We start from the raw sequence: 55,511 nt of genomic DNA, 5'->3' as shown, positions 1-55,511 counted from the left end.
CGCCAGCATGGACGCGGTCAAAAGACCGAAGCTGAAAGACTTCGTCATCCCTGTTCTCCTGATTGAGGCGAAAGATCCCCCTGATCCTCGCCGATCCCTTTCATTATGCGCCGGGGCGGTTTCCCGGCCTGGGGATGTTCCATTAGACGATGCACGACCGCAAGAGAAAGCTGGGCCAGCCGCGGCGCTTTCCAAGGGGGCAGGGTAAAAAAGCCGGGTGGCTTATCCCAGGCATTCGCCGTCGGCGGTGTTTCGATAGAGTTCGTGCACGGCCTCCGCAATATTCGGAACCGTGGCGAGCGCGATGATCAAGCAGAGAAGGGAAACGAGGCGATGAAAGCGCCGGCCGGCCCGATAGGCAATGAGCGCGCCTGCACCATAGATCAGAACCGCCGGTACGGCGAGGATCAGCACCTGCAGCGGCCCGTCGCAATCGGGAGCGGCGATGCCCGCATGGTGTGCTCTAGCCTATCGCCGCATCTCTCAGCCGCGGCGGGAAAGTGTGAACTGCGCGCCGGAATCGGAGGTGCAATTGAGCTGGCTGGGGTTGACGAGGGCGCAATTGACCTTGGACTGCGTCTTGCGCACCAGTGAAGTCATGTTGATCTCCACCAGGGTCGGTGAGGTATTGATATAGGTGCCCGAGGCAAGAAGCTGGTTGCTGTCGGTCGTGCGGGTGGTGAAACTACCGCCTTGGAAGGTGGAAACGATGCCGTTCGGATCGCTCCAGTTGCCTTCGACGCCAGTGGCGGCGGGCGAGGTTGCAACCGGCACACGACGCGGCTCTGATGAAACGCAGGCGGCGAGAGCGGCCGCTGCACCGACAAGAACAAGACCAGTTCTGATTTTCATAAGGCTTCTCCCGGCGAATCGGCGCGGCGGACAGCCGCCAAGTTCGGGCAAAACATGGCGCGCGCCCGGCACGAAGGCAAGCCTTGGACGGGTGGCGGGCGGCAATTATACAGCCGGCGTTACAAAAATGCCCGCCTTGCGGCGGGCATTGTCAAAGCCGTGCAGGCAATCTCAGCGAACCAGAATGTTCCTGAACTGCCACGGATCCTTGGTGTCGATATCCTCCGGGAAGAGGCCCGGACGGCCGTCGAGCGGGGTCCAGTCGGTGTAGTGGCCTTCGACCGGGCCGAGATAAGGCATCTGCACTTCGAGGCAGCGCTTGTAATCGATCTCGTCGGCTTCGACGATGCCGGCATTCGGGTTTTCCAGCGCCCAGACCATGCCGGCGAGGACGGCGGATGTGACCTGCAGGCCGGTGGCGTTCTGGTAGGGCGCGATGCGGCGGGTTTCTTCCAGCGACAGGCGCGAGCCATACCAGTAGGCATTCTTCTCATGGCCGTAGAGCAGGACGCCGAGTTCGTCGATGCCGTCCTCCAGCTCGTCCTCGTCGAGAACGTGATGGACCGGCTGCGGCGTGCCGCCATTGCCGAACATCTCATGCAGCGAGAGAACGGCGTCGTTGGCCGGGTGGTAGGCATAGTGGCAGGTCGGGCGGAAGGTCACTTCGCCGTCCTTGTCGCGGACCGTGAAAAAGTCGGCGATCGAGATCGACTCGTTGTGGGTGACGAGGAGGCCATATTGCGGACCGGGCGTCGGGCACCAGGTGCGCACGCGGGTGTTGGCGCCCGGCTGCTCCAGGTAGATCGCCGCCTTGTTGCCCTTCTTGTGCTTCTTGGCGTTCTTCGGCATCCATTCTTCATGCGTGCCCCAGCCGAGTTCGGCCGGCTGCAGGCCTTCGGAGATGAAGCCTTCGACGGACCAGGTGTTCCAGAAGACGTTGAGCGGCTTCGGATGCTTGGTGCGCTGGGTGTCGCGCTCGGCGATATGGACGCCCTTGACGCCGAGCTTCTTCATCAGCTTTGCCCAGCCTTCGCGATCGTGCTGGTCCGGTTCCTCAAACTTGAGGCCGATGTCGTTGGCGAGGTTGACGAGCGCCTGCTTGACGAACCAGGAGACCATGCCGGGATTGGCGCCGCAGGTGGAGACGGCGGTGGCGCCGCCCGGATTCTTCGCCTTTTCCTTGCGCATGGTTTCGCGCAGCGCATAGTTGGTGCGGTCGGCATTGCTCATGCTCTTGTCGAAATAGAAGCCGAGCCAAGGCTCGACGACGGTGTCGATATAGGGAACGTCGAGCTTGCGGCAGAGCTTGATGATGTCGAGCGAGGAGGTGTCGACCGAAAGGTTGACGCAGAAACCCTGGCCCTCGCCTTCCGTCAGCAGCTGCTTCAGCAGTTCCTTGTAATTGTCCTTGGTGACATATTCCTTGATGTGGCGAACGCCGTGCTTCTTCAGGATCTCCATGTCGGAGGGTTCTTCACGAGGGTCGATGACGACCATCCGGCTCTTGTCGAATTTGAAATGGCGCTCGATCAGTGGCAGGGTGCCGCGACCAATGGAGCCAAAGCCGATCATCACGATCGGACCGGTAATTTCGGCATATACCGGATAGTTCTGTTCCGTCATTCTTTTCTCCTGTGGAAGAGGACGAAGGCGTTCAGCCCGAAGAATTGTTTTGAAATTGCCGCAGAGAGTGCGAGGTGACCGGCTCTAACCACAAAACGGCGTCACAATAAAGAGCGTTGACGGGGAAAGGCCAAATATCGAGCGGCGATAGAGGCCGTCCTGGGGATCGGCAGCCCGTCTGGATTGGCTTAACCGATGACGGGTGCCCTGGTGGAAGAGCATGCGCCAGTGCCCATCCTCTTCCAGCCGCCAGATGGAACTGCGCAGCGTTCGCCTTTCGCTTCCGTCGGTGTCTGTGTAAATGGCGCGGTAGGTGACGAGCGCGATGTGCTCCGCAAGGCTTTGGGTTTCGAAATGCTCGCCGCGGGACGTTCCCGTCCGTTGTTCGGCCAAAAGACTGGGCACAATGACGTCGAAGGTATAGAGCCGTCCAGAGCTGCCGATTTCACGGAAATCGCGCGAGAGCAGCGTAGTCAGCATCTCCCGCGAGGCGCGAACGGACGGGTCGAAGAGTTTTTCTTCGAGCTCTTTCAGATGGGCTGCGAGATCATCCATGATTTGCTCCTGCAAATTCAGCCCTTCAGGATTTCCAGTCCTTCGACCGCCGTCGTTACCGCAAGTTCGGTGATGTCATATTCGGCGACGCCATGAATGGTGAAGGGATCGGCGGCGACATAGGCCTCGATTGCGGTGCGATCGCCGATTGCGAGGATGACGCCGCCGGTGCGCGGCACCTTGCGGCCGGAAGCGAGGAACCAGCCCTTGGCATAACCCTCCTTCACCCAGGCCATGTGCGGCTCCATGTGCCTGTCGGCTTCATCGTTGGGTTTCACATATGTGAGCGAGAGAATGAACATGGTCAGCTTCTGACGAGGTTTGCGCGGATCAGGCCGCGCAGCGAATTGCCGATATAAAGCGTGCCGGCATCGAGATCGGCAAGCGTGATACGGCCGACGCGAGCCTGGCGCCGGCAGATGAGTTCGGTGCGCAGCACGCCGGCGAGAAGGCCGCAGGAGATCGGCGGGGTGCGCAGAATGCCGGTTCCGTCGTCCAGGAAGATCGAGGTGATGGTGCCCTCGCAGACTTCGCCGCACTCGTTCAAAAGCATGACTTCATCGGCTTCATCAGGCCTGTATTCGGCGCGCGCGGCCTCGTAGACGGCGCGGCGCGTGGTCTTGAGGCGCAGCAGTCTGTCGGCGGAATTTAGGCGGGTCTCGGCGAGGCGGACGGTCCAGATGGTATCGGGCGCCAGGGGCACGAAAGCGGCGCGCGTCACCTCGATCCGGCCTTGCGCGTCGAAGGTCAGGCGGATGCGCAGTGGACCGGCAGCACCCGCAACGGCTTCGTCGAGCTTGGCCGCCGCCTCGATCGGTTGTGGGAAGCCAAGGCGACGGGCGGAGCGGGAAAGCCGGGCGAGATGCAGCCGCAGCCGGATGAAGCCCTCGCCGGGCTGCCAGCGCAGCGTCTCGATCAACGAAAAATCGATCATCGCGCAATCCATTGGTCGCCGACAGCGAAGCGGGCCTTGAGCAGGCATTCCTCATATTCGGCCTCGGCGGTCGAATCGAAGACGATGCCGCCGCCGACATTGAAGACGGCCCTGCCGCCGTTAAAAAGCGTGATCGTGCGGATGGCGACGGAAAAACGCATGGCGCCGGTGGGTGAGATCATGCCGATCGCGCCGCAATAGGCGTCGCGCGGGATATCCTCGAGCGCGTGGAGGATTTCCATTGCCCGCATCTTCGGGGCGCCGGTGATCGAACCGCAGGGGAAGAGCGCGGAGAAGATGTCGCGGATCGAAAGATCGGGGCGGAGCCTTGCCTGGACATGGCTCACCATCTGGTGGACGGTCGGATAGGTCTCGATGTCGAAGAGCTTCGGAACGTCGAGCGTGCCGACCTCGGTAATGCGGGAGATATCGTTGCGCAGGAGATCGACGATCATGCGGTTTTCCGCCTGCGTCTTGATATCGCGGCGCATGGCCTTGATGATTTCGGCATCCTCGGCGGTGGTAGCGCCGCGTTTCGCCGTGCCCTTCATCGGATGGGTCTCGATCCAGCCCTCTTCATCGGTGCGGAAGAAAAGTTCGGGCGACCGCGAAAGGACGATCGGGCCGCCGAGATCGACCAGCGCGCCGTATTTGACCGGCTGGCGTTCGATCAGCGACCAGAAGGCGGCACGAGGATCGCCATTCCAGCGAGCCTCGACCGGCATGGTGAGGTTCGCCTGATAGGCGTCGCCGAGCCGCAGGTGCTGGTGGAGACGGTCGAAGCGCTCTTTATATATAGGGAAATCCCAGGCAGCTTTCGGAGCGGTGAGGAATTCCTCGTTTTCGATGCGCTGTTTTGGCTGGGCAAGCGGATGCGTATCGGCCTGCGGAGCGTCGAACACGCCGAAACAGATGAGCGGGGTCTCGCGATGTTCCCCGGCGAAGGGAGCAAGTTTTTCTTCGAAGAGGTATCCGGCCTCATAGGCCATGTAACCGGCAAGCCATTTGCCTGCGGCCTTGGCCTGCTCCATCCGGGCAAGGCCTGCAAAGAACTCGGCGCGCGTCCTGGCAACGATGATCTCCGCCGGCTCGGCAAAGAGCATCACCTGTCCGGTCACGTCGTCGCGGAAGAGAATGTAGGGGTCAGACATGGTTGCGCCGCATCTTGCCTGGTTATCCGATGCTTGCGACGGTTTTGTTCTCTGCAATGGCGGGCGATGCGAAGCTCGTGGTTTCGCTGCAGGCCGAGACCGCAGCAATACCCGCATCCCTCATTCCTGTGCTTGTCACAGGAATCCAGCCACGGCGCGTCCGCGCTGTGAATGACTGATTTCCGACAGATAAAAAGTCTCCGGCACCCAAGGACTTGGGCGCGCTAGATTCCTGTGACAAGCACAGGAATGAGGGAGAGGGGGCTGCCGTCATGGTTCCTCATAGACGTTGCAGAATGCGGTTGGTAAATCAAACCGTTACAATGCCGATCATGACCCCGCTTGTTTCAAGTCTTGGCCGGGCCCCTTATCCAACGCTTCCAGTTCGTCGATCAGCCCTTCGATCATCGACAGGCCCTGGCTCCAGAACGACGGATCGGTGGCGTCGAGGCCGAAAGGCTTCAGCAGTTCCGAGTGATGCTTGGTGCCGCCGGCCCTCAGCAGTTCGAAATACTTCGCCTGAAAGCCCTTCTCCGCCTTCTGGTAGACGGCATAGAGCGAATTCACCAGGCAATCGCCGAAGGCATAGGCGTAGACATAGAAGGGCGAGTGGATGAAGTGGGGGATATAGGCCCAATAGGTCTCGTATCCCTCGGAAATGCTGATCGCCGGCCCAAGGCTCTCCGACTGGACGGAGAGCCAGAGTTCGCCGATGTCGTCAGCTGTGAGTTCGCCAGCCTTGCGGGCGGTGTGCAGCTTGCGCTCGAATTCGTAGAAGGCGATCTGGCGCACGACCGTGTTGATCATGTCCTCGACCTTCTGGGCGAGCATCGCCTTACGCTCGCGCGTATCGGTGGTCTTTTGCAGAAGCGCGCGGAAGGTCAGCATCTCGCCGAAGACGGAAGCGGTTTCGGCAAGCGTCAGCGGCGTCTGGCACATCAGCGCCCCTTGCGCACCGGCGAGAACCTGATGCACGCCGTGCCCGAGTTCATGGGCAAGGGTCATCACATCGCGCGGCTTGCCCATATAATTGACGAGCACATAGGGATGGGCGGAGGGAACCGTCGGATGGGCGAAGGCGCCGGGCGCCTTGCCGGCACGGACCGGAGCATCGATCCACTGTTCGTCGAAGAAGCGCCTGGCGATATCAGCCATCTCGGGGGCAAAATTGCCATAGGCCGAAAGCACCGTGTCCTTCGCCTCCGGCCAGGAGATGATGGCGCTGGAGGTTTCCGGAAGCGGCGCGTTGCGGTCCCAGAAATTCATCTGCTCCATGCCGAGCCATTTCGCCTTCATCTTGTAATAGCGATGCGAAAGGCGGGGATAGGCTTCGCGGACGGCTGCGGCCAGCGCATCGACGACCTCGCGCTCGACGCGATTTGCTAGGTGGCGGCTGTCGGCGATGTCCTCGAAGCCGCGCCAGCGGTCGGCGATCTCCTTATCCTTGGCAAGCGTGTTGGTGATCAGCGTGAAGATGCGAATATTCGCCTTGAAGGTTTCGGCAAGCGCCATGGCTGCCTTGCGGCGCACTTCCGGATCCTTTTCCTGCAGCTTGTTCAGCGCGACTTCGAGCGGCACTTTCTCGCCATCGATGTCGTAGCGAAGTTCCGTCTTGGTTTCGTCGAAGAGGCGGTTAAAGGCGGCGGCCGATGTCATCGACTTCTCGAGGAAGAGCTGTTCCAGCCTGTCGTCGAGCTGATAGGGCTTGTCCTTCCTGAGGTCGAGCAGCCAAGGGCGATAATGTCCGGCGGCGGGATCATTCGCCATGCAGGCGTCGATCACCGCGTCGTCGATGCGGTTCAGTTCCAGCGCGAAGAACAGGAGATGGCCGGAAAATTCGGTGATCTTGGCCTGTACGTCGCCGTAGAGCTTGCCATTTATCGGATTGGTGGTGTCGGAGAAATAAGTGAGGCCGGCAAAGGAGCCGAGACGGCCGATGATGTCGTCCAGCGCCTCATATTCCTTCAACGCCGCGCCGATGCCCTCAACGCCGGTCTTCGTTGCGGCCTCAGTGAGTGTGCCCTTCCACTTTTCTTCAAAGGCGATCGCTGCCTTGCCGGCCTTTTCCATGTCGGCGACGAAGGCGGTGGAGGTAGCGGAGGGATAAAGATCCTGCAGCTTCCAGACCGGCAGATCGCCGAGCGCCGCATCGGCGGCCCCAGCTGGCACTGCTGCCGATAAAAGAAGGCCGGCATGCGGGAGCTTGATTTTCATGGGCGCAATTCCTCTCCACTTTCATAACAGTCTGCTTGTCTACCGCATCGGCCCGAAAATCGGAATCGATTTTCGGAAGCACGATGCGTAGGTTCAAAGTGTTACAGCGTCCTTTGCGCGCCTGAAAAGACGGCGGCGCTGTAAGCGCGGGAAGGCCCGGCATCAAGGGGCTTTCGGCGCATGAAAGGCCTCGCTTCGGCACGAAAACGACGCGTGGCAATCGTTAAAATGCAATTGTTTCTCAAAACTGGATGTTCAAGCCTTGCTGTCAGAGTGCGCTTTATGGTTTCGCATGAAGTGAGGCGACAATGACCGGCTACAATGAGCTCAAAGGAGCAGGGCAGATCCTCGTGGTCGAAGACGACCCCGTGCAGCGCCGCCTGCTCAAGAACGCAATCGAGCGTCACGGCCATGTCGTGCACCAGGCGGAAAACGGCCGCATCGGCCTGGAAATGGTCAAACGCGACAGCGGCCTTTTCAACGTCATCGTGCTCGACTTGATGATGCCGGAGATGACCGGCCTCGAATTCCTCGACGCGCTTCACGAATTCGGCACGCAGATCCCTGTCATCGTGCAGACGGGGCAGGGCGGCATCGAAACGGTGGTGCAGGCGATGCGCGCCGGCGCCTTCGATTTCGTCGTCAAGCCGGTCTCGCCCGAACGCATCGCCACCTCGATCTCGAACGCGATGAAGCTCGACCAGCGCGAAGTGAAGGCGCGGGCCGGACGCCGGTCGCGCTCAGGCTCGGTCGGCTTCGACGATATCGTCTCGGCAAGCCCGGCGATGCTCCGTGTCATCGATCTCGCCCAGCGGGCGGCTCAGTCCAACATTCCCGTCGTGCTCGAAGGCGAGTCCGGCGTCGGCAAGGAGCTGGTGGCGCGCGCCATCCAGTCCGGCGGCGACCGCTCGAACAAGCCCTTCGTCACCGTCAATTGCGGGGCGATCCCGCATAATCTGGTCGAAAGCATTCTCTTCGGTCACGAGAAGGGCGCGTTTACCGGCGCGACCGAGCGCCATATCGGCAAATTCATGGAAGCCGATGGCGGCACCATCTTTCTCGACGAGATCGGTGACCTGCCGCTTGAGGTGCAGGTGAAGCTGTTGCGTGCCGTGCAGCAGGGCGAGATCGAGACCGTCGGTGCGCGCACCGCGCACAAGGTCAATGTCCGACTGATCTCGGCGACCAACAAGGATCTGATCGAGGAGGTCAAGAACGGCCATTTCCGCGAGGATCTCTACTATCGCCTCAACGTCTTCCCGATCACCATTCCGGCGCTGCGCAAACGCAAGGAAGACATTCCGCATCTGGTGCGCGTCTTTGCCGACCGCTTCTCCAGCGAGCAGAAGAACGGACGCCGCATGACGGTGAATGCCGGCACGCTGGCTTTGCTGACGGCCTATGACTGGCCGGGCAATATCCGCCAGCTCGAAAACGCGATCTTCCGCGCGGTCGTGCTGGCCGAAGGGCCGGAGCTGACCGAGGCTGATTTCCCGCAGATCGCCGCCCAGCTTCCGGAATATGACGTGGTGGATCACCTGGCACTCGTTGCCGACAATACCGGCCTCGATCCCGACAGCGGCTATGGCGAGGACTTCAGGGCGTCGATCTCAGGAGAGGTGCACCACCACCGGCTGTCCGAGGCCCCGGAAAACGCCATCGCCAGCGTCAATCCTGCCGGAGACGTGCGTAGGCTTGCCGATGTCGAGGAGGAACTCATCCGATTCGCACTCAAATTCTATCGCGGGCAGATGAGTCAAGTAGCGCGCAAGCTCGGCATCGGCCGATCCACACTTTATCGCAAGCTCAAGGACTACGGCATAGACCCCGACAATCCCCAGAAAGATGCGGCTTAAGCGCTTTTCATTAAGATTAAGGCAACCACGTTTTGTTACTAGTCATAAACCACTTGTTAGTGGCGCGTTCACTATGTAAAGAAAAGGTTGATCATGTGTGGCATTTTTGCCATCGTGTGACCGCATTTGACAGTCATCTGAGACAGTACGGGACATTGTCTGTCTGACGGGGATCGAGTTGCCGAATCTGAATGGGAATTCCAAGCCTTCGCGCTTGAGCTGGCGTTTGTTGTGCGCCGACATTTGCGGAAAGGCAATAAGGACGGTAGCGGCCGCCCTTCTTGCGCTCGCGGTTTCCTCACCGGTATTCGTTGGTACGCCTTCGCAGGCAGCGGGCGACACCCGCAGCCTCAAGCTCTATTTCATTCATACCGGCGAAAAGGCCGTCATCACCTACAAGCGGAACGGCAAGTTCGACCCCAAGGGTCTGGAGCAGCTGAACCGCTTCCTGCGTGACTGGCGCAAGAACCAGCCGACGAAGATGGACCCGCGCCTGTTCGACCTGATCTGGGAAGTCTATCGCCAGAGCGGTTCGAGGGATTACATCAACGTCGTCTGCGGTTTCCGTTCGCCGGGAACCAACGAGATGCTGCGCGGCCGCTCGCGCAAATCCGGCGTCGCCGAAAAGAGCCAGCATATGCTCGGCAAGGCGATGGATTTCTTCATTCCCGACGTCAAACTCGCGACGCTGCGCGCCATCGGCATGAAGATGCAGGTCGGCGGCGTCGGCTTCTATCCGAAATCGGGCTCGCCCTTCGTGCATATGGATGTCGGCGGCGTTCGCGCTTGGCCGCGCATGAGCCGCGACGAGCTCGTCCGGCTCTTCCCCAACGGCAACACCATCCATATTCCGGCCGATGGCAAGCCATTGCCGGGCTACCAGCAGGCGATGGCCGACTATAAGCGCCGCGGCAGCGGCTCGCAGATCCAGATCGCCAGCGCTTCCGAATCGGCGCCGAAGCACAAGACGCTGTTTGCCGCGCTCTTTGGCGGCGGAGCGGACGAGCAGGAAGACGAGTCGGACGATTCCACGCCTGTCGCCGTCGCCAAGGCGACGCCGCCGAAGGCCGAGCCCGTTCCTGCCGAGCCGCAGCAGACCGAAGTTGCCGATCTGAACGCGCCGGTGCCGCAGGTTCGCCCGGCATTCAGCAATCAGCCGACGAGCAGCGAAGTGGCGAACGCGCTCGTAGCCCCGCCTTCGGGTAATGCCGCACAGCAGGCCCTTGCTGCGGCCCTTCCGGCCGACCAGGCCCAGCCGCAGCAGTTCGCCGATCTCAGCGCATACAGTATTCCGGTTCCCTCGCTTCTCGGTCAGCGCCGCGCCCCTGGCGACGCCGAGGTTGCATTGGCCGATCCCATGTTGACGGGCGCGAATGCACTGCCGGTTCCGACGCCGATCGAACGCCCCGCCGTTGCCGAGAACCTTCTTGCCGCGGCCGATGCCGATCCGGAAGCAGAGGCCGACGAAGCCGATCAGGACGCGCTGTCTCCTGCCCTTGCCGATGCGCTCGACCAGCAGCGAAACGAAGGGGAAAGCCAGATCGCGTCGAATGCGCCGCCGCAGACGGTCGAGCAGGCGATCAAAGCCGCGATGACGCAAAAGGCGCCTGCCGCAAAGCCGCCGCTCGAACTCGCCGCATTGGCGCCGATGACCAAATCGGCAAGCTTTGGCGACGGCTTCGACGAACCGGCTGTCGAAAGCGCCGTGGCGCAGGGGCTTCCTGCCAAGGGTGGTCGCCCGACGCATAAGGAAGCCGCGGCAGCGGGTGCCAGCCGTACGACGGTGCGCACCGAACCGAAGCTGACGGAAAAGATGATCTCGCAGTGGGCGCTCACCAATGCCCGCCTCGAAATGGCCTCCAAGCAGGTCAAGGCGCCGCGGTTCGTCAGCCAGACGATGCGTGCCCAGCCGATCGCCGTCTATGCCGAGGGCTTCAACGTCAAGACCGCTTCGGTCGACCCGGCCCGCTTCAGCGGCACGGCTGTGAACTTCATGGAAGTGCGCAAGTTCAACACGAACTGAGCCTGCCAATCGAGGAAAAGTCGAAAACCGCCGGAGCGATCCGGCGGTTTTTCTTTTTTATTTCGATCCGGCAAGCTGGCTGTTTAGGCAGTTGTTTCCACCGCAAAAGAAAAGCCGCCGGGAGGCCGGCGGCTTGTCGACATCGGTAATATGCCGGAAGGATCAGCCTTCTGGCGGCGACTCGATCATGCCGAGCGCGAGCAGGTAGGTGTCGAGGATTGCTTCCTCTTCCATGCGTTCCTGCTCGTCCTTCTTGCGCAGCGCCACGACCTTCTTCAGAATCTTGGTATCGAAGCCCATTCCCTTGGCTTCGCCATAGACGTCCTTGATGTCGTCGGCGATGGTCTTCTTTTCTTCTTCCAGCCGTTCAATGCGCTCGATGAAAGCGCGAAGCTGATCGCGGGCGACGCCATGAGCATCAGACATCGTGTTCTCCTGATTTTTCGGTGATCAATTTTGGATGCCAGTGACTGCCGCGAAGCGGCGCCACGGTCAAGCCTGTTCGCGGCCGGGCAGGTTATTTGTGTGGATTGTTCAGGTCAAAAGCAGCCTTTTGCACAGGCGAGGCCTCGTTCTGGTGAAGATTCTTCCAGTCCTCATAGGGCATGCCATAGACCATCTCGCGCGATTCGTCTCTGGTCACCGGGACACCTTCTGCCTCGGCGGCTTCCCGATACCAGTTCGACAGGCAGTTGCGGCAGAAGCCGGCCAGATTCATTAGATCGATGTTCTGAACGTCGCTGCGTTCGCGAAGATGTGCGACGAGGCGGCGGAAGGCGGCAGCTTCGAATTCGGTTTGTTGTTCCTTGCTGAGCGCGGTCATCTCGCTTTCCTCTCGTTAAGTGTAGCCTTCGTTCAATAGGGGCCGGTGCGCGACAGGCGGACATCGTATTCGTGCAAGGCGGGATCGGCATTCATCGCCGCAAAGATCGGCGCCAGGCGTTCGGCCCATGCTGATATGCCGGTCTCGTCTCCGATCAGGTCCTGCCGCACCTCGAGCAGCGCATGCGGAATGCCGGTGATCATGCAATGGCGGTACATGGTATCGCCCTTCAGCGCGCCGTCATAGGGTTCGTTGTCGCCAACGGCGAGATCGGGATCGGCGCGCAGCATGTCGAGCAGCGGGCCGACGGCGCGATGGTCGCTATCCCAGAGCACGGCAGCGTGCCAGGGACGGGGGATGCCTTTCCAGGCTGGCGTGAAGGAGTGCAGCGACAGCACCAGCGGTGCCTTGCCGGTGGCATTCGCCACGCTGTCGATCGTTGCGGCGACAGCGTCGTGATAGGGGCGATGGAAGGTTTCGATCCGGTAGTTCCATTCCTGCGGCGTGATCGGATGATTGCCTGATATGACGGCGCCGTCGGAGATCTTCATGATCAGTGTCGGATCGTCTTCACCGCGATTGGGATCGATCAGCAGACGCGAAAAGCCACCGAGCACGGCGGGAACGCCGAGTTTTTCCGAAAGCTGCCGCGTCAGGCCCTCGATGCCGATGTCATAGGCGATGTGGCGGGCGAAGGCCGCGTCGGGCAGTCCGAGCCGGCCATATCGCGCGGGAAGGCGGTTCATCGCGTGATCTGCGAGGATCACCATGCCTTTGTCATGTTTGCCGGATAGGATTTCGAAGGATTGGAAGTCGTCCATCAGGGAATTGCCGTTCGTCATTGCGCCGTCGGGCGCAGTGATCGCATGCACCTGCGGCAGGTTCAAGCGCGGCAGGGTGGGGAGAGGTTAAGTCGGACCCTCGACGGTGGTTATGAAAGGAAATATAATCGATTAGCATTGCGTTGACTTTCGCTTGACGGCGGCGCAAGAAGACACGGATACGAATAACCGTGGAGCTATTTGGGAGCCGTGTTGATCCAAGCCGCGCCAAGTTTCCTCACGCGGTCCAGACCTCTGGTCCGTCTCGCTCTGTTCGCTCTTGCAGCCGCCATGCCGTTTTTCATCGCAGATGCCGCACGCGCCGATTTTCGCGTCTGCAACGGAACACAGAATCTCGTCGGCGTTGCGATCGGATACCGGGCCAAGGATGGCTGGGTGACGGAGGGCTGGTGGCAGGTGCCGGCAACGACCTGCGCCACGCTGATCGAGGGAGAATTGCAGTCGCGTTATTATTACCTCTACGCAGAGGACGCCGCCCGGGGAGGACGATGGACGGGTGACGTGCAGATGTGCGTGGCGGAAAATGAATTCAAGATCTCGGGTGTGCAGGATTGTTATGCCCGCGGTTACCAGAAGATGGGATTCAAGGAATATGATACGGGCCGCCAGGGTAGCTGGATGGTTCAACTCTCCGACACCCCAGGGACGCAAGAAAGCCAGAATTGATGAAGCGTAATCGCAAAGTTAAAATCCTCGCCACCCTCGGGCCAGCCTCCTCCGAGGAATCGATGATCGAGAAGCTGCACCAGGCTGGGGCCGATGTCTTCCGCATCAATATGAGCCATGCGAGCCACGACATGATGCGTATGCTCATCCAGCGCATCCGCTCGGTCGAGGCGCGCTCCGGCCGGCCGATCGGCATTCTCGCCGACCTGCAGGGACCGAAACTGCGTGTCGGCAAGTTCGTCGACGGCAAGGTGGATCTGAAGCCCGGCCAGACCTTCACGCTCGACAACAACGAAGCCCTCGGCGATCAGAACCGCGTCTATCTGCCGCACCCCGAGATCCTGGAGTCGGTGCAGCCCGGCCACCGTCTGCTGATCGATGACGGCAAGCTCGCCCTGCGCGCAGAAAAATGCGACGGCAAGAGCATCGTCACCACTGTTATTTCGGGCACGCGCATCTCCGACCGCAAGGGCGTCAGCCTTCCCGACACGCTGCTCGGCGTCGGCGCGCTGACGGACAAGGACCGCGCCGATCTTGACGCAGTGCTTGCCACCGACGATGTCGACTGGGTGGCGCTTTCCTTCGTCCAGCGTCCCGACGACCTTGCCGAAGTGCGCAAGATCGCCCGCGGCCGCGTCGGCCTGATGTCGAAGATCGAAAAGCCGCAGGCTCTCGAGCGCATCGAGGAAATCATCGAACTGTCAGACGCATTGATGGTCGCCCGCGGCGATCTCGGTGTCGAAATGCCGCTCGAATCCGTTCCCGGCATCCAGAAGCAGCTGATCCGCGCCTGCCGCCGTTCGGGCAAGCCGGTGGTCGTTGCCACGCAGATGCTGGAATCGATGATCTCCGCGCCGGTGCCGACACGCGCCGAAGTTTCCGACGTCGCGACCGCCGTCTTCGAAGGCGCTGATGCCGTCATGCTTTCGGCCGAATCGGCCTCGGGCGACTATCCCGTCGAAGCCGTCACGACGATGGCGTCGATTGCCACCGCCATCGAGCGCGAGCCGCATTATCCCGGCATCATCTATGCCCAGCGTGCCCAGCCGGAAGCGACCGGCGCCGATGCGATTTCGCTTGCCGCCCGTCAGATCGCCGAAACGCTGAAGCTATCGGCTATCGTTTGTTACACCTCGTCGGGCACGACAGGCCTTCGTGCCTCGCGCGAGCGTCCGCAAGTGCCGATTCTGGCGCTGTCGCCGATCATCAAGACGGCGCGCCGTCTTGCCGTCGTCTGGGGCCTGCATTGCGTCGTCACCCATGACGCGACCGATCTCGACGACATGGTCAACCGCGCCTGCCGCATCGTCGCCGACGAAGGCTTCGGCAAGCCGGGCGATCGCATCATCATCTCGGCCGGTGTGCCGCTCGGCACGCCCGGCGCCACCAACATGATCCGCATCGCCTATATCGGCTCCGACGGCCAGAGCGGCGTCTGATCCGATCGCATCCCTTCGGAAGCCCGCTGCCTGAGGAGAGGCGGCGGACCGGCATTGCCAAGCGTGGCGGCGCGTGCAAGTTTCGGTCCCTAGGGCAGGGTTCGGAGGAGCATCATGGATATCGTCACACTTCTGGCTTTTGCGGCCGTTTCCTTCGTTGGCATCGCGACGCCGGGGCCAACGGTGCTGTTGGCGCTGACCAACGGCTCTCGGCATGGTCTGCGCCGGGCAATTGCCGGCATGATCGGCGCGGTGCTGTCCGATTTCGTGCTGATCGGCGCTGTCGCGATCGGGCTTGGTGCGCTGCTCGCTGCATCGGAATTCTGGTTTTCGATGCTGAAATGGGCGGGTGTCGCCTATCTCGCCTTTCTCGGTATCATGCTGCTGAGCTCCAAGGGCACGATCGATGCGGCGTTGAAGTCCGGAGCGCCTGCAGGCGCGACATCATCCTTCTCGATCGGGTTGAAGAGCTTCATGGTCGCGGCGACCAATCCCAAGGGCTACCTGTTCTTCTCGGCCTTCCTGCCGCAGTTCATCGATCCAACCCTGTCGCAGGCGACGCAATATATGCTGCTCGCGCTGGTCTTTGCCGCGCTCGATTTCCTCATCATGTTCGGCTACGCCTTCTTCGGTTCGCAGGCCGTGCGTTTCCTCAAAACCTCCGGCGCCATGTGGCTGGAGCGGGCCTGCGGTGGCGCGCTGCTGGCGCTTGCCGGCTCGCTGGCCTTCTATCGCCGGGCAACCGTCTGAGTTCAGGGTCTAGGCAGGGACAGGTGGCCAACGTGATAAGCCTGCGTATGCTCGCCGATTTCCGGAACCTCGCGCCATAGCTTGAAGCGTATTCGCGTCCATGTCGTCGGTTCGAAGCCGGAGACGGAGGCGAGCGCGCCTGTTGCCATATCGGCATCGGCCTCTGCGCTGTTGGCCCCGCGGAGATCGATGAGCGGCGCATAGGGTTCCGTCTGCTGGATATCGCAGGTGGCGAACTTGGCTGCGGCGATATCAGGCGAGATTTCCGCCTGCCAGACGATCCAGGTTTTGACCTGCGGCCAGCCGAAGGCGCCTGTTAACGCCTCAAACCCAGGACCGCAAAGGAAGTCACTTACCCCTTCCGGCGTCTGCCAGAGGTAGAAGGGCGCGTAGAGGTTTTCGCGACTGCCAAATTCACTTTTGCGCGCTCTGAGATAGGCCTTGAAACCGAGATTGGGAAAGCCGTCTAGCAACGGTCCCTTGTCGCGGATGCGGCGGTCGATGATCGACATGTCGTAATCGGCTGGCAGGGTGAAGCTGTACTGCATGGCAATCATTGCCGATCTCCGATTGCACGAAGCCGCCAGTCGGGGTCGGTCATCTGGGCAATGCCATTGCCGAAGGACCAGTCTTCCGGTGTACTGGTGCTGATGACGATCATCACGTCCTCGGGCCGGAGGCCCGGTGACTGCGCCAAGAGATCGGCGAGCCGCCGATAGAGCGCCGCCTTCATCTCGACGGTGCGAGGCCTGCCGATCGTGATCGAGATATAGACGAAGTCGTCCGAGCGCGGGCCGGCGAGATAGCTGCGGTCGAAGATCAATTCGTTCCCGTCATGCTGATGAATGGCCTGGAAGCGGTCGTTTTGGGGCACGTCGAAGGTCTCGACCAGGGCGCGCTGGATGCTGTCGGCCAGTGCCATGAGGTAGTCCGGCGACTTGCCTTTGTGAAGGGAAATGCGAACGAAGGGCATCGGGATCTCCGTGGTTCAGGCCGCGGGTCGGCCTTGACAGCAGAACCATCGCACGGCACGATGATGCTGAAAATCAGAATTTTATGGATAAATGGTCCTGAAAATCGGGATAATGCAATGCGACGGACGATCTTCGATCTCGACGTGCTTCGAACCTTTTCGACCGGCATGGAACTCGGCAATTTCGCCAAGGCGGCCGAGCGGCTCGGCCGTTCGACCTCGGCAGTCAGCGCGCAGCTGAAGAAGCTGGAGGAGCAGGCGGGTACGCCGATCTTCCGCAAGGCGGGGCGCGGGCTGGCGTTGACCGATGCCGGCGAGACGATGCTCGGTTATGCCAGGCGGCTGCTGGAACTCAACGACGAGGCGGCAGCAGCCGTCAACAGCGTCGAGCTGGAAGGCTGGGTGCGGCTCGGCCTGCAGGAGGATTTCGGTGAGAGCCTGCTGCCTGATGTGCTCGGCCGCTTTGCGCGCGCTCATCCGAAGGTCCGCATTGAAGCGCGGGTGGTGCGCAATGCCGAGCTGCTCGAGCGCGTCACTTCTGGCAAGCTTGATCTGGCGCTTGCCTGGAGCGATGGCACGCTGACGGCGCATTGCGAGCGGGTCGGCGAAGTGCCGATGCGCTGGATCGGACCTGCCGAGGGGCAGCCGTGCTGGCAAGCCGTAAGCGGCGAGCCGATGCCGCTCGCTTCGCTGGAGGCGCCGTGCCTGCTGAGGAATGCAGCGACCAAGGCACTTGATGAGGCGGGCATTTCCTGGCGGCTCGCCTTCGTCAGTCCCAGTCTCGGCGGTCTCTGGGCCGCGACAGCGGCAGGCCTCGGCCTCACCATCCGCACGCCGATCGGCCTGCCGGCGAAGGTCCGGCCGCTGGCGCCGGAGACGATCGGCCTGCCGGATTTGCCGAAGCTCGGTCTGGTCCTGCATCGGGCGGAAGCCGAACCGCAGCCGGCTGCCGCCCGGCTTGCCGAGCTAGTGCTTCAGTCGGTGCATGGCGCGCTGCGCGAGGTGTCGGCTTGACATCTCCGGATTGACCCCTCGGGCGCAAGCCTGTAGCCTCGAACTGCTATGAAGATGTTCACCCTCAATATCGCTTCGGTCTTCTTCTTGAGCCTCTAAGGGCTCTGCCTTCGGGCATCAGAAGATGCGGCCGCTGACAGCCTTCGTGGCTGTGCGTTGCCGTGAACTGTAACCACCCTGCATCTGGCCAAGGAAAGAGCCGGCAGGTTTGGCGATAGAGAGATGTTTCATGACAGCAGATGTTTACCCGCCGGCACTGAGTGCCGCGCAGATCGAGCGATTCATCGATGACGGTTTCGTCAGGATCGACGACGCTTTTCCCCGCGAATTGGCCATGGAAGCTCGTGCCATCATGTGGCGCGACATTCCTTTCGATGCGGATGATCCAAGGACGTGGACGCAGCCCGTCGTGCGGCTTGCCGGTTATGGCGGCGGGCCTTTCGAGAAAGCCGTCAACATGCAGGTATTGCATTCGGCCTTCGACCAGCTCGTCGGCAAAGGACGCTGGGTGCCGCGCAATGGGCTTGGCAGTTTCCCGGTGCGCTTTCCCCATCGCGATGATCCAGGCGATGCCGGCTGGCATGTCGATCTGAGCTTTCCCGGCGAGGATTCCAATCCGGATGAGCAACGGGACTTTTCCGCCTGGCGGGTGAACATCACCTCGCGCGGCCGGGCGCTGCTGATGCTCTTCCTGTTCTCGGATGTCGGGGAGGAGGATGCGCCGACCCGTATCCGCGTCGGATCGCACAAGGATATCGCCCGCCTCCTGGCGCCAGCGGGTGAGGCGGGGATGGCTCACCTCTGGCTGGAGCATGTCGGGGAGAAGCGGCCGCTGGCCTTGGCGACGGGACGGGCGGGCACGGTCTATTTGTGCCACCCGTTCCTCATCCATGCAGCGCAGATGCATCGCGGCAAGCAGCCGCGTTTCATGGCGCAGCCTGGCCTTGCGCCTTCCGAACCTCTTCGGCTCGAACGGGAGGACGGTGCCTATTCAGCGGTCGAGACGGCGATCCGGCGCTCGCTTCAGGAGCAGTAGCGAAGGCAGGATGCATCCGTAGCCGCCGGTGCGTCACGTCTGCAGTTCCTGCAGGGCGGCGCGCCGAATTGCCTGCGGCGGTTGGCCGAAAGCGCGCAGAAATGCACGGCGCATGCGCTCTCGATCGGCAAAGCCGGTCTCGCGGGCAACGACATCGATCGGGTGGCGGCCCTGTTCCATCATCAGCCGGGCCGCTTCCAGCCGCAGGTTCTCGACGGCCTTGGCCGGCGATTGCCCGGTTTCGGCGCGGAAGGCGCGGCTGAACTGGCGGGGGCTGAGATTTGCCGCTTCCGCCAGCTCCTCGACCGAAAGCGCCGCTTTCAGATTGCTGCGGGCATGGGCAAGGGCCTTCTGAATGCGGTCCGACTTGGGCTCCAGCTCCAGCAGGGCGGAAAACTGCGACTGGCCGCCGGCGCGGCGATGATAGACGACGAGCATGCGGGCAACGGCGCGCGCCACCTCGAAGCCGTGATCCTTCTCGACCATAGCCAGCGCCAGATCGATACCGGCGGTCATGCCCGCGGATGTCCAGACGGAGTCGTCGATGATGAAGATTCGGTCCTCCTCCATCTTTACGCGGGGATATCGGCTTTGCAGTTCGCGGGAGACATACCAGTGGGTCGTCGCCCGGCGACCGTCGAGGACGCCGGCTTCGGCAAGAAAGAAGGCGCCGGTGCAGATCGACGCCAAACGACGTGCGACGGGCAGGGCGGCGCGGATAAAGGCGGCTTCTACGACATTCGGCAGGCGGATGCCTGGGGCTCCTGCCACAATCAGCGTGTCGAGGGCCGGGTCGCCAAAGGCCTCCGTTTCCATCACCATGCCAAGAGAATTGGCAATCGGCCCACCATTCTCGGAAAGATAGCGGATGTCATAAACCTTTTCCTCAAGCTCGATATTGGTGAACTCGAAGGCCGAGACGGCAGCCAAGCTCATGATCTGGAATCCGGGATAGAGCAGAAAGCCAATTTGCTGCATTTCGTCGCCTCCGAAAAGATGATGTCTTAAAAGGTGGTATATACGACATTTGGGACATCAGCAATCAGGCGTAAGACTCTCCTCAAGCGCAAGGCATCGGGCCGGCGTATTCAAGGAGACAGATCATGTTGCAGGAACATAAGGGCACGGCGCTGGTGACCGGCGCATCCTCGGGCATTGGCGCGATCTACGCCAATAGGCTGGCAAAGCAGGGTTACGATCTCATCCTCGTTGCCCGCAACGGCGAGCGCCTGCAGGCGCTGGCAAGTCGGTTGAGTGATGAGACCGGGCGGACCGTCGAGACTGTCGTCGCCGATCTCGGCAACAGGGGCGGCCTTGCTCGCGTCGAAAGCGTGCTGAAGGAAGATCGGAGCATCACGCTTCTCGTCAACAATGCCGGTTTCGGCGGGACGGCGCCGCTGCTTGCCGCCGATGTCGACAAGATGCAGGAAATGATCGAACTCAACGTCACGGCGCTGATGCGGCTGACCTATGCCGCGGTGCCGGGTTTCGTCGCCCGCGGCGGCGGCACGATCATCAACATTGCGTCCATCGTCGCGATCGCACCGGAACTCTTGAACGGCGTTTATGGCGGTACGAAAGCCTTCGTGCTCGCCTTCAGCCAATCGCTGAAGCATGAGCTGGCGGAGAAGAACATTCGCATCCAGGCCGTTCTGCCCGGGGCCACGGTAACGGAATTCTGGGGCATTGCCGGCACGCCAGTCGAACACCTGCCCAATGAGATCGTGATGTCGGCGGAGGATATGGTCGATGCGTCGCTCGCAGGTCTCGGGCAGGGCGAATTCGCGACCATTCCGTCGCTCGAGGATGCCGGCCTGCTTGCCGCCTACGAGCAGGCACGCGAGGCGCTGATGCCGAACCTGTCTCGCAGCGTGCCGGCGAAACGCTACAAGATCGCCTGACCTTAAAAGATAGAAAGCATCCGCTGCTACTGCTGCGGATGGTCAACGGCGTTCATTTGGAACGATATTTAGCCGAACCGTTCGAGAGCCATGGCGAAGATATCGGCGTCGACATTGCCGCCCGAGGTGACGGCGACGATCGTGTCGCTTTCCAGGGCGTCGCCGTGGAAGAGGGCGGCGGCAAGCGCCACGGCGCCGCCGGGCTCGACGACGATCTTCAGCCGTGTGAAGGCGAGCGCCATGGCGCGCAGCGCCTCCTCGTCAGTGACGACGATGCCGGCGCCGGCGAGGCGCTTGAGGATCGGGAAAGTGATATTACCGGGTTGCGGCGTGACGATCGCATCGCAGATCGAGCCTGATACCGACGCGTTGCGTTCGATCTTGCCGGAGGCGAGCGAGCGGGTGGTGTCGTCGAAATCCTTAGGCTCGCAGGGGCGGACGCGAAAGCCGGGGGCGCTCGCTTCGAGGGCGAGCGCAATGCCTGAGGTCAATCCGCCGCCGCCGCAGGGAACGAGGACTTCGGCTGATGTCACCCCTTCCTCTTCCGCCTGTTCGGAGATTTCGAGACCGGTCGTGCCCTGACCGGCGATGACCAGCGGTTCGTCGAAGGGCTTGATCAGCGTCAGGCCGCGCTCGGCCGAAAGCCTGGCGCCGATCTCGTCGCGATCCTCATTGACGCGGTCGTAGAGCACCACTTCGGCGCCGAAGGCGCGGGTGTTGCCAATCTTCAGCTTCGGCGCATCGCTCGGCATGATGATGACGGAGGGGATATTGTGCAGCTTGGCCGCAAGCGCAACGCCCTGGGCGTGGTTGCCGGAGGAGAAGGCGATGACGCCCTTCGAGCGCACAGCCGGATCGAGGCCGGAGACGGCCGACCAGCCACCGCGAAACTTGAACGAGCCGGAATGCTGCAGACATTCCGCTTTCACGAACAGACGCCGGCCGGCAATCTCATTCAAAAAAGGAGAGGAGAGAAGTGGCGTGCGCCTTGCATGACCGCGCAGACGGGCGCGGGCTGCGACAATCATTTCAATGCTGGCCATTCGGGAATCTTTCTGCTTGCGGCTTCGCCCATGCATAGGGCGAGGTAAGCCAATTGTGAACGGCGACTTTGTCACGGTGACATGAATGGTGCCACCGCTGCTTCTTGAGCCGCGTTGCGCTTTGCACCGACTGTTTGACCAGGCGATCCCCGAAGCGTCAGTAGCCGCTTGCCGACCCCTCCGTTGCGCGGCTGTCCATGGCGCCGTTATAGCGGGCGCCGCCCCCCTTTTCGATGGCCGCAAGGCTTTTGCCGCCGACGAGGATGCCGGCGGCCTGGCCCCATTGCGGCGTGTCATTGCCGCCATCGAAGCTGTAGCCCATGGCGGCAAGCGTCTTTTCCGTATCCGGCGAAAGTGCATAGGGTTCGAGAAAGACCTTGTCGGGCTGCCATTGATGATGGATGCGCGGAGCATTGACCGCCTGGCTGATGTCCATGCCGAAATCGACGACGTTGAGGATCGCCTCCAGCGTGATGGTGATGATGCGCGAGCCGCCGGGGCTGCCGATCACCATGAAGGGCTTGCCGTCCCGAGTGACGATCGTCGGGCTCATCGAGGAGAGCGGCGTCTTCTTGGGTGCGATGGCATTGGCCTCGCCCTGCACCAGTCCGTAGAGGTTCGGCACGCCGGGCTTGGAAGTGAAATCGTCCATCTCGTTGTTGAGCAGCACACCGGTGCCGGGCGCTACGACGGCGGCACCGAAAGAGCCATTCAGTGTATAGGTGACGGCGACCGCATTGCCCTCGTCGTCGATGATTGAATAATGCGTGGTCTCGGTGCTTTCCTTGCCGCCGAGCGGTTTCAGGTTCGCCGAGGTGCCGGCCTTGTAAGGGTCGATCTTGGCGGCGATCTCCAAAGCATACTTCTTGTCGAGCAGCTTTGTGACCGGGTTCTCGACGAAATCGGGATCGCCGAGTGCAGCATTGCGGTCGACGTAAGCATAGCGCATCGCCTCGGCCATGATGTGCACGGTTTCGGCCGAGTTATAGCCGAGATAAGAGAGCGGATAGCCTTCCAGAACGTTGAGGATCTCGCAGATGATGACGCCGCCGGAAGACGGCGGCGGCGAGGAGATGATGTCGTAGCCGCGGTAATTGCACTCGATCGGCTTCAGCTCGCGCACGGTATATTGCTCGAAGTCCTCCTTGGCGAGGATGCCGCCCTTGGCCTGGCTCGCCTTGACGATCGCCTCGGCGGGCGCGGCCTTGTAGAAGGCGTCGGGGCCTTTTTCGGAGATGGCTGCCAGGACAGCGGCAAGGTCCGGCTGCTGGAGTTTTTCGCCTGATGCATAGGGTTTACCATCAGGTTTCAGGAAAATCTTTGCCGTGGCTTCATCTTTAGCGAGGCGTTTGGCGTTGCCGGCAAAACTTGCGGCGTCGCCCTGTTCCAGCGTGAAACCTTCCCTGGCGAAGCGGAGCGCCGGTGCGATCAGTTCTTCGCGCGACTTGCTGCCGTATTTCTCGCGCGCGGTCTCGAAGCCCATGACGGAGCCCGGCACGCCGACGGCAAGATAACCGTCGAGGCTGGCACGCGGCACGACATCGCCATTGGCGTCCAGATACATGGTCTTGGTGGCGGCAAGCGGCGCGCGTTCGCGGAAATCGAGGAAGGTCTTGGTGCCATCCTTCAGGCGGATGGTCATGAAGCCGCCACCGCCGAGATTGCCGGCCGAGGGATAGACAACCGCCAGCGCATAACCGACGGCGACCGCCGCATCGACAGCATTGCCGCCGCCTTTCAGCACCTCGACGCCGACATCGGTCGCCAGATGCTGGGCGGTGACGACCATGCCGTGCTCGGCTTCGACGGGCGCAGGCGAGGCGGCAAAAACCGAGGTCAGGCTCAGCGACAATGCTGATATGACGGAGATCGTCCCGATATGCAGGCGGCTCATGAATTCCCCTCCTATGGACATGATGGAAAAACATATGGGACTGCCTGGGCCCGAAGCAATGCAAGGGGTTGGCTTTAAATCATGTCGCGCAAAACTGTGCAGCGCTTTGCGACGACGACATGCGTAAAAACAAAACCTAAAGCGTCAGCAGTTCGGCGAGTTTCCGGTTGGTGTCGGCGTCATCGAGCGGCGTATCGACGATGAGCTTTATCTTCGCCGGCTGGGTTGGCGTCAGGCCGCCGGTCGAAGGACATGCGGCCCTGGGCCGGATAGTTATACAATTCAACGTGCTACAGGATCCTTTGTGCGTCGGAAAAGACACGCGGCGCTGCAGGCGCCAGCGACGGCGCGGTTGCGACCGTCCGATCGCGTGAGGTGGCGGCAAGCCTCTCCTCGGCCTTGCGGGCGATCGCCTGCAGGTCGCGCGGCTTGCCTGATATCTTCTCCATGGCGGCGATGGCGACATCGGTTGCGAGGTAATCCGGCTTGTGGCCGACGCCGCTGACGGTAATGAGCTCGGAGCCTGATATATCGCGGGCAAGGCCGCGCGAATGCAGGTGTTCCCAGACGATCTCGTCGCGGTCGCCTGTTATGATCACGGTCGGCGCCGTGATCTGTGAATAGAACAGCGACTGCTCCTTCACATAGGCGAGCAATCTTTTGAAATCGGCGGCGTTGTTGTGGAAGGCGCTGGGGCGCAGCACCAGCGACGGACCGGTTTTTTCGATGTAGTCGGCCGGGCGCGGATTGGGGCGGAAGACATTCAGCGTGCCGCGCTCCAGCCGTCTCAGCCCGAGCGGCACGACGATTGCGTGAGTGAAGAGCCAGCCGACGACCGGTATCGTGGCGACATGATAGTACCAGTCGATGCCGCCCGGCCAGGGATGGGTGGCGGGCGCGAGGAAGAGCAGGCCGGCAGTCTTGTCAGGATGGCGCAGGCCAAAGGCGGCGGTGATCGCGCCGCCGAAGGAATGGCCGACGATGATCGCCTTCTCGATGCCGCGCTTCTCCATCAGTCTGGCGATCGCATCGGCCTGGCCGGAGGGGATGGCGTTTTCGGGTCCGCCGCGTTCGGAATAGCCATGACCGGGGCGATCGACGAAGAGCATTTCCGCCCGGCCTTCGAGCGCGGCACGAAAGGCGACGACCTGATCGAGCAGATTGCCGCTGGCGCCGTGGATGAAGACCAGCGCCGGCAGATCCGCATTTTCGGGACGCTTGATGTGGACGGCATTCATGCGATAGCCGCCGACATCCGTCAGTTCGCCGATATTCGGATAGGCGTGTTCGAATTGCCGCGCCTTGTAAGTGGAGTAACCGATGGCGGCGGCGAGGGGGGCGAGAAGAGCGGAAACTTCTGCAAGCATGATCTCAACGACCGATATTTGCGGGACGGCCCTGCGGCGGACAACCGCCACATCGTTCCCACTAAAGTCTAAAATTGTGCGGCGTGATCCGACGTCAAGATCGCTGACCGGGAAATCAGGTGCGGTTGCCGGCAAGTTTTTCCGCAAGCGTGTTGGCCTGTTCCTGCGCGGTGCGTTCGGCGGGATAGATATCGAGAAAACGCTCCCAAGCCTTCAAGGTCAGCTGGTCGTTGCCGGAATTGCTGAGGATCGCCGCCATGCCGGAGAGCGCGCCGAAATGGCGCGGCTCGAGATCGAGCACACGTTCGATGTCGGACATCGACTTGCGATAATTTCCCATGACGAAATTCAGCGTGGCGCGGCGGTTCCAGCTTTCGGCATAATCGGGCTTCAGCGCGATCGCCTCGTCGAGGAAATCGAGGGCCGCCGGATTGCGCTTTTCCTCAATCGCCTTGTCGGCCCACTGCATCAGCAGATTGACGGTAGCACTGCCGGAATCGTTCCATTCCATCCGGATTTCATTGGCGATGCCGCTAGCCTTTTCGGGATCGCGTTCACGCTTCAGCTGGCTGAAGAGCTGGTCGAGGTGCTGCTTCGGCGAATTGTTGACATCCGTCTGCTCGACGATGACGTCCTTTTTCGCCGCGGCGGCGGGCTTTTCCGCGGCGGCGGCCGGAAAGGAGGAGGTGACGAGAATGAGAGCGAGCGGCAGCGCCGCTGATGTCAAAGCAAAAAAGCGCATGGCGGACATATTAGCCCGCCAGCGCCGAAGATCAAACAAATTTGACGTGATCACCGCAGCGACCCACCGGATATATATGCCCGCGCAATCTCATGCGCAGGGCGATCCGACGCGCGAAATCAGCCCTGACGAGCCTTGAAGCGCGGGTTCAGCTTGTTGATGATGTACATGCGGCCCTTGCGGCGAACCAGACGGTTGTCACGGTGACGAGCCTTGAGCGACTTGAGCGAATTCTTGATCTTCATTTTTCTGATCCGCGATCTCTATGGGGGAATTCACATTCGCCCGTATCTTTAACAATCAAAAGCGCGCCATCGGGCGCGCTGTTTAGGTGGGGAGCAGATACCCCGTCACCTTTTCCGTGTCAACCGCATGCAGGTGTTTTTCCCAAGGCACAGGGGTGTTTTCTCAGGCCAAAACCGGAGATTTCGGCGTCAACGCGGTGATGTGGCCCATCTTGCGGCCGGGGCGCCACTCGGTCTTGCCATAGAGATGAACCAGCGTATCGGGGCGACGCAGCCAGTCGGGAACGGCAAGGATATCGTCGCCGATCAGGTTCTGCATGACGCAGTCGGAATGGCGCTCGGCATTGCCGAGCGGCAGGCCGGCAACGGCGCGGATATGCTGCTCGAACTGGCTGACGACGCAGGCGGCTTCCGTCCAGTGACCGGAGTTGTGGACACGCGGCGCCATCTCGTTGGCGATCAGACCGCCATCGGCAAGCACGAAGAATTCGATGCCGATGACGCCGACATAGCTCAATGCGGCAAGGATTTTTTCGGCCGATTGTCGCGCGGCGTCCGCTGCCGGCGCCGAGATCGCAGCGGGAACCGTCGAGGTGTGGAGAATGCCGTTGCGGTGGACATTCTCGGCGGGATCGAAGCAGACGACCGTACCGTCGGGGGCGCGGGCGGCGATGATCGAGACCTCACGCTCGAAGGCCACGAAGCTTTCGAGGATGAGCGGCACGCCGCCAAGTGCTGCATAGGCGCCATCCGGACTGTCTGCGGCCGAGCGGAAGACCTTCTGGCCCTTGCCGTCATAACCGAGACGGCGGGTCTTCAGCACGCCCTGGCCGCCGAAATCCTTCAGTGCCGTCTCGAGATCGGCCTGGCTGTCGATCGCATGGAAGCGGGCAGTGGTTATGCCGCAGCCATTGAGAAAGCGTTTTTCGACGAGACGGTCCTGGGCGGCTTCCAGCGCCTTCGGCGGCGGATAGACGGACACGCTCGCCGAGAGCGCTTCGGCGGCTGCGACGGGCACGTTCTCGAATTCGTAGGTGACGACGTCGCAGATATCGGCGAGCTCGGCCAGTGCCGCCGGATCGTCATAGGCGGCGGTAATCTGCCGGTTGGCGAGCTGGGCGGCCGGACAGTCCGCCTGCGGCTCGAGGATGACCGTGCGAAAATTCAACCTGGCGGCGGCAATGGCCAGCATGCGGCCGAGCTGGCCGCCGCCGATAATGCCGATCGTTCTCGCCGTCATAGATCGTCCATCGGGTATTCGGCGACGGCAGCACTCTGGCGCTCGCGCCATTCGTCGAGCCGGTCGGCGATTTCTTCGTCGGAAAGGGCAAGCACGGCGGCGGCGAGAAGGGCGGCGTTGACTGCGCCGGCCTTGCCGATGGCGAGCGTGCCGACGGGAATACCGGCCGGCATCTGCACGATGGAAAGGAGGCTGTCCTGGCCGGACAGAGCTTTCGACTGGACCGGCACGCCGAAGACCGGCAGCGGCGTCATTGCGGCGGTCATGCCCGGCAGGTGGGCGGCGCCGCCGGCGCCGGCGATGATGACCTTGAAGCCCTCCGCGCGTGCGCCCTTGGCGAAATTGACCAGCCGGTCGACTGTGCGGTGGGCCGAAATGATGCGCGCGTCATAGGGAATTTCCAGCGCCTCCAGCGTGTCGGCGGCGTTTTTCATGGTCTCCCAGTCGGACTGGCTGCCCATGATGATGGCGACGGGTGGTCTGTCTGTCATCGTTGCTGCTATTCCCTCTCAGGCGATGATGTCAGGGATGATCTGATCTTCCAGCTTGGAGAGCCTGTCTTTGATAACGAGCTTCTTCTTTTTCATGCGCTGGATCCGCAGAGCGTCGCATCCGGTCTGGATCATGGCGTTGATCGCGGCGTCGAAATCCTCATGCTCCTGGCGCAGACGCGCCACTATGAGCCTGATTTCCGCCTGTTCCTGATCGGCCATATACATTCCCCGTTATCGTCCTTGGACCTTGTCCGATCTGGCGATGATTTCCGCAAGCTCCTATCACCAAATACAGGTAACGGCTAGTTAGTCTTGATCATGAAATTGCCATGCAGTCTTCATCTTTTGGCCTTCGACAAGCCGTCAAAAATATGTCACAGTCCCGCCCGTTGACACCTTGATCCCCGACGATGTTGGCCGGGGAGGGTAAGAGGAAGGAAGGGTCATATGACTGTTCAAGCTCATCTTGAGTCACTCCAGAAAAAGCATGTCGCTCTCGAGGAGGAGTTGCACGCGCTCAGAACATCTCCCTCTATTTCCGATACGGAACTTGCCGAATGCAAGCGCCGCAAGCTGCGCATCAAGGACGAGATTCAGCGTCTTAAGTCATCCGTCCACTAGTCTTCCCAAGGGTCGCCGGGCGATCATCTTGCGCAACAAGGTAAATCCATACATTCCGCCAAAAATTTGCAAGAACCGGTGATTTGACACCATATTTGCGCCAGTCCGATGCATCCGGCATCGTGGCTGGCGCTTTTGGGTCTGTCACGTCTCACATCGCATTCTTATGATTCGCATCGTATCCCCAGATCTTACGGGAACATGCATCAGGCCCAGAACTGATCCAGCCACAAATTGAGCTTGTCGAAGCCACGGTTATTGACTGCGTAGATGCGTTTGGTGCCTTCCGAGGTCACGGAAACGAGATTGCTGTCGAGAAGCGCCTTCAGGTGCTGTGAAACAGCGGGACGGCTGATCGGCAGGCCTTCAGCGAGCTCATTGACCGTCCGTGGCGCGCGACGCAGTTCCTCCAGCAGAAACCGCCGGTTCGGATCGGCAATCGCAGAGAAAGGGTCGGTATTCGACATGGCGGCAACGCTACGTCAAACTGGCCGCGCCAGCAAGGAAATTGTGCATTGCAGCGTGTTGCTGCAAAATTCCTTAAATCGAGATCGATCTAAGGAATTATGCAGCAATTCAAAGTGCTACAGCGTCCTTTGCGCGTCTGAAGAGACGCGCGGCGCTGTAGGGCCTCTTACCAGCCAAGGCCCTCGCGCACGATCAGGAAGGCGGCGATCAGCGCCATTGCATACATGAAGGGATAGAAGATCTGTGGCCTCATGCGGCGCACGCACCAGGCGCCGGCAATGGTGGCGAGCGGGGCGAAGGGCAGAAGCGTTGCCGAGGTCGCGAGGTTCTGGGTGCCGAGCTGGCCGAGCGCGAAATATGGGATCAGCTTAATGGCGTTGAGGATCGCGAAGAAGCGTACGCTGGTGCCGGTATATTCGCGTGGCTGCAATTTGAGCGGTAGGGCATAGATCTGGAACGGCGCGCCGCCGGCATGGGCGACGAAGCTGCCGTAACCGGAAAATGTGCCCCAGAGGCTGGCGGCCACCGGCCGCTGGTTGCGCGGCGGGATCAGCTTGCCGGCGGCCGGGCCGAAATTGCTCCAGAAATAGCGCAGGCAGAAGAGGATGGTCACCGCGCCGATGACGATGCGCAGCATGTTGCCCGGAACCAGCGCCGAGGTTGCCCAGCCCAGCGCGATGCCGAAGATGGCGCCCGGCAGCATGATCTTCAGCGTCGTCCAGTCGCCATGCTTGCGCCAGATGACAAGCGAAATCATGTCCATCAAAATCAGGATCGGCAGCAGGATGGCGGCCGCCTCTACCGGCGAGACGACGAGGGCGAGGAAGGGCAAGCCGATCAGCGACAAAGCGTCGCCCATGCCGCCCTTTGCGAGGCCTACCAGCAGAACGGCGGGCACGGCGGCGTAGTAGAATGACAAATCCTGCGGCATGCTTTCGACGTCCTCCTCTTGCAAGCCTCGTCTAACGGAACTACTCACACAAGACGAGTGCGGATCCCTCATTTCCAAGGGGAATCGCAGGAAACGGAAAGACTCCATGACCGAACCGGAAAACCGCTGCCGCCTTGTGCTCATCGTAGCCGATATCGCCGATGCCGATGAACAGGCAAGGATCGTCGCCGACGCGCTGAAGGGCGGCGATGTCGCCTCGGTGATCGTGCCGCAATACGGGCTCGACGACGGCACCTTCCAGAAACATGCCGAAAAGCTGGTGCCGTTGATCCAGCACGCTGGCGCCGCCGCGCTGATTGCAGGCGACAGCCGTGTCGCAGGCCGGGCGAAGGCCGACGGCCTGCACCTTTCCGGCAATGCAGAGGCCCTTTCGGAAGCGATCGACAAATATGCGCCGAAGCTGATCGTCGGCGGCGGCAACGCGGCCGACCGGCACCATGCGCTGGAGATCGGCGAAGTCAGGCCGGACTATATCTTCTTCGGCAAGCTCGACGGGGACATCAAGCCGGAGGCGCATCCGAAGAACCTGGCGCTTGGCGAATGGTGGGCTTCGATGATCGAGATTCCCTGCATCGTCATGGGCGGCACCGATCCGGCCTCGGCGCTCGCCGTCGCCGAGACCGGAGCGGAGTTCGTGGCGATGCGGCTGGCGGTCTTCGGCGAGCCCGGCCGGGCGCCGGCCGTCGTCGCCGAGATCAATGCGTTGCTTGACGAAAAAGCGCCACGGTTTGAGGATTGAAATCGCGCTCATGCCGATCCCGCCCGCCCGTCTTTTGAAATATCTCTTCGCCGGCATGGCCGCCTTCCTTGCGGCTGGGCCGAATGTTGCCTTGGCGCAGGCGCCGGACAGCGTCATCACCCAGCCGAGCACGGGGCCAGCTTCGACCTTCCGCGCCGACCGGCCTTCCAGCCCGGGCGTGCAGCCCTCCAATGGTGTCGGCGTATTCGACCGCATGGGCGCGAAGCTGCCGGACCTGCCGCCGGAGAAGGATTACAAAGGGCCGATCGACGAGGCCTACGGCGCCTTCCAGCGCGGTTATTACCTGACGGCAATGGACAAGGCGCTGCCGCGCGCCCAGCTCGGCGATCCGGCGGCGCAGACGTTGATCGGCGAAATCCTCTCGCAGGGCCTCGGCGTCAAGAAGGACGTGAAGAACGCTGCCTTCTGGTACGGCAAGGCGGCCGAAGGCGGCGATGCGGCGGCAATGTTCAAATATGCGCTGATCCTGATGGAAGGCGAGGGCGTGCCGCGTGACAAGGTCAAGGCCGACGACTACATGCGCAAGGCGGCCGAGGTCGGCAATCCTTCGGCGGAATTCAACTGGGCGCAGCTTCTCATCGCCGACAATCCCGGCGAGAAGGGACTGAGGCTGGCGCTGCCATTCTACGAGAAATCGGCCGAGCAGGGCATTGCCGATTCGCAATATGCCGTGGCGCAGATCTATGCGACGCTAAAGGACCTGCCGGAGGAAAAGAAGAAGCTCGCCCGCGAATGGATGGCGCGTGCAGCGCGCGCCGGCTTCGACACGGCCCAGCTCGATCTCGGTATCTGGCTGGTCAACGGCGTCGGCGGGCCGAAGGATTACGTCAAGGGCTTCGAATGGCTGAAACTTGCCGCCAATGGCGGCAACGTCGCTGCGCAGAACAAGCTCGCCCACCTCTATATCAATGCGATCGGCACGGCGCCCAACCCGATCGAGGCGGCGAAGTGGTACGTGCTGTCGCGCCGGGCCGGGCTCGCCGATCCGGCGCTCGAGGATTTCTATCTCGGCATCGAGGACACCCAGCAGAAGGCGGCGATCGATGCCGCCAACAAGTTCCGGCGGCGATAGCGGCCGCGCAGCGCCGCTATAACGACATGCGTAAAAACAAAGGGTTGAAGCGCGAAGCGCGAATCTGAACGATTGCGACGCGCTTTAGAAAAGCGCATCGGCGAAAAGATCCTCGTCGTTTTCGGCTTTGGCGGTTTCGGCGGGAGCGGAGGTGCTGTCCTCGCTTGCCGGAATGATGCCGCGATGAATGTTGCGTTCCTGGACCATCGTATAGTGCTTGAAGATCTTGCGGTCGAGCGGCGCGATCGTCTCAGCGAGATCGGAGATATCGGCGACATCGGTGCCTGCGACGCCTTCGAGCATATCGGCACAGCCGGCAAGGGCTTCGCCCAGATTATGCTGGAAATCGAGCTTGCCGATCAGCAGGCTGATCTTGGTGGCGACCTCGCGACCGTTCTCGGCGAGCACTTTTAGCTCGTTTTCCATCACGTTGGCTGCAGAGCGGATATTGCCGACGGCCGAGGTCAGGCTTTCTCCGAGATTGCCGGCTCCGGCATCAGTGGCGGGGGCGACGCGCCCGGCCGCAGCTTCGAGCGCCGGCAGGCCGTTGACGATGGCGTCGGCGGAATCGTCGAGCTTGCCGGCGAAGATGCGCAGTTCGGCGGTGACGACGTTGATCGACCTGCCTTCCTCGCCGAGCCGGCTGCAGCGCAGGTTGGTATTCAACGCCATATAGTGAATGTCGGTCTTGACGGCGCGGATGTTGCCGATCGCTTCGGAGAGCTTGGCGGCCGTACCGATCGTCGACTGGCTCACCTGGTCGGCCTGGCGGCTTGCCGTATCGACCTGCTTGACGATTTCGTGGGCGGCCGAAACGCTGGATTCCAGCGCGCGCATGAAGTTGCCGCCGGCCTCGCCACTCTCACCGCTCATCCGATCGCGCAGCTTGAGAATCTCCCGCATGTCGTGATCGAAACTTGCGATCGTCTTGACGACGTTTTCGGAATCCCGCTGGAAATTTGCGCACATGTCTCTCATCTGCGCCGCTGTCAGATGGTGAATGACGTTCTGGAGGCGCTGGCGCGCGCCGGCGTCGAGTCTGGCGCCATCCTCGCCGGCAAAGAAATCTTCAAGCAGCGAAAAGGTGGCCTGCACATGCTCGATGCGCTGGCGGGTGATATCGCCGATCTGCAAGGCAGACAGGGTCGAGGCGACCTTGCCCTGGACGGCGCGGGCAATTGCGCGGACCTCGCGGGCGATGACGCCGAGATCCTTGCGGTGTGCGGCGATCTTGGCAGCATCATCTCGCAGGGCTCCGGCGACGGCCGGAACAGTATCGGCATAGCTCTTGGAAACACCGGCGCCAAAGGAGGCGGCGAGCTTGACCTCCTTGTCGAGACTGTCGAGGTGCGTGGCGAAACGATTGACCTCATCGGTGCCGGAATAGATGCGCTCCAGGATTTCCTGGGCGAAGCCGGCGAATTCGGCAAGGCCGGCACCGGTGATCTTCACGGTCACCGCGAAGGTTCTCAGATAACGCATCGTCTCCTGCATGTCGGCGACGTGCTTGCGCAGCTCCCTGCCGGTATGCGCCAGCGAGACGAGCGCCTGCAGCCGGTTTTCCTCGGTGACGGGCAGCGCCATCAGGCTCTCCACCGTGGCGCGGAGATCGGCGCTGGTGTCGCTCGCCTCCTTGTTATCGAGCGCCGTGGTGACACTCTCGAGCGAGTTCAACAGACGGTTGAGGACATCCATTACCGAGAGCAGCACGGTGCCGCCTTCGAGGAAACGTTCCTCGACCTGGCTACGAGCAGATTCCAGGGTCTGGCTGATGTCTCGCCCTGACGTGTAGGCTACAGCGTTCGATAGTGCCAGAGCGTGTGCCAATTTTATACCTTTTCTCAAAATACAGGCAATTCGACTCTATTTTTACGAGCAGGATGGAAACGTCCGGTAAACGCGCCGGGACTCGCCAGCGTTGTGATTAACGAAAGATGTCGATGGGGTGCAGGTGAAAGCGTCACTGTCGCGCGGGGTAGTTCAACATACTGTTTTTACATTATTTATTTCTAAATTTTGAGGAAAAAATATAAATTATCCCGGATGAGAATTGGGAGTCGCGGAACGCGCTATACGGCAGTTTCCTACAACCGCTGTTTACTCTGCATTAACGCTGCCGTGAGAGTCCTTTTAGGGTCATCAAGTATTTCCCTGGCCCAGGAGGCTGCATTGGATACTCAAAAACAATATTACGGATCTATAAATTTGCCGGACGTCCTCAGTATTCGCAACGTGTACGAACTATATTCAAAGTTTACTGATGCATTTCACAGCAATGATACAATCATCATCAGCATTCCCGAAGGCGCGGAAGCGGATCTGAGTTTCGTTCAACTCATCGAATCCTCGCGCCGCCAAGCAAAAGCCAAGGGAAAGACGTTCAAACTTTCTTCGCCGGCCAGCGGCTCTGTCCTGAAGGTACTTGAACGCGCAGGTTTCATCGAATCCTTCGATCACGAAGACGCAAATTTCTGGTTGCATAAAGAGGTGACGTTATGAGTGCAAATATCCTGACTGTCGACGATTCCGCCAGCATTCGTCTGACCACCAAGGTCACGCTGACCAATGCCGGCTATAGCGTCACCGAGGCGGTCAACGGGGCAGAGGGCCTGGCTACGGCCAAGGGAAGCAGCTTCGATCTGATCGTGACCGATCTCAACATGCCTGTCATGGACGGGCTGACGATGATCGAGGAACTGCGCAAGCTGCCGGGGCAGGCCGGCGTTCCGATTATCTTCCTGACGACGGAATCGGACGCCGATCTCAAGGCGCGGGCCAAGGCCGCGGGTGCGACGGGCTGGCTGACCAAGCCGTTCGACCCGGAAAGCCTGGTGAAGATCGTGAAGAAGGTTCTCGGACGATGAGTACGCTCGATCCGGTTGCCGTATTCCGCACCGAAGCCGCCGAATGCCTCGAAGCGATCGAGGCCGGCCTTCTCGACCTGACCCACCAGCTCGACAACAAAGATCTCGTCGACGCCGTGTTCCGCGGCCTCCACACGCTCAAGGGTTCCGGCGCGATGTTCGGTTTCGAGGCGCTCGCCGCCTTCACCCATCATTGTGAAACGGCCTTCGACCGTGTCCGCAAGGGCGAGGTTGCGGTGACCAGCGAACTGGTCGCCGCCGTTCTCGCTGCCCAGGACCATATGCGTGCCCTCGTCGACCAGCCGGACGCCGATCACGGCGATACCGGGCATAAGCTTCTGGCGCAGCTGCAGGCTGCCGTCGGCGGCAAGGAAGCGGCGCCAGCAGCAGCGTCGGCCGCTATTCCCGTCACCGCAGCCGTGCCCGAGGCATCGGCGAAAAAGAAGAACAGCTGGCGTATCCGCTTCAGCCTGCCCGCCAATTCGATGGCGAACGGCACCAATCCGCTCGGCCTGCTGGACGAGCTGCGTGATCTCGGCGAATGCACCGTGCGTGCCAATAGCTCGGCCATTCCGCCGCTCGACGAGCTCACTCCAACGGAACTCCACATCTCCTGGGACGTGACGCTGACCAGCGAGCAGGATCGCTCGGCGATCGACGACGTCTTCATCTTCGTACTCGACGACATGGAACTCAGCGTCCAGGAGATCAGCGGGCAGGCAGCGGCAACCGCCGCTCCGGTCGAGGAAAAGGCTGCACCTGCCCGTGTCGCCGCAGCATCGGCGGCCCCCGTTTCACCGACCACTGTCGCGGAGTTCCGTCCCGTCGAGGCGGTTCCGGCCAAGCGCGAAGTGCCCGCCGCCGTCAGCCAGGCGAAGGCGGCCGAGAATGTCCGCGTCCCTGCCGAACGTCTGGACGAGTTGATGGACCGCGTCGGAGAACTCGTCATCGCGCAATCGCGCCTCAGCCAGCTCGCCAGCGCCAGCACCGATATCGCACTGCGCTCCGTCTCGGAAGAGATCGAACGTCTCTCCGGTGAATTGCGCGACACGATGATGGTGCTGCGCATGGTGCCGGTCGCCACCCTCTTCTCCCGCTTCCGCCGCCTCGTTCACGATCTCGCTCGCGAGACCGGCAAGGTGATCGAACTGGTGACGGAGGGCGAGAGCACCGAAGTCGACAAAACCGTCATCGAGCGCCTGGCCGATCCGCTGGTGCATCTGGTGCGCAACTCGATCGATCACGGGCTCGAAACGCCCGCCGACCGGCTTGCCTCCGGCAAGACCGAAGCCGGCACGGTGACGCTTTCGGCCCGCCAGGCCGGCGGCGAGGTGATCATCTCGATCAAGGACGACGGCCGCGGTATCAATCGCGAACGGGTTCGCGCCAAAGCGGAATCCTCCGGCCTCATCCAGCCCGGCCAGCCGCTTTCCGACTCCGAGCTGCTGCAGCTGATCTTCGCCCCCGGCTTCTCGACGGCCGCCGCGATCACCAATCTGTCCGGCCGCGGGGTCGGCATGGACGTGGTCAAGAAGACGGTTGAGGCGCTCCGCGGCGCGATCGACATCGTCAGCGTTCCGGGACAGGGTTCGGAAGTGTCGCTGCGCATCCCGCTGACGCTCGCCATCATCGACGGCCTGCTGGTGCGCGTCGGTTCCGGCCGCTACGTCATCCCGCTCTCGGCGGTCGAGGAATGCCTCGAACTGTCGCTAGAGGAAGATCTTCGCTCGCGCGGCCGCAGCTTCATCTCGCTGCGCGACAGCCTGGTGCCGTTTCTGCGCCTGCGCGACCTCTTCCGCACCGGCACCAAGCCCGACGTGCATCAGAAGGTCGTCGTCATCTCGACCGGCACGGAGCGCGTCGGCCTCGTCGTCGACCAGATCATCGGCGATCACCAGACAGTCATCAAGTCGATGTCGAAGCTGCACAATAACGTCGCGACCTTCTCGGGCGCGACCATTCTCGGCGACGGCAGCGTCGCTCTCATTCTCGACGTCGGGCACCTGGTTGCCGCGGGTCAGCAACAGGAGGCGCAATTGCGTGTAGCAGGATGAGTGCAACAGCAGCAGCCGAACGATTTGACAACCACTGGAACTATGCCGAGGAAGTCGAGGTCCTGACCTTCGATCTCAACGGCGAAACCTTCGCGCTGGAAGCTGTCATCGTCCAGGAAATCCTGGATCTGCTTCCCGAGACCGCGGTGCCGGGCAGCCAGCCCTTCGTCGCCAGCGTCATCAACTTTCGCGGCAAGGTCATTCCGCTCGCCGATCTGCGTCTCGCCTTCGGGATGGAAGCAGCAGAGGCGACGATCGACAGCCGGTTCATCGTCATCGAGATCGATCTGCAGGGCGAGCCGACGCTCGTCGGCCTCAGGACCGATAAGGTGAACGAGGTGACGACGCTTGCAAAATCCGCCAGCGAGGCGCCACCGAGCGTCGGCATGCGCTGGCGCGCCGATTACATCAACTGCCTGGTGAAGAGGGGCGGAGAATTCATCATTCTCCCCAATCTGCAGGCGATCTTTTCATCGAGGCACGACGCGGCGGGAGCCGCCAGCTGATGTCGGCTGAGTTCAAATTGGGGTTAGACCGATGCGATTGACAATCAAGACAAAACTGGTGACGGCGTTCACTTTCATCATCCTCATGCTTATGGGCACCGCTGCCTACGGCATTTTCAGCCTAGGATCGCTGAACGACACGATTGGCAATCTTCTCGCCGGTCCCGCAGCCCGTCTCGACCTCGCCCAGCAAATCAACATTGCTCAGCTCGAGGCCATCCGCCAGCAGAAGAACCTGCTCGCTGCCCGCACTGCCGACGAAACCGCAGGTGCGATCGCCAAGGGCAATCAAGCCCGCAAGGACTTCACAGATGCCTTCGGCCAGGTACTGGCGTTGGCAACCGAAGAAGGCAAGGCGCGCTGGGCGCGCATTGCCGAACTTTCCAAGACCTTCACGGCAGCCGACGATCAGATCCGTGACTTTGTGAAGGCCGGCAACGCCGAAGGCGCAAATACCGTCTCCGTAACCGCGGCGCGGGCCGCTGCCAACGACATCGACTCGACGCTTAGCGAAATCCTGGCACTTGAAAAGCAGCGCATGAAGGCCGCCGACGATGACGCCGACGCGCAGTATGCGGCCACACGCACCATGATGATGGCGGTGGCAGCCGTTGCGCTGCTGGTTGCTGCGATTACCGCATTCTGGATCGCCAGCACGATCAGCAAGGGCCTTAGCCGTGCCAACGCCGTGGTTCGCGAAGTGTCGGAAGGCGATCTGACGAAGATGGCCGACATCACAAGCCGTGACGAAATCGGCGAACTTCTGGGCAACGTCAACACCATGATCGAACGTCTGCGCGGCGTCGTTGCCGACGCACTGTCGGCCGCCGACAATGTCTCTTCCGGCAGCCAGGAACTTTCGGCGAGTTCGGAACAGGTATCGCAGGGCGCCACCGAACAGGCCGCGTCGGCCGAAGAGGCTTCCGCTTCGATGGAGCAGATGGCCGCCAACATCAAGCAGAACGCCGATAACGCCGCCCAGACCGAAAAGATCGCCCGCCAGTCGGCCAAGGATGCGGAGATGAGCGGGGAAGCGGTGACGCGTGCCGTCGACGCCATGCGCACGATCGCCCAGAAGATCGGCATCGTCCAGGAAATCGCCCGCCAGACCGATCTCTTGGCGCTCAACGCTGCCGTTGAAGCTGCTCGTGCCGGCGAGCACGGCAAGGGCTTTGCGGTCGTCGCTTCGGAGGTGCGCAAGCTTGCTGAACGCAGCCAGTCGGCTGCCGCCGAAATCAGCTCGATGTCGAGCGATACGGTCAAGGCTGCCGCCGAAGCCGGCGACATGCTCGGCCGGCTGGTGCCCGATATCCGCAAGACGGCGGAACTGGTGTCCGAGATCAGTGCGGCCTGCCGCGAACAGGATATCGGCGCCTCGCAGATCAACGAAGCGATCCAGCAGCTCGACAAGGTGACGCAGCAGAATGCCGGCGCTTCCGAGCAGATGTCGGCAACCTCCGAAGAGCTCGCCTCCCAGGCGGAAGAACTGCAGACTTCAATCGCCTTCTTCAAGGTCGATACGGCAGGCAGCGCGCGGTCCGGTGCCTACAAGGCGCAGCCAAAAGCTTCGGCCAAGGTGATCAAGGCTCCGGTCGCTGGCCGCAAGCCCGGCCCGCAGGCTCACAGCCAAGGCCGCGGCCAGACGGTTTCGGCGCAACAGCAGCGCCTCAAGGGCTTTGCTCTCGATATGTCGATGGGCGGTCCAGACGCCAGCGACGACGATTTCAGGGAGAGCGCATAGGCGCTCCCCTGGGGAGAGCGCATAAGCGTCTCCTGGGGAGAGGCTAAGCTCTCCCGGGAAAGCGCTTGAGCTCCTTCGCCTCAAACTGATCCCTCGGGCTGCTCCGGCGGCCCGAGGCGGGAATATCCCCCAACGCATGTAGGCGTTGGCGCTGCGATCGATAGATGTCCGGCTGCCGGGAAGTGAATGTAGTCGCTTTCCCCCTTTTCAGACACATCACTCTCAAGCTCGACGTCCCGCTGACGGGACGTGTCTCTATCCATTCGTTTTGACCGCAAATAGGGGGTATCACATGCGTTTCACCATCAAGCTCAAACTGGGTCTCGCCTTCGGCATCATGACGCTGCTGCTGATCGGCATCGCGGTTTATGGAAGCCTGAGCCTCGGCACCTTGAACGAGGCGAGCGGCAAGATGATCGACGGCTCTGTGCGCCGCCTGGAACTGGCGCTGAACGCCAATATTGCCGAAGTCAACGCCATCCGCGCTCAGAAGAACGCTCTGCTTTCCACCGATCCTGACGCGGCTGCCGGCTTCTACAAGGAAGCCGACCAGAACCTGCAGGTCATGTTCGATGCCGTCGATGCCGGCTTTGCCATCGCCTTGCCGGAAGGCAAACCCCATTGGGAGAAGCTGCGGACGGTCGGCGGGAAATTCCGTGAAAAATCCGCCGAGCTGCAGCAGCTTGACGCCAAGGGCGACAAGGCCGGCGCGCTGGCACTTTCACTCGGCGACCTCCGGGCAATGACCGGCGACATGGGCGATGCGATCTCCGCCCTTACCGAGATCCAGCGCAAGGGCATGCAGGCGACCAACCAATCGAACACCAATCTCTATAACTCAACTAAGCTGATCCTCACCACCGCGTCCGGCATCGCTGTGCTCGTGGCGCTCGGTGCTGCGTTGTGGATCACGCTCGGGATCAACAATGGCCTGAAGAAGATCACGACCGTCGCAAACGCCGTCGCAATCGGTGACCTCAACCAGAAGGTCGATGTCAGAACCAATGACGAGATCAAGGATCTGATCAATACGGTCAATACCATGACTGCCAATCTGCGCGCCACGGCAGCACTTGCCGATCAGATCGCCATGGGCGACCTCAGCACCGATGCCAAGCCGCTTTCGGACAAGGATACGCTCGGCATCGCGATGCAGAGCATGATCTCCAACCTGCGGACCACCGCCGGCATCGCCGATCAAATCGCGAACGGCGACTTGACTGTGTCTCCAAAGCCGCTCTCCGACAAGGATGCGCTGGGCATCGCGCTCGAACAGATGGTCGAGCGCCTGCGCGGCGTCGTCGCCGATGCGATCTCGGCCGCCGAGAACGTCTCATCCGGCAGCCAGGAACTTTCGGCAAGCTCGGAACAGGTGTCGCAGGGCGCCACCGAACAGGCCGCTTCCGCCGAAGAGGCGTCCGCCTCGATGGAGGAGATGGCGTCGAACATCAAGCAGAACGCCGACAACGCCGCGCAGACGGAAAAGATCGCTCGTCAGTCGGCGAAGGATGCGGAAGCCAGTGGCGAGGCTGTCTCCCGCGCTGTCGACGCCATGCGTACGATTGCCCAGAAGATCGGCATCGTCCAGGAAATTGCCCGCCAGACCGACCTTCTCGCCCTCAACGCTGCCGTGGAAGCGGCTCGTGCGGGTGAGCACGGCAAGGGTTTTGCAGTCGTTGCATCCGAAGTGCGCAAGCTTGCCGAACGCAGCCAGTCGGCTGCCGCCGAGATCAGCTCGATGTCCAGCGATACGGTGACCGCAGCCCAGGAAGCGGGCGAAATGCTCGGCCGGCTGGTGCCCGATATCCGCAAGACGGCCGAGCTGGTTTCCGAGATCAGTGCTGCCTGCCGCGAACAGGATATCGGGGCGGCCCAGATCAACGAGGCAATCCAGCAGCTCGACAAGGTGACGCAGCAGAATGCCGGCGCCTCCGAGCAGATGTCGGCAACCTCGGAGGAACTCGCCTCCCAGGCCGAGGAATTGCAGACGTCGATCGCCTTCTTCAGGGTCGATATGGCGGGCGGCCGCCGTGACCGCACGCCAGCTGCCAGGATGACGGTGCGCAGTCCGACTCCGGCCACCGCCCGCAAGCCGGGGGCCAAAAAACCAGCCGCCAACAGCGTCGCCGGTCAGCAGGCGCGGGCGAAAGGCTTCGCTCTCGATCTCTCCATGGGCGGTCCCGATGATGGGGACGCCGAATTCAAGGAAAGCGCATGATCATGGCCACGACCTCCCTGGAAGCGCAATTCGTGACCTTCAGCCTCGGCGAGGAGATCTTCGCCGTGCCGGTTGAGGTGGTGCGGGAAATCCTCGACTATGCGGAGGCCTTCAAGATTCCGAATGGTCCTGACTATTTGCTCGGTCTGCGCGACGTGCGCGGGCAGGGCGTGCCGACGATCGATCTTCGCTTGAAGCTCGGCATGACGAAGACCGTGCCGACGCCGCATACGCGGGTGCTCGTCCTCGATGTGCCGATGGAAAGCCGGCTTCTGACCCTCGGCCTCGTCGCCGACCGGGTCTTCGAGGTCACGCCGTTCCGGCGCGAGCAGATTGAGGCGGCGCCCGATATCGGCGTGCGCTGGCGCTCGGACTATATCGCCGGCGTCGTTCGCCGTGAACACGGCTTCGTCGTCATCATCGATCTTGCACGCTTGCTGTCGCGCGAGGACGCCTCGGTACTGCAATCGGCGGCCTGATCCGCGCATCAATTCGGAGTACTGCATTCTATGAGTATGGCAGCAGCGGTGGAAACCCAATTGCCGGGCGACCGGATCAGCAAGCGCAATTTCGACAAGCTTGCCCGGTTCATCTACGACTATAGCGGCATCAAGATGCCGCCGACCAAGCTGACGATGCTCGAAGGGCGGCTGAGGCGCCGCCTTCGCGCAACCAACCACGCGACCTTCGACGATTATTGCGACTTCCTGTTCAATGAGGATGGCCTCGCCCAGGAAACCGTCTACCTGATCGACGTCGTGACGACCAACAAGACCGACTTCTTCCGCGAAGCCAAGCATTTCGACTATCTTCAGAGCGTGGCGTTGCCGGTGATCTCCAATAGCGGCGTGCGGACCATCCGCACCTGGAGTGCGGCTTGCTCGACGGGGGCCGAACCCTACACGATGGCGATGGTGCTGGCGGAATTCGCCGAAGGCCGCAACGACGTCTCCTACAGCGTATTGGCGACCGATCTTTCCACCGACGTGCTGCAGACGGCGCGCCGCGGCATCTATCCGGAAGACCTCATCGCACCCGTGCCGCGCGACCTGCAGCGCAAATACGTGCTGACGGCCAAGCAGCCGGGCCGGCGGGAGGTGCGCATCACGCCGAAACTGCGCAGCAAGGTGGGTTTTGCCCGTATGAACCTGATGGACGAGAAATACCCGATCGGCGAACCGATGCACGTCATCTTCTGCCGCAACGTGCTAATCTATTTCGACAAGCAGACTCAGGCCGGCGTGCTCAACCGCCTCTGCAACTGCTTGGCGAAGGGGGGGTACATGTTCATCGGCCATTCCGAATCGATCACCGGCTTCGATCTGCCGTTGAAACAGGTCTCGAATACGGTGTTTCAGCGTATCTAAAGCGCATCGCGTCATCCCAAAACCGCTGTGCACTTCTGGACGACATGCATTAGGGGCACTCATGGCTAAGAAAATTCGCGTTCTCATCATCGACGATTCCGCCAGCATCCGCCAGACGCTGACCCATGTGCTGGAGCAGGATCCCGATATCGAGATCATGGCGGTCGCATCCGACCCCTTCATGGCGGCGCGGAAGTTGCAGGAAGAGATCCCCGATGTCATCACGCTCGATGTGGAGATGCCGCGCATGGATGGCATCACCTTCCTGCGCAAGCTGATGTCGCAACGACCGATCCCCGTCGTGATGTGCTCGTCGCTGACGGAGGCGGGATCGGAAACGCTGCTCCAGGCGCTGGAGGCCGGCGCCGTCGACGTCATCCTGAAATCGAAGATCGGCGCCGCTGACAGCCTTTCCGACGATGCGATGCGCATTCGCGAAGTCGTCAAGAGCGCCTCGCATGCACGGCTTTCCAACGTGCGCCGCGCCGCCGGAACCATCCGCTCTGCCTCAGTCGAAGGGCCGGCCAAGAAGCTGACGGCGGATGTGATGCTGCCGCCGCCGACGGGGCGGGCCATGGCGAAGACGACGGAGATGGTCGTCTGCGTCGGTGCCTCCACCGGCGGCACCGAAGCGCTGCGCGAGTTCCTGGAGGAACTGCCGGCCAATGCGCCTGGCATGGTGATCGTCCAGCATATGCCGGAGAAATTCACCGCAGCCTTCGCCAAGCGGCTGAACGGGCTCTGCGAGGTCGAGGTCAAGGAAGCCGTCGATGGCGCTCCGGTGCTGCGCGGCCATGTGCTGATCGCGCCAGGCGACAAGCACATGCTGCTCGAACGCCAGGGTGCGCGCTACTATGTGAGCGTCAAGACCGGGCCGCTGGTGTCGCGACACCGGCCTTCCGTCGACGTACTTTTCCGCTCAGCGGCGCGCTCGGCCGGCTCGAACGCCATGGGGATCATCATGACCGGCATGGGCGACGACGGCGCGCGCGGCATGCTGGAAATGCACCAGGCCGGCGCCTACACGGTGGCGCAGGACGAGGCGAGTTCCGTTGTTTTCGGCATGCCGAAGGAGGCGATCGCCAAGGGCGGCGTCGACCGTATTCTGCCGCTCGATCAGATCGCTCGCGAAGTGCTGATGACGCAGCAGAAGTTTTAAGTCGGCTTCAACGGAACCGGCTTTTGATCATAGCCGTGCCGGGTTTCTATTCAGGCAAGATAGCCGCCGTCGATCGTCAGGCTGGCGCCGGTGACGAAGGCGGCCTCGGCACTGGCGAGATAGGCGGCGAGGCCGGCGATCTCACGGTCCTCACCCAGGCGGCCAAGCGCCATCAGCGGCTTGAGGCGCTCATGATCGTCCTCATTGGGGTTCATGTCGGTCGCCGTCGGGCCGGGCTGGATGTTGTTGACGGTGATGCCGCGTGGGCCGAGATCGCGGGCGAGGCCGCGGGTCATCGAGGCGATCGCGCCCTTCGTCATGCTGTAGACTGCGGAGGTCGGAAAGCCGCTGCGATCGGCGGTGACGCTGCCGATGGTGATGATGCGGCCGCCTTCCTTCATATGTCTTGCCGCTGCCTGGATGCCGACGAAGGCAGCGCGGACATTAACGGCGAACATCCGGTCGAAATCTTCGAGCGAATAGTCGTCGAGCGGGTTGAGGATGAGAATCCCGGCATTGCTCACGAGAATGTCGAGACCGCCGAAGGTCTCGGCTGTAAGCACGACGGCATCCTGTACGGCTTTCGCATCGGCACTGTCGGCCCGGATCGCCAGCGCCCTGCCGCCGGCAGCCTCCAGCTCGGCGACGATCGCCTTCGCCTTGTGCTCCGAACTGGAATAGGTGAAGGCGACCGCGGCGCCATCAGCGGCGAGCCTTCGGACGATGGCGGCACCGATGCCGCGCGAGCCGCCGGTAACGAGGGCGATCTTGGTGGAAAGAGGTTGAGGCATGCGGATTTCCTTCTGTTTTTTTGGATCGATCAGTCTAGAATTACTCATGGAAAAATCAGCTCGGAGTTGTTCTCGTCAGCGGAGGCTTCTGATTGCCATGCGTGCGATAGCGCGGAGCGTCGCGGGTGGGGCGCCGTTTCGGGCGCTGACTTTCATGCCCGACAAGGCAGCGCCGAGAAACCGAATGGCGTCGGCGATATCGATATCTGTTGCGAGTTCTCCGGTCCTGCGAGCCTCCCCGAGAAGGCTCTCGATCGCCGCGTGAAGCGCGTGGCCGGCGCTGTCGGTAAGAGCTGCGACCTCGGCATCGGTGCGGCCGAATTCACAGATGGCGCTGACACCGAGGCAGCCGCGCCGCGCCTCGGCAGCGGGACGTGAGGCGAAAGCGAGGAGAGCGCCTTCCAGCGCCTCGATCGGCCGGCCTTCGCGGCGAAGATCGGCGATGATCTTGTCGATGCTCTCTATATTGTAGCGCTTCAGCGCTTCCAGATAGAGACCGCGCTTGTCGCCGAAGGTGTCGTACATGCTTTGCCGGCTGATCTTCATCGCCGTCAGCAATTCCTCGGTCGAGGTGCCTTCATAGCCGTGCTCGGAAAATACGCCGATGGCGGCATGAAGGGCGGTGTCGCGATCGAATTCCTTGTGTCGTGCCATGACGAGGCTTCTACTCTTATTGGACTGATCTGTCCAGAATAAAATTAATGGTTTCCGGCACCGCAGGGCAGCCATGCACGCCTCCCCTTGAAATTTCCCTGATTTTGTGGTCTTGAGGCCGCCAATCTTTGCAGCGCTGCCTGTCATGCATGTTCAGGGACACTTCCCGCCCCTGGCAGCGCGCGCGCCCCGTATCAGTCCCAAGGAAAAATGCGCCGATGGCCCGTTCAGCTCTTCTCAATGTCATGGTTCAGGCTGCCCTCAAGGCAGGAAAGTCGCTGGGACGTGATTTCGGCGAAGTGCAGAACCTGCAAGTTTCCGTGAAGGGACCGGGCGATTTCGTTTCCACCGCCGACCGCAAGGCCGAAAAGATCGTCAGGGAAGAGCTGCTCAAGGCGCGTCCGACCTATGGCTTCCTCGGCGAGGAAAGCGAGGAAATCACGGGCACCGACGGCGCGCATCGCTGGATCGTCGACCCGCTCGACGGCACGACGAACTTTTTGCACGGCATCCCGGCCTTCGCGGTCTCGATCGCGCTCGAACGCAATGGCGAGATCGTTGCCGCCGTCGTCTTCAATCCGGCGACCGACGAACTCTATACCGCCGAGCGTGGCGGCGGCGCCTTTCTCAACGACCGGCGCCTGCGCGTCGCTGCGCGCCGGGCGCTGTCGGATTGCGTTATCGGCTGTGGCGTGCCGGCGCTTGGCAAGCGCAATCACGGCAAGTTCCTGGTCGAGCTTCGCCACGTGATGGGCGAAGTGGCGGGCATCCGGCGCCTGGGCTCGCCGACCCTCGATCTTGCCTATGTCGCGGCCGGGCGTTTCGACGGTTTCTGGGAGGTGGAGCTTGCGCCGTGGGACATGGCGGCCGGCATTCTGCTCATCCGCGAAGCCGGCGGTTTCGCCACCGACTGGGATGGTGGCGCAACGATGCTGGAGAGCGGCACAATCGTCGCCGGCAATGAGATTATCCACAAGGCGCTGATCGAAGTCGTCAAGCGGCCGGTTCCCGCCAAGTGACCGAACGAAAATCTGGCTGTTGTAAAGTCACGGTTTTCTCCCGGGCATACTTCAATTCGGCACAATGTTGTTCTAGTCTCCGCCAGCAGGGAATCCGGAGGCTGCGTAACCTATGGAAAATGTGAATGTGGCGGAGATCGGCTCCACCGAAAAGACGGCGGGCATTTATGCCAACAGGCTTTCGAGCCCCATGCCCTTCCTCTGGACGATGCTGCTTTTCCTCGTCATCGTCGGTTTTATCGCCGCCATCCTCTTCCGGCAGACGCAAACCGCCTTCATGCACAATCCGGGCCTCAACGGCCTGATCGTCGGCGTTCTCGCGGTCGGAATCATCCTTGTTTTCAACCACGTACTGGCGCTTCGCCCCGAGGTGCGCTGGTTTAATTCGTTCCGCGCCGCCGGCAGCGTCGACAAGGTCAACCGCAATCCGCGGCTGCTTGCGCCGATGCGGGCGCTGCTCGGCAGCCGCAAGTCCGCAGTGTCGCTGTCGACGACGGCGCTGCGCTCGATCCTCGATTCGATTGCCAGCCGCCTCGACGAATCGCGCGACGTTTCACGCTACCTGATCGGCCTCTTGGTCTTCCTCGGCCTGCTCGGCACCTTCTGGGGCCTCATCGGCACGATCGGTTCGATCAGCATTGTCATCCAGTCGCTCGATGCCGGCTCGAACGGCACCGGGGACGTGCTCTCGGCGCTAAAGGAAGGGCTTTCCACGCCGCTTTCGGGCATGGGCCAGGCCTTCTCCTCCTCGCTGCTCGGCCTTTCCGGTTCGCTCATTCTCGGCTTCCTCGACCTGCAGGCTGGCCGCGCGCAAAACCGCTTCTATATGGAGCTGGAAAACTGGCTCTCCTCGGTCACGGATGTCGGCTCCGATCATCTTGCCCCGGCTCTCGACGCCGTTTCCGGCGCTTCGTCGGACGACATGCGCGCGCTCTCCGATTATCTGCGCAAGGTCTCTGAAGAGGGTGGTGCCGGCAGCCAGCGCTCCGTCGCCGCCATGGCAAGCCTTGCCGAAGGCATTCAGGGCCTCGTCAAGAACATGCGCAACGAGCAGCAGATGCTGCGCGACTGGATCGAGGCGCAGCAGGACGAGGCCAAGGCGATGCGTCGCACGCTCGACCGGCTTGCCGAACGCATCGGCGTGCAGGAGCGCGGCGGCGAGAGGGGCGAGCGCTTGCGCGACCGCGCCAGCCAGGCAGAAAAGAGCGAGGGCAAGTAAGCCATGGCTCTTGCCCGCAACCGGCGCCGCGAACGCTCGGTGGATTACTGGCCGGGTTTCGTCGACGCGCTGTCGACGCTGCTCATTTCCATCATGTTCCTGCTGACGGTCTTTGTCGTCGGGCAATTCATCCTCAGCCGCGAGATTAGCGGACGCGATGAGGTGCTCAATCGTCTCAACAGTCAGATCAACGAGCTGACGCAGCTTCTTGCGCTTGAAAAGGGCAGCAATCAGGATCTCCAGGATTCGGTCGCCAATCTGCAGGCCTCGCTTGCCAGCGCCGAAGGTGACCGGTCGCGGCTGCAGGCGCTGCTGAATGCCGGTTCGGGCGGTCAGGATGCGGCGCAAAAGCGGATCGGCTCGATGACGCAGGAGCTCGACGAGCAGAAGCAGGTGAGCGAGCGGGCGCTCAGCCAGGTCGAATTGCTGAACCAGCAGATCGCAGCGCTTCGCAGCCAGATTGCCGCCGTCGAAGCAGCTCTTCAGGCCTCGGAGGAGAAAGACCGGGTCTCGCAGACCAAGATCGCTGACCTTGGCAGCCGCCTCAACGTGGCGCTCGCCGCGCGCGTGCAGGAGTTGAACCGCTACCGTTCCGACTTCTTCGGCCGGTTGCGCGAGATCCTTTCGGACCGCGAGAATATCCGCATCGTCGGCGATCGGTTCGTCTTCCAGTCGGAAGTGCTGTTTCCCTCGGGCGGCGCCGATCTCAACCCGGAGGGGCAGACCGAGATGGCGAAGCTTGCTAGCGCCCTTCTCGATCTCGCCAAGGAAATTCCGCCCGAGATCAACTGGGTGCTGCGCGTCGATGGCCATACCGACAATGTGCCGCTTGGCGGAACGGGCCGCTATCGCGACAATTGGGAACTCTCCTCGGCGCGCGCGATTTCGGTCGTCAAGTTCCTGATCGCACAGGGCGTGCCGGCCGACCGGCTGGTTGCCGCCGGCTTCGGCGAATTCCAGCCGATCGCACCGGGCGATACGCCGGATGCGCGCTCTACCAACCGCCGCATCGAGCTGAAGCTGACCGAGAAGTGATTACAGCGCCGCGCGTCTTTCGGACGTGCAAAGGACGCTGTAACACTCTGAATTGCTGCATAATTGCTTAAATCGGCTCCGATTTAAGCAATTATGCAGTGGCCTCATATCGCCTGCCGCGCGTCCTTTAGCCGGCCGGTGAGAAAATCGCGCACGGCGGGGCTGTCGCTGAGGCCGATCGCTGTCATATAGGCATCGGCTGCCGCGGTATCATCGCCGGCCTGGGTCAGGAGAAAGGCACGCACCGCCCAGTAGGGCTGGTAGCTTGCGATGTCGCGCGGATCGAGCTTGTCGAGCTGCTCCAGGCCGGCAGCGGCGCTCAAGGCCCTGCCGATCACCGCAGCCTGGCTGACACGCGCACCCAGCATCGGCTTCATCATCACCAGCGCCGCATAGAGTGTCATCAGCGCCTGCCAGTCGGTCGTTCCCGACAGCCGGCGCGCTGCATGCACGGATTGGATCGCCGCTTGGCACTGGAAGGGGCCGAAACGGTCGAAGCCGCCGGCCTTGCGCAGCAGTGCATCCGCCTCGGCAATCATGATCGCGTTCCACGCGGCCGCGTCCTGCTCATCCAGCGGCACATATCGGCCGTGATCGTCACGCCGGGCGCTGCGGCGGGCTTCGCAGTGGAGCATCAGCGATAGCAGGCCGATCGCTTCCGGTTCGTCCGGCAGCACCGTCAGAAGCGCACGGCCGAGCCAGATCGCCTCGCCGGCGAGCGAATGGCGTTCGTTCTCCCCATCAAGACCGTCCCAGCCGAGACCGTAAGCCGCGTAGATCGCCGAAAGCACCGCGGCGAGCCGCCCGGGCAAGGCGGGGCGAGGCGGGACGGCGAAGGGAATGCCGGCATCGCGGATCTTCACCTTGGCCCGCACCAGCCGCTGGCTCATCGCCTCCGGTGAGACGACGAACGATCGGGCGATGGTCTTTGCCTCGATGCCGAGAACGGTCTGCAGCATCAGCGCCGTATGCACGAAGCTGTCGATGGCGGGATGAGTGCAGGCGAAGAGCAGCTTCAGCCGCTCATCGGGAAAGACGGCACTGCCGGCCTCGTTCATGCGTTCTTCCGCCTCCTCGAAGGCGACCGATATCGTTGTTTGCGCATTGGCCTCGACGATGCGGTGGCGGGCCGCCTGCATGAGGTTGCGGCGGGCAGCCACCAGCAGCCAGCCTTCCGGATTGCCGGGAATGCCGCGCTCCGGCCAGACGCGAAGCGCCGAAGCCAGCGCTTCCGACAATGCATCTTCTGCCGCCGGCACGTCGCGCGAGCGGGCGGCGAGAAAGGCGATCAGTTTGCCGTAGGACTGACGCGCCACCTTTTCGGCAGCGCGTCCGGCATCGGGCGGCATGACCACCTCACATCTGCAGGCGCGGGCGCACCTCGACCGAACCCTTGTCGGAGATCGGAACCCGGGTTGCCCATTCGAGCGCGGTGTCCATGTCGGGGACGTCGATCAGATAGAAGCCGCCGAGCTGTTCCTTGCCGTCCGGATAGGGGCCGTCCTGCACATCGTGGTCCTCGCCTTTGCGGCGCACGATCGTGCCGGTTTCCGGGCCCGTCAGCCCGGCGCCGCCAGTCATGATCCCTGCCTGGGCGAGCGCCTGGCTGTAGGCGACCCAGCCGTTGCGATAGGTGGGATCGCCACGGCGAGCGAAGTCCTCGGGGGCTTCGCGAATGATGAGAGCATATTGCATGGAAAACTCCTGATCTCGTTGTTGCGTTGATCCGGGCGTGCCGATAGCGGGGATCGAGATCCCGAAAACCGTAAAGCCCGGCGGAGCGGCATGGCCGTTCCGAAACAATGAGGCGCGGCCACCGGTCGTTTCGACATGGTTTTCAAAAAAATATGCGTAAAAGAAAAATGGCGCCGAAAATCGCAAGCGGGCCGGGCTCAAGGGCGCCGGCGCTGCTCAAGGGCGCGAAAGGGCAGGGCGGCAATCACGCCGCCGCTGCCGGTCTGCTCAGGACTCGGCCTTCGTCTGATCGACGATCTCGGCGCTTGGCGTGTTCTTCTTGATGGATTCGATGGCACTCATGGCGGACGCCTTCGCCTTGTAGCCCTCGGAGGAGAACATGGCTTCCCCGTTCGATGCTTTGAAGCGGAAGCGGAACTCCCCGCCCTTATCCTTATAGACTTCGAATTTATACATAGATGTCTCCCGAAATCCCAAAACGCTGAATTGCAACCATCAGCTTAGCGGAGGCTAGATCAAAATGGCGAGCTTTTCCACTGCCTTAATCAGGATTGGGTTGCTTAGCGTCCAATTGTCACCGTTTCCATTGGGCGCAAGCGAATGAGGGCGCCGGCGCCTATGCCCCGAGAACAGGATGATTTCAGGCCGGGTCGGCCTAAAATCCGAATCCTGTTCTCAATTGAAGAGTAGAGCATGATGTCATCCGAAAACTGCTCACGCCTTTCGGCATCATGCTTTGGCATCACTCCATCTGGATATTTGCGCCCTTGACGACCGGTCCCCATTTGGCGAGTTCGGCCTTCACATGGGCGGCGAGTTCCTCCGGCGTCGAGCCGACGATGGTGGCGCTGAATTCTTTCATCCGTTCCGCGACGGCGGGGTCGGCGAGCGCCTTTTTAGCCGAGGCGTTGAGGCGCGTCACGACCTCGCTCGGCGTCTTGGCCGGGGCGAAAAGCGCGTTCCAGGTGTAGGTCTCGTAACCTGGAATGCCTGACTCGGCGACGGTCGGCACGTCGGGGAAGGAGGGCGCGCGCTCGGCCGTGGTCACCGCCAGCGCCCGCAGAGTGCCGGCCTTGATGTGGCTCGACGAGGAGGGCAGGTTGTCGAACATGATCGGCACCTGGTTGCCGATGACGTCGTTCAATGCCGGACCAGCACCCTTATAGGGGATGTGCTGCATGCTGACGCCGGCCATGGACTTGAAGAGTTCGCCGGAAAGATGCAAAGGCGTGCCGTTGCCCGATGAGGCGTAGCTGTATTTGTCGGGCTCGGCCTTCAGCCGGGCGACCAGTTCCTGCACGGTCTTTGCCGGCAGTTCCGGATTGACGACCAGCACATTCGGCACGACGACGAGCAGCGAGATCGGTGCGAAATCCTTTTCGGCGTCATATGGCGTCGATTTCAGGATGAGCGGATTGAGGGCGTGGGTCGCGACCGTGCCCATCAGGATGGTGTAGCCGTCCGGTTCGGCGCGGGCGACGTTACCGGCGCCGAGATTGCCGCCGGCGCCGGCGACGTTCTGGACGATCACCTGTTGGCCGAGATCCTCCGACATCTTCTGCGCGACGATGCGGGCGACGACATCGGTCGAGCCGCCGGCCGCGAAGGGCACGACCATGGTGATCGCGCGATCGGGAAAATCCGCAGCGGTGGCAGAGGCGCCGACGGCAATGGCCGCAAGCATACCGAAACCGAGCGCAAGGCCCGTACGTCGCGTCATATCGGAAAGCGCCATTCCTATCTCCTCCCAAGGATTTCAGCAGCAATATCCCCACCCGGGGAATGAAGAGCTTAGGGCAGGACGCGCGAAAGACAACCGCAGAGAAGCGCGGCGAGTTCAAACTTTAGTCGCTGTTGGCGGGAGAAGTGCGCGACGGCTATTTCGCGGCAGCGAGCACATCCTCGTTGGCGGCGTCGAATTGCAGCCGCGCCAGCCGCGCATAGATGCCGCCGTGGCGGATCAGGCTCTGATGCGTGCCCTCTTCGACGACGCGGCCCTGATCCATGACGAGGATACGGTCGGCCTTCAGCACCGTTGCCAGGCGATGGGCGATGACGAGCGTCGTGCGGCCGTCCACCAGACCGTCAAGCGCCTTCTGCACCAGCGTCTCGCTTTCGGCGTCAAGCGCGGAGGTTGCCTCGTCAAGCAGCAGCACGGGCGCGTTCTTCAGGATGGCGCGGGCAATGGCGATGCGTTGGCGCTGGCCGCCGGAGAGCGTGATGCCGCGTTCGCCGACCTCGGTCTCGTAGCCCTGGTCCAGCCGGGCGATGAATTCGTCGGCCTGCGCGGCAAGAGCTGCGGCGCGGACCTCGTCACGCGAGGCGCCGGGACGGCCGAAGGCGATGTTGTCATGGATCGAGGCGGCAAAGATGGTGACGTCCTGCGGCACGATGGCGATGCGCTGGCGCAGCTCATCAGGCGTTGTCAGCTGCGCGTCGACACCGTCGATCTTCACGCCGCCCTGCTGCGGATCGTAGAAGCGCAGCAGCAGCGAGAATACGGTGCTCTTGCCGGCACCGGAAGGGCCGACGATGGCGACGGTCTCACCTGGCGTGATCGCGAAGCTTAAGCCATGCAGCGCCGATTTGCCGGGGCGCGAGGGATAGGCAAAATGCACGCCGGAAAATTCGACACGGCCGCGGCTGGGCGACGGAAGCGGCTCAGGGCTGGCGGGGGCTGCGATCGGCGAGACCTCGTCGAGAAGCTCGGTCAGCCGGTCTGCGGCACCGGCTGCCTGCGAGAGTTCACCCCAGACCTCCGACAGCGCGCCCAGCGAACCGGCGGAGATGACGGCATAGAGCAGGAACTGGCCGAGCGTGCCGGCAGAAAGCGTGCCGGCAAGCACGCTATGGGCGCCGACCCAGAGCACGGCGACGACGCTGCCGAAGATCAGCGTGATGGCGATCCCGGTTAGCAGCGCGCGGGAGCGGATGGCGGCGCGGGCCGCCTCGTAGGCGGACTCGACGGCGGTGCCGTAACGCGTCGCTGCGGCATCCTCGCCGTTGAAGGCCTGGACGGTGCGGGTTGCGCCAATCGTCTCGTTGGCGAAGGCGGAGGCATGGGCCAGCGTATCCTGGGCGGCGCGCGAGCGCTTGCGCACCGAGCGGCCGAAGGCGACGAGCGGGAAGACGATCAGCGGGATCGCTCCGATGACGAGGCTCGAAAGCTTCGGCGAGGTGACGATCATCATGCCCATGGCGCCGATACAGAGGATGAAGTTCCTGAGCGCCACCGAGGCGGTGGCGCCGACGGCGGACTTGATCTGCGTCGTATCGGCGGTCAGCCGCGAGACGATCTCGCCGGATTGGTTGACGTCGAAGAAGGAGGGCGACAGCCGGGTCACATGGGAAAAGACATCGCGGCGAAGATCGGCGACGATGCGCTCGCCGATCGTGATGACGAAATAATAGCGCAGTGCGCTGGCTGCCGCGAGCACGATGGCCATGACCATCAGCATGGCGAAGTAGCTGTTGATGAAGCGGCCGTCGGACTGGGTGAAGCCGTGATCAATCATGCGACGCACGGCGAGCGGCAGCGCCAGCGAGGTGATGGCGGCAAGCGCCAGCGACATCAGCGCACCAGCCACCAGGGCACGATAACGCATGACGTAGGGCGTCAGCCTGCCGAGCGATCGCAGCGATCGCGTCTTGTTTTCCTCAGCCCGTGCCTGCTCTGCCAAATCGTCTCCGATCGCCCGCAGGACCCGCGCAATGCGGCCTGTTGGCTCTTGTTATCTAGGCGTCCTTCATGTATAGGCACCGCATCCTAATGGGAAGCCGTAGCCATCCGACTGCGGCTTCATTTATTCAATCGGTTCGTTGGCCGCAACTGCATGCGGCAAATTGAACTCCGGTATCGCAGGAAGATTGTTATGAAGGCAGGCATCCATCCCGAATATCACATGATCAAGGTGGTCATGACCGATGGCACTGAGTACGAAACCCGCTCGACCTGGGGTTCGGAAGGCGCTGTCATGAACCTCGAAATCGATTCCAAGTCGCATCCGGCCTGGACCGGCGGCAACCAGCAGCTCATGGACCGCGGTGGCCGCGTCTCCAAGTTCAACAAGCGCTTCGGCGGCCTCGGCCTCTAATCGCTTTTGCTCGACGGAATTCGAAGAGCCCGGTTTCGCCGGGCTTTTTTGCGTTCGCAACGGCTTACAGCGCCGCGCGTCTTTTCGGACGCGCAAAGGACGTTCCAGGGATGCCGGTGTTCAGCGGCAAAAACAAAAACCGGCCGCGTAAGACGCAGCCGGTTTGTATTCGAATTCTTGCAAGTCCGGTCAGTTGTTGCCGAAGGCGGTCTGCAACAGGGAAAGCTGGGCCTGGACGCTGTTCTGATTATCATGAACGATCACCGCTTCGGACGGGCGGTAGATCTCGCGGTCGAGCAGGGCAATGCGGTTCTGCAAACGCAGCGAGCGTTCGACGAGGTCGCGGAAGGATTCCGGCAGGTCGCCCCAGCCGGGTGCGGCGCGGTCGACGTTGAAGCCGTCGAGGCGAACCTTGTTCTTTTCAGCCAGCACCTGATCGCGAGACATTTCGCCATTGTTGACGGCGCGCTGCAACAGCAGCCAGGAGGCCATCTGCATCAGGCGGGTGGTGAGACGCATCGATTCCGCCGCGTAGAGAACCGAGGCCATCCGCGGCAGAACCTTGGAGGCGGCGCGGCCCTGACCGTCGAGATAGGCGGCAGTCTCTTCGACCAGCGACATGCCTTCCGCATAAAGTGCCTTGAACTGCGAGGATGCAGCGGCGCGGCCTGCAAAACTGATCGTGTTCAATCCAACTTCCGACATCGCAATAGTCCCTGTTCGCACGCAGCTACATATAGTCAGGTAACGCCGGCACCGACGGAAAAGTTTCCAGGCCCGGTCTTTATGACTTTAAGATGGTATCATTAGCCCAAATGCGCAAGCCGTTTCTTAAGAAAGGGTTAATCTCCACAGTTTCGTGGAAGTGCGCCGGCCATAGGAAAAAGAAGAGCCGCAAACGCGGCTCTCAAGGTAAAACAGGGAGAAAAATCAGACCAATTCACCGCTTGGAAAACTGTCTGAGATCCAGAGGAAATCCGGATGAATACAGTAATACCTTATAAAGCTTAATATTTTATTAACATTGTGCCGGATTAAGACTTGAGGCGGGCTATTTCATCCGCCTATAGCCTTGTTTTTGGGGGTTTTTATCGGATCACGAGCGGAAGAAGCTTTCCGCCGCCTGCCGCCCGGAGGCCTTGCGGGCGGCCTCGGCCTCGAGACGGGCGATCTCCGTCTTGAGCAATTCCACCCGCGCCTTCAATTCGTCGACCGAAAGCATGGAGAGATCGGCGCCGATCTCATGGGCGACTTTCTTCTGCGGCCGGTCATCATCGATGAAGCTCATGGTTCGTCCTCCGTTCGCTGCCTAACCAAACTTTACAGCAGGATCGTCGCTTTCGGGAGACTTTCCGGTTTCGGGAGGTTTGCCGGCGCCGCGATCAGCAAGCGACATGCTTTGCGGTGTCAGGATCGCCGAGGTGCCGGTCGGGATCGTCGTGTAGGCGTCGCGGTCGCTGGCGGGGACCGCGGCGCGGATGCGGCTCCTGATGATGGCATAAACGGTGATCAGCACATGGGCGATGGCGGTAACGAGGAAAAGTG

General features: G+C 61.9%; 57 protein-coding genes and 4 pseudogenes (1 of these 61 running past the window's edge). 24 read left to right on the top strand and 37 right to left on the bottom strand.

The features are described 5' to 3' along the window. The 9 genes and pseudogenes from FY112_RS17400 to FY112_RS17360 form a co-directional block, all read right to left on the bottom strand. Positions 1–48, bottom strand: part of the annotated coding region (locus FY112_RS17400) for a bifunctional UDP-sugar hydrolase/5'-nucleotidase (protein WP_246700703.1) (this coding region is incomplete at its 3' end). 1,715 nt of the annotated region lie to the left of the window's left edge; 48 of its 1,763 annotated nt are in view. A 174-nt stretch (positions 49–222) separates the two neighbouring features. Beyond that, positions 223–563, bottom strand: a pseudogene (locus tag FY112_RS17395) (hypothetical protein). Further along, complete coding sequence (gene omp10 / locus FY112_RS17390) at positions 484–852, bottom strand: outer membrane lipoprotein Omp10 (protein ID WP_151518955.1); 369 nt, start codon at positions 850–852, stop codon at positions 484–486. The pseudogene FY112_RS17395 and the gene omp10 overlap by 80 nt, the downstream one beginning before the upstream one ends. Before the next feature lie 171 nt (positions 853–1,023). Further along, positions 1,024–2,475 (bottom strand): homospermidine synthase, encoded by a 1,452-nt coding sequence (locus tag FY112_RS17385; RefSeq protein ID WP_151518954.1) that lies wholly within the window; start codon positions 2,473–2,475, stop codon positions 1,024–1,026. A 201-nt stretch (positions 2,476–2,676) separates the two neighbouring features. Next, a pseudogene (locus FY112_RS17380) lies at positions 2,677–3,030 on the bottom strand (DUF4440 domain-containing protein); the annotation flags it as partial. 17 nt (positions 3,031–3,047) lie between these two features. Further along, on the bottom strand, positions 3,048–3,332 hold the full coding sequence (locus FY112_RS17375; RefSeq protein WP_151518953.1) for a YciI family protein: 285 nt from the start codon (positions 3,330–3,332) through the stop codon (positions 3,048–3,050). Between the two features lie 2 nt (positions 3,333–3,334). Continuing rightward, positions 3,335–3,964: an aminotransferase class IV family protein gene (locus FY112_RS17370; protein WP_151518952.1), complete on the bottom strand. Its 630-nt coding sequence runs from the start codon at positions 3,962–3,964 to the stop codon at positions 3,335–3,337. Continuing rightward, positions 3,961–5,115 (bottom strand): aminodeoxychorismate synthase component I, encoded by a 1,155-nt coding sequence (locus tag FY112_RS17365; protein WP_151518951.1) that lies wholly within the window; start codon positions 5,113–5,115, stop codon positions 3,961–3,963. Before FY112_RS17365 ends, FY112_RS17370 begins: the two co-directional genes overlap by 4 nt. A gap of 330 nt (positions 5,116–5,445) precedes the next feature. Next, positions 5,446–7,329, bottom strand: coding sequence for a M3 family oligoendopeptidase (locus FY112_RS17360; RefSeq protein WP_151518950.1), 1,884 nt, complete (start codon positions 7,327–7,329; stop codon positions 5,446–5,448). Positions 7,330–7,637: 308 nt separating this feature from the next. Between FY112_RS17360 and FY112_RS17350 the strand changes: the two genes are divergently transcribed. After that, a complete protein-coding gene (locus FY112_RS17350) occupies positions 7,638–9,185 on the top strand; it encodes a sigma-54 dependent transcriptional regulator (protein WP_017962060.1) in 1,548 nt (515 codons plus the stop codon). Between the two features lie 178 nt (positions 9,186–9,363). After that, positions 9,364–11,208, top strand: a complete 1,845-nt coding sequence (locus FY112_RS17345; protein ID WP_151518949.1) for a DUF882 domain-containing protein — start codon at positions 9,364–9,366, stop codon at positions 11,206–11,208. A gap of 162 nt (positions 11,209–11,370) precedes the next feature. Here the strand turns inward: FY112_RS17345 and FY112_RS17340 are convergent, their stop codons facing one another. From FY112_RS17340 to FY112_RS17330, 3 genes are all read right to left on the bottom strand, one after another. Continuing rightward, complete coding sequence (locus tag FY112_RS17340; RefSeq protein ID WP_003542853.1) at positions 11,371–11,634, bottom strand: DUF2312 domain-containing protein; 264 nt, start codon at positions 11,632–11,634, stop codon at positions 11,371–11,373. 91 nt (positions 11,635–11,725) lie between these two features. Further along, positions 11,726–12,031, bottom strand: coding sequence for a DUF1244 domain-containing protein (locus FY112_RS17335; protein WP_017962058.1), 306 nt, complete (start codon positions 12,029–12,031; stop codon positions 11,726–11,728). Positions 12,032–12,063: 32 nt separating this feature from the next. Then, the gene (locus tag FY112_RS17330; RefSeq protein ID WP_025395987.1) at positions 12,064–12,852 is read right to left on the bottom strand and encodes an N-formylglutamate amidohydrolase; all 789 of its coding nucleotides are present in this window, start codon (positions 12,850–12,852) and stop codon (positions 12,064–12,066) included. A gap of 201 nt (positions 12,853–13,053) precedes the next feature. On the opposite strand from FY112_RS17330, the gene FY112_RS17325 reads away from it, so the two are divergent. From FY112_RS17325 to FY112_RS17315, 3 genes are all read left to right on the top strand, one after another. Then, entirely contained in the window at positions 13,054–13,539 is a 486-nt protein-coding gene (locus FY112_RS17325) for a DUF1036 domain-containing protein (protein ID WP_017962056.1), read from the top strand. Next, the gene (pyk, locus tag FY112_RS17320) at positions 13,539–14,978 is read left to right on the top strand and encodes a pyruvate kinase (RefSeq protein ID WP_003542849.1); all 1,440 of its coding nucleotides are present in this window, start codon (positions 13,539–13,541) and stop codon (positions 14,976–14,978) included. Before FY112_RS17325 ends, pyk begins: the two co-directional genes overlap by 1 nt. 114 nt (positions 14,979–15,092) lie before the next feature. Further along, on the top strand, positions 15,093–15,728 hold the full coding sequence (locus FY112_RS17315; RefSeq protein ID WP_131709780.1) for a LysE family translocator: 636 nt from the start codon (positions 15,093–15,095) through the stop codon (positions 15,726–15,728). A gap of 2 nt (positions 15,729–15,730) precedes the next feature. Here the strand turns inward: FY112_RS17315 and FY112_RS17310 are convergent, their stop codons facing one another. Continuing rightward, entirely contained in the window at positions 15,731–16,285 is a 555-nt protein-coding gene (locus tag FY112_RS17310; protein ID WP_151518948.1) for a DUF4865 family protein, read from the bottom strand. Then, positions 16,282–16,701, bottom strand: a complete 420-nt coding sequence (locus tag FY112_RS17305; RefSeq protein ID WP_131709782.1) for a tautomerase family protein — start codon at positions 16,699–16,701, stop codon at positions 16,282–16,284. Before FY112_RS17305 ends, FY112_RS17310 begins: the two co-directional genes overlap by 4 nt. Positions 16,702–16,818: 117 nt before the next feature. On the opposite strand from FY112_RS17305, the gene FY112_RS17300 reads away from it, so the two are divergent. Then, positions 16,819–17,715, top strand: a complete 897-nt coding sequence (locus FY112_RS17300) for a LysR substrate-binding domain-containing protein (RefSeq protein ID WP_131709783.1) — start codon at positions 16,819–16,821, stop codon at positions 17,713–17,715. Between the two features lie 229 nt (positions 17,716–17,944). Then, a complete protein-coding gene (locus FY112_RS17295) occupies positions 17,945–18,751 on the top strand; it encodes a phytanoyl-CoA dioxygenase family protein (RefSeq protein WP_131621782.1) in 807 nt (268 codons plus the stop codon). A 33-nt stretch (positions 18,752–18,784) separates the two neighbouring features. Here the strand turns inward: FY112_RS17295 and FY112_RS17290 are convergent, their stop codons facing one another. Continuing rightward, complete coding sequence (locus tag FY112_RS17290) at positions 18,785–19,729, bottom strand: GlxA family transcriptional regulator (RefSeq protein ID WP_131621784.1); 945 nt, start codon at positions 19,727–19,729, stop codon at positions 18,785–18,787. 125 nt (positions 19,730–19,854) lie between these two features. On the opposite strand from FY112_RS17290, the gene FY112_RS17285 reads away from it, so the two are divergent. Further along, positions 19,855–20,652, top strand: coding sequence for an SDR family oxidoreductase (locus tag FY112_RS17285; RefSeq protein WP_151518947.1), 798 nt, complete (start codon positions 19,855–19,857; stop codon positions 20,650–20,652). 68 nt (positions 20,653–20,720) lie between these two features. Here the strand turns inward: FY112_RS17285 and FY112_RS17280 are convergent, their stop codons facing one another. The 9 genes and pseudogenes from FY112_RS17280 to FY112_RS17245 form a co-directional block, all read right to left on the bottom strand. Beyond that, positions 20,721–21,695, bottom strand: a complete 975-nt coding sequence (locus FY112_RS17280; RefSeq protein WP_151518946.1) for a threonine/serine dehydratase — start codon at positions 21,693–21,695, stop codon at positions 20,721–20,723. Positions 21,696–21,852: 157 nt separating this feature from the next. Beyond that, positions 21,853–23,589 (bottom strand): gamma-glutamyltransferase, encoded by a 1,737-nt coding sequence (ggt, locus tag FY112_RS17275; RefSeq protein WP_151518945.1) that lies wholly within the window; start codon positions 23,587–23,589, stop codon positions 21,853–21,855. A 136-nt stretch (positions 23,590–23,725) separates the two neighbouring features. Beyond that, positions 23,726–23,864: pseudogene (locus FY112_RS36800) on the bottom strand (transcriptional regulator); the annotation flags it as partial. Positions 23,865–23,879: 15 nt separating this feature from the next. Continuing rightward, positions 23,880–24,956 (bottom strand): alpha/beta hydrolase, encoded by a 1,077-nt coding sequence (locus tag FY112_RS17270; protein WP_151518944.1) that lies wholly within the window; start codon positions 24,954–24,956, stop codon positions 23,880–23,882. A gap of 115 nt (positions 24,957–25,071) precedes the next feature. After that, on the bottom strand, positions 25,072–25,707 hold the full coding sequence (locus FY112_RS17265; protein ID WP_151518943.1) for a hypothetical protein: 636 nt from the start codon (positions 25,705–25,707) through the stop codon (positions 25,072–25,074). Positions 25,708–25,817: 110 nt separating this feature from the next. Beyond that, the gene (ykgO, locus tag FY112_RS17260) at positions 25,818–25,943 is read right to left on the bottom strand and encodes a type B 50S ribosomal protein L36 (protein ID WP_003542835.1); all 126 of its coding nucleotides are present in this window, start codon (positions 25,941–25,943) and stop codon (positions 25,818–25,820) included. A 163-nt stretch (positions 25,944–26,106) separates the two neighbouring features. Further along, on the bottom strand, positions 26,107–27,183 hold the full coding sequence (locus tag FY112_RS17255) for a 5-(carboxyamino)imidazole ribonucleotide synthase (RefSeq protein WP_151518942.1): 1,077 nt from the start codon (positions 27,181–27,183) through the stop codon (positions 26,107–26,109). Next, positions 27,180–27,674, bottom strand: a complete 495-nt coding sequence (purE, locus tag FY112_RS17250) for a 5-(carboxyamino)imidazole ribonucleotide mutase (RefSeq protein WP_011653459.1) — start codon at positions 27,672–27,674, stop codon at positions 27,180–27,182. Before purE ends, FY112_RS17255 begins: the two co-directional genes overlap by 4 nt. A gap of 18 nt (positions 27,675–27,692) precedes the next feature. Beyond that, complete coding sequence (locus FY112_RS17245) at positions 27,693–27,896, bottom strand: YdcH family protein (protein WP_003542832.1); 204 nt, start codon at positions 27,894–27,896, stop codon at positions 27,693–27,695. Positions 27,897–28,124: 228 nt separating this feature from the next. Here FY112_RS17245 and FY112_RS17240 point away from each other — a divergent pair, with 228 nt between their 5' ends. Further along, positions 28,125–28,298, top strand: coding sequence for a DUF465 domain-containing protein (locus FY112_RS17240; RefSeq protein WP_003542831.1), 174 nt, complete (start codon positions 28,125–28,127; stop codon positions 28,296–28,298). Between the two features lie 206 nt (positions 28,299–28,504). On the opposite strand, the gene FY112_RS17235 is transcribed toward FY112_RS17240, so the two are convergent. Then, positions 28,505–28,765, bottom strand: a complete 261-nt coding sequence (locus tag FY112_RS17235; protein ID WP_003552646.1) for a metalloregulator ArsR/SmtB family transcription factor — start codon at positions 28,763–28,765, stop codon at positions 28,505–28,507. 167 nt (positions 28,766–28,932) lie between these two features. Then, entirely contained in the window at positions 28,933–29,697 is a 765-nt protein-coding gene (locus tag FY112_RS17230; protein WP_151518941.1) for a sulfite exporter TauE/SafE family protein, read from the bottom strand. A gap of 106 nt (positions 29,698–29,803) precedes the next feature. On the opposite strand from FY112_RS17230, the gene FY112_RS17225 reads away from it, so the two are divergent. Both FY112_RS17225 and FY112_RS17220 read left to right on the top strand, forming a co-directional pair. Further along, complete coding sequence (locus FY112_RS17225) at positions 29,804–30,457, top strand: thiamine phosphate synthase (protein WP_151518940.1); 654 nt, start codon at positions 29,804–29,806, stop codon at positions 30,455–30,457. A gap of 10 nt (positions 30,458–30,467) precedes the next feature. Then, entirely contained in the window at positions 30,468–31,550 is a 1,083-nt protein-coding gene (locus FY112_RS17220; RefSeq protein ID WP_151518939.1) for a tetratricopeptide repeat protein, read from the top strand. A gap of 84 nt (positions 31,551–31,634) precedes the next feature. On the opposite strand, the gene FY112_RS17215 is transcribed toward FY112_RS17220, so the two are convergent. Further along, on the bottom strand, positions 31,635–33,377 hold the full coding sequence (locus tag FY112_RS17215) for a chemotaxis protein (protein WP_151518938.1): 1,743 nt from the start codon (positions 33,375–33,377) through the stop codon (positions 31,635–31,637). Between the two features lie 342 nt (positions 33,378–33,719). Here FY112_RS17215 and FY112_RS17210 point away from each other — a divergent pair, with 342 nt between their 5' ends. The 9 genes from FY112_RS17210 to FY112_RS17170 all read left to right on the top strand — a co-directional run bounded on the left by FY112_RS17210 (position 33,720) and on the right by FY112_RS17170 (position 43,459). Beyond that, positions 33,720–34,049 carry an STAS domain-containing protein gene (locus tag FY112_RS17210; RefSeq protein WP_131709792.1) on the top strand — a complete coding sequence of 110 codons (330 nt, stop codon included), beginning with the start codon at positions 33,720–33,722 and terminating at the stop codon, positions 34,047–34,049. After that, positions 34,046–34,414 (top strand): response regulator, encoded by a 369-nt coding sequence (locus FY112_RS17205; protein ID WP_131709793.1) that lies wholly within the window; start codon positions 34,046–34,048, stop codon positions 34,412–34,414. The genes FY112_RS17210 and FY112_RS17205 overlap by 4 nt, the downstream gene beginning before the upstream one ends. Beyond that, positions 34,411–36,468 carry a chemotaxis protein CheA gene (locus tag FY112_RS17200; protein WP_151518937.1) on the top strand — a complete coding sequence of 686 codons (2,058 nt, stop codon included), beginning with the start codon at positions 34,411–34,413 and terminating at the stop codon, positions 36,466–36,468. The genes FY112_RS17205 and FY112_RS17200 overlap by 4 nt, the downstream gene beginning before the upstream one ends. Then, entirely contained in the window at positions 36,465–36,974 is a 510-nt protein-coding gene (locus FY112_RS17195) for a chemotaxis protein CheW (RefSeq protein WP_017962036.1), read from the top strand. Before FY112_RS17200 ends, FY112_RS17195 begins: the two co-directional genes overlap by 4 nt. 31 nt (positions 36,975–37,005) lie before the next feature. Further along, entirely contained in the window at positions 37,006–38,715 is a 1,710-nt protein-coding gene (locus FY112_RS17190; protein ID WP_131709795.1) for a methyl-accepting chemotaxis protein, read from the top strand. A 292-nt stretch (positions 38,716–39,007) separates the two neighbouring features. Further along, complete coding sequence (locus FY112_RS17185) at positions 39,008–40,933, top strand: methyl-accepting chemotaxis protein (protein WP_151518936.1); 1,926 nt, start codon at positions 39,008–39,010, stop codon at positions 40,931–40,933. Next, complete coding sequence (locus tag FY112_RS17180) at positions 40,930–41,412, top strand: chemotaxis protein CheW (protein WP_017962033.1); 483 nt, start codon at positions 40,930–40,932, stop codon at positions 41,410–41,412. The genes FY112_RS17185 and FY112_RS17180 overlap by 4 nt, the downstream gene beginning before the upstream one ends. A gap of 30 nt (positions 41,413–41,442) precedes the next feature. Then, positions 41,443–42,300 carry a CheR family methyltransferase gene (locus FY112_RS17175; RefSeq protein ID WP_151518935.1) on the top strand — a complete coding sequence of 286 codons (858 nt, stop codon included), beginning with the start codon at positions 41,443–41,445 and terminating at the stop codon, positions 42,298–42,300. Positions 42,301–42,361: 61 nt separating this feature from the next. Next, positions 42,362–43,459, top strand: a complete 1,098-nt coding sequence (locus tag FY112_RS17170) for a chemotaxis response regulator protein-glutamate methylesterase (protein ID WP_151518934.1) — start codon at positions 42,362–42,364, stop codon at positions 43,457–43,459. Positions 43,460–43,509: 50 nt separating this feature from the next. On the opposite strand, the gene FY112_RS17165 is transcribed toward FY112_RS17170, so the two are convergent. Next, on the bottom strand, positions 43,510–44,250 hold the full coding sequence (locus FY112_RS17165; protein WP_017962030.1) for a 3-oxoacyl-ACP reductase family protein: 741 nt from the start codon (positions 44,248–44,250) through the stop codon (positions 43,510–43,512). 75 nt (positions 44,251–44,325) lie between these two features. After that, positions 44,326–44,904, bottom strand: coding sequence for a TetR/AcrR family transcriptional regulator (locus FY112_RS17160; protein ID WP_017962029.1), 579 nt, complete (start codon positions 44,902–44,904; stop codon positions 44,326–44,328). A gap of 218 nt (positions 44,905–45,122) precedes the next feature. On the opposite strand from FY112_RS17160, the gene FY112_RS17155 reads away from it, so the two are divergent. From FY112_RS17155 to FY112_RS17145, 3 genes are all read left to right on the top strand, one after another. Continuing rightward, positions 45,123–45,923 (top strand): inositol monophosphatase family protein, encoded by an 801-nt coding sequence (locus FY112_RS17155; protein ID WP_151518933.1) that lies wholly within the window; start codon positions 45,123–45,125, stop codon positions 45,921–45,923. Positions 45,924–46,035: 112 nt separating this feature from the next. After that, the gene (locus FY112_RS17150; RefSeq protein WP_017962027.1) at positions 46,036–47,142 is read left to right on the top strand and encodes a MotA/TolQ/ExbB proton channel family protein; all 1,107 of its coding nucleotides are present in this window, start codon (positions 46,036–46,038) and stop codon (positions 47,140–47,142) included. 3 nt (positions 47,143–47,145) lie between these two features. Beyond that, positions 47,146–48,177: a peptidoglycan -binding protein gene (locus tag FY112_RS17145; RefSeq protein WP_017962026.1), complete on the top strand. Its 1,032-nt coding sequence runs from the start codon at positions 47,146–47,148 to the stop codon at positions 48,175–48,177. Between the two features lie 104 nt (positions 48,178–48,281). On the opposite strand, the gene FY112_RS17140 is transcribed toward FY112_RS17145, so the two are convergent. The 5 genes from FY112_RS17140 to FY112_RS17115 form a co-directional block, all read right to left on the bottom strand. Continuing rightward, complete coding sequence (locus tag FY112_RS17140; protein WP_017962025.1) at positions 48,282–49,526, bottom strand: DUF6596 domain-containing protein; 1,245 nt, start codon at positions 49,524–49,526, stop codon at positions 48,282–48,284. Between the two features lie 7 nt (positions 49,527–49,533). Then, on the bottom strand, positions 49,534–49,872 hold the full coding sequence (locus FY112_RS17135) for a YciI family protein (protein WP_026158866.1): 339 nt from the start codon (positions 49,870–49,872) through the stop codon (positions 49,534–49,536). 267 nt (positions 49,873–50,139) lie between these two features. After that, positions 50,140–50,328: a YegP family protein gene (locus FY112_RS17130; protein WP_003542808.1), complete on the bottom strand. Its 189-nt coding sequence runs from the start codon at positions 50,326–50,328 to the stop codon at positions 50,140–50,142. A gap of 286 nt (positions 50,329–50,614) precedes the next feature. After that, complete coding sequence (locus FY112_RS17120) at positions 50,615–51,607, bottom strand: tripartite tricarboxylate transporter substrate binding protein (protein ID WP_151518932.1); 993 nt, start codon at positions 51,605–51,607, stop codon at positions 50,615–50,617. A gap of 142 nt (positions 51,608–51,749) precedes the next feature. Then, entirely contained in the window at positions 51,750–53,552 is a 1,803-nt protein-coding gene (locus FY112_RS17115; protein WP_151518931.1) for an ABC transporter transmembrane domain-containing protein, read from the bottom strand. A 192-nt stretch (positions 53,553–53,744) separates the two neighbouring features. On the opposite strand from FY112_RS17115, the gene rpmE reads away from it, so the two are divergent. Further along, positions 53,745–53,966: a 50S ribosomal protein L31 gene (rpmE, locus tag FY112_RS17110; RefSeq protein ID WP_003542805.1), complete on the top strand. Its 222-nt coding sequence runs from the start codon at positions 53,745–53,747 to the stop codon at positions 53,964–53,966. Positions 53,967–54,155: 189 nt separating this feature from the next. Here the strand turns inward: rpmE and FY112_RS17105 are convergent, their stop codons facing one another. From FY112_RS17105 to FY112_RS17095, 3 genes and pseudogenes are all read right to left on the bottom strand, one after another. Beyond that, the gene (locus FY112_RS17105; RefSeq protein ID WP_003542804.1) at positions 54,156–54,671 is read right to left on the bottom strand and encodes a DUF1465 family protein; all 516 of its coding nucleotides are present in this window, start codon (positions 54,669–54,671) and stop codon (positions 54,156–54,158) included. A gap of 391 nt (positions 54,672–55,062) precedes the next feature. Continuing rightward, positions 55,063–55,254, bottom strand: coding sequence for a DUF1192 domain-containing protein (locus FY112_RS17100; RefSeq protein ID WP_003542803.1), 192 nt, complete (start codon positions 55,252–55,254; stop codon positions 55,063–55,065). Between the two features lie 21 nt (positions 55,255–55,275). Beyond that, positions 55,276–55,511: pseudogene (locus FY112_RS17095) on the bottom strand (MFS transporter); the annotation flags it as partial.

Origin of the sequence: Rhizobium sp. PEPV16 (genome assembly GCF_008919455.1) — a bacterium.
Classification (GTDB): domain Bacteria; phylum Pseudomonadota; class Alphaproteobacteria; order Rhizobiales; family Rhizobiaceae; genus Rhizobium; species Rhizobium leguminosarum_Q.
The sequence above is the reverse complement of the archived record's forward strand: the minus strand, read 5'-3'. Positions and strand labels throughout refer to the sequence as shown.

Coding starts and splice junctions, on each gene's coding strand:
- FY112_RS17135 (WP_026158866.1), bottom strand. CDS start 49,872: ATGCAATATGCTCTCATCATTCGCGAAGCCCCCGAGGACTTCGCTCGC.
- FY112_RS17145 (WP_017962026.1), top strand. CDS start 47,146: ATGGCTCTTGCCCGCAACCGGCGCCGCGAACGCTCGGTGGATTACTGG.
- FY112_RS17335 (WP_017962058.1), bottom strand. CDS start 12,031: ATGACCGCGCTCAGCAAGGAACAACAAACCGAATTCGAAGCTGCCGCC.
- FY112_RS17295 (WP_131621782.1), top strand. CDS start 17,945: ATGACAGCAGATGTTTACCCGCCGGCACTGAGTGCCGCGCAGATCGAG.
- FY112_RS17360 (WP_151518950.1), bottom strand. CDS start 7,329: ATGAAAATCAAGCTCCCGCATGCCGGCCTTCTTTTATCGGCAGCAGTG.
- FY112_RS17365 (WP_151518951.1), bottom strand. CDS start 5,115: ATGTCTGACCCCTACATTCTCTTCCGCGACGACGTGACCGGACAGGTG.
- FY112_RS17160 (WP_017962029.1), bottom strand. CDS start 44,904: ATGGCACGACACAAGGAATTCGATCGCGACACCGCCCTTCATGCCGCC.
- ggt (WP_151518945.1), bottom strand. CDS start 23,589: ATGAGCCGCCTGCATATCGGGACGATCTCCGTCATATCAGCATTGTCG.
- pyk (WP_003542849.1), top strand. CDS start 13,539: ATGAAGCGTAATCGCAAAGTTAAAATCCTCGCCACCCTCGGGCCAGCC.
- FY112_RS17120 (WP_151518932.1), bottom strand. CDS start 51,607: ATGGCGCTTTCCGATATGACGCGACGTACGGGCCTTGCGCTCGGTTTC.
- FY112_RS17200 (WP_151518937.1), top strand. CDS start 34,411: ATGAGTACGCTCGATCCGGTTGCCGTATTCCGCACCGAAGCCGCCGAA.
- FY112_RS17370 (WP_151518952.1), bottom strand. CDS start 3,964: ATGATCGATTTTTCGTTGATCGAGACGCTGCGCTGGCAGCCCGGCGAG.
- FY112_RS17220 (WP_151518939.1), top strand. CDS start 30,468: ATGCCGATCCCGCCCGCCCGTCTTTTGAAATATCTCTTCGCCGGCATG.
- FY112_RS17310 (WP_151518948.1), bottom strand. CDS start 16,285: ATGATTGCCATGCAGTACAGCTTCACCCTGCCAGCCGATTACGACATG.
- FY112_RS17100 (WP_003542803.1), bottom strand. CDS start 55,254: ATGAGCTTCATCGATGATGACCGGCCGCAGAAGAAAGTCGCCCATGAG.
- FY112_RS17265 (WP_151518943.1), bottom strand. CDS start 25,707: ATGTCCGCCATGCGCTTTTTTGCTTTGACATCAGCGGCGCTGCCGCTC.
- FY112_RS17175 (WP_151518935.1), top strand. CDS start 41,443: ATGAGTATGGCAGCAGCGGTGGAAACCCAATTGCCGGGCGACCGGATC.
- FY112_RS17385 (WP_151518954.1), bottom strand. CDS start 2,475: ATGACGGAACAGAACTATCCGGTATATGCCGAAATTACCGGTCCGATC.
- FY112_RS17240 (WP_003542831.1), top strand. CDS start 28,125: ATGACTGTTCAAGCTCATCTTGAGTCACTCCAGAAAAAGCATGTCGCT.
- FY112_RS17375 (WP_151518953.1), bottom strand. CDS start 3,332: ATGTTCATTCTCTCGCTCACATATGTGAAACCCAACGATGAAGCCGAC.
- FY112_RS17305 (WP_131709782.1), bottom strand. CDS start 16,701: ATGCCCTTCGTTCGCATTTCCCTTCACAAAGGCAAGTCGCCGGACTAC.
- FY112_RS17130 (WP_003542808.1), bottom strand. CDS start 50,328: ATGTATAAATTCGAAGTCTATAAGGATAAGGGCGGGGAGTTCCGCTTC.
- FY112_RS17205 (WP_131709793.1), top strand. CDS start 34,046: ATGAGTGCAAATATCCTGACTGTCGACGATTCCGCCAGCATTCGTCTG.
- FY112_RS17330 (WP_025395987.1), bottom strand. CDS start 12,852: ATGGACGACTTCCAATCCTTCGAAATCCTATCCGGCAAACATGACAAA.
- purE (WP_011653459.1), bottom strand. CDS start 27,674: ATGACAGACAGACCACCCGTCGCCATCATCATGGGCAGCCAGTCCGAC.
- FY112_RS17350 (WP_017962060.1), top strand. CDS start 7,638: ATGACCGGCTACAATGAGCTCAAAGGAGCAGGGCAGATCCTCGTGGTC.
- FY112_RS17255 (WP_151518942.1), bottom strand. CDS start 27,183: ATGACGGCGAGAACGATCGGCATTATCGGCGGCGGCCAGCTCGGCCGC.
- rpmE (WP_003542805.1), top strand. CDS start 53,745: ATGAAGGCAGGCATCCATCCCGAATATCACATGATCAAGGTGGTCATG.
- omp10 (WP_151518955.1), bottom strand. CDS start 852: ATGAAAATCAGAACTGGTCTTGTTCTTGTCGGTGCAGCGGCCGCTCTC.
- FY112_RS17225 (WP_151518940.1), top strand. CDS start 29,804: ATGACCGAACCGGAAAACCGCTGCCGCCTTGTGCTCATCGTAGCCGAT.
- FY112_RS17290 (WP_131621784.1), bottom strand. CDS start 19,729: ATGCAGCAAATTGGCTTTCTGCTCTATCCCGGATTCCAGATCATGAGC.
- FY112_RS17235 (WP_003552646.1), bottom strand. CDS start 28,765: ATGTCGAATACCGACCCTTTCTCTGCGATTGCCGATCCGAACCGGCGG.
- FY112_RS17315 (WP_131709780.1), top strand. CDS start 15,093: ATGGATATCGTCACACTTCTGGCTTTTGCGGCCGTTTCCTTCGTTGGC.
- FY112_RS17150 (WP_017962027.1), top strand. CDS start 46,036: ATGGAAAATGTGAATGTGGCGGAGATCGGCTCCACCGAAAAGACGGCG.
- FY112_RS17230 (WP_151518941.1), bottom strand. CDS start 29,697: ATGCCGCAGGATTTGTCATTCTACTACGCCGCCGTGCCCGCCGTTCTG.
- FY112_RS17105 (WP_003542804.1), bottom strand. CDS start 54,671: ATGTCGGAAGTTGGATTGAACACGATCAGTTTTGCAGGCCGCGCCGCT.
- FY112_RS17245 (WP_003542832.1), bottom strand. CDS start 27,896: ATGGCCGATCAGGAACAGGCGGAAATCAGGCTCATAGTGGCGCGTCTG.
- FY112_RS17280 (WP_151518946.1), bottom strand. CDS start 21,695: ATGGCCAGCATTGAAATGATTGTCGCAGCCCGCGCCCGTCTGCGCGGT.
- FY112_RS17185 (WP_151518936.1), top strand. CDS start 39,008: ATGCGTTTCACCATCAAGCTCAAACTGGGTCTCGCCTTCGGCATCATG.
- FY112_RS17180 (WP_017962033.1), top strand. CDS start 40,930: ATGATCATGGCCACGACCTCCCTGGAAGCGCAATTCGTGACCTTCAGC.
- FY112_RS17165 (WP_017962030.1), bottom strand. CDS start 44,250: ATGCCTCAACCTCTTTCCACCAAGATCGCCCTCGTTACCGGCGGCTCG.
- FY112_RS17340 (WP_003542853.1), bottom strand. CDS start 11,634: ATGTCTGATGCTCATGGCGTCGCCCGCGATCAGCTTCGCGCTTTCATC.
- FY112_RS17270 (WP_151518944.1), bottom strand. CDS start 24,956: ATGCTTGCAGAAGTTTCCGCTCTTCTCGCCCCCCTCGCCGCCGCCATC.
- ykgO (WP_003542835.1), bottom strand. CDS start 25,943: ATGAAGATCAAGAATTCGCTCAAGTCGCTCAAGGCTCGTCACCGTGAC.
- FY112_RS17140 (WP_017962025.1), bottom strand. CDS start 49,526: ATGCCGCCCGATGCCGGACGCGCTGCCGAAAAGGTGGCGCGTCAGTCC.
- FY112_RS17300 (WP_131709783.1), top strand. CDS start 16,819: ATGCGACGGACGATCTTCGATCTCGACGTGCTTCGAACCTTTTCGACC.
- FY112_RS17155 (WP_151518933.1), top strand. CDS start 45,123: ATGGCCCGTTCAGCTCTTCTCAATGTCATGGTTCAGGCTGCCCTCAAG.
- FY112_RS17285 (WP_151518947.1), top strand. CDS start 19,855: ATGTTGCAGGAACATAAGGGCACGGCGCTGGTGACCGGCGCATCCTCG.
- FY112_RS17190 (WP_131709795.1), top strand. CDS start 37,006: ATGCGATTGACAATCAAGACAAAACTGGTGACGGCGTTCACTTTCATC.
- FY112_RS17170 (WP_151518934.1), top strand. CDS start 42,362: ATGGCTAAGAAAATTCGCGTTCTCATCATCGACGATTCCGCCAGCATC.
- FY112_RS17195 (WP_017962036.1), top strand. CDS start 36,465: ATGAGTGCAACAGCAGCAGCCGAACGATTTGACAACCACTGGAACTAT.